This window comes from Streptomyces sp. NBC_00016 (assembly GCF_045040885.1).
GTDB lineage: Bacteria > Actinomycetota > Actinomycetes > Streptomycetales > Streptomycetaceae > Streptomyces > Streptomyces coriariae.
The window spans coordinates 4,179,394-4,233,462 of record NZ_CP108304.1; the positions used below are offsets into that span (position 1 = coordinate 4,179,394).

65 protein-coding genes (1 of these 65 only partly in view) are annotated in these 54,069 nt (G+C 68.3%); 24 read left to right on the forward strand and 41 right to left on the reverse strand.

The features are described from left to right. The 30 genes from rplQ to rpsJ all read right to left on the reverse strand — a co-directional run. Window positions 1-251: the 5' portion of a 50S ribosomal protein L17 gene (rplQ, locus tag OG933_RS18330; RefSeq protein ID WP_020132192.1), read on the reverse strand. The gene continues 247 nt to the left of window position 1, outside the view; only the first 251 of its 498 coding nucleotides appear in the window; its start codon is at window positions 249-251; its stop codon lies beyond the left edge, outside the window. Between the two features lie 178 nt (window positions 252-429). Continuing rightward, a complete protein-coding gene (locus tag OG933_RS18335; RefSeq protein WP_081553201.1) occupies window positions 430-1,452 on the reverse strand; it encodes a DNA-directed RNA polymerase subunit alpha in 1,023 nt (340 codons plus the stop codon). 124 nt (window positions 1,453-1,576) lie between these two features. Continuing rightward, on the reverse strand, window positions 1,577-1,981 hold the full coding sequence (gene rpsK, locus OG933_RS18340) for a 30S ribosomal protein S11 (RefSeq protein WP_010354218.1): 405 nt from the start codon (window positions 1,979-1,981) through the stop codon (window positions 1,577-1,579). A gap of 71 nt (window positions 1,982-2,052) precedes the next feature. Beyond that, window positions 2,053-2,433 (reverse strand): 30S ribosomal protein S13, encoded by a 381-nt coding sequence (gene rpsM, locus OG933_RS18345; RefSeq protein WP_020132619.1) that lies wholly within the window; start codon window positions 2,431-2,433, stop codon window positions 2,053-2,055. 229 nt (window positions 2,434-2,662) lie between these two features. Further along, complete coding sequence (rpmJ, locus tag OG933_RS18350) at window positions 2,663-2,776, reverse strand: 50S ribosomal protein L36 (RefSeq protein ID WP_003998809.1); 114 nt, start codon at window positions 2,774-2,776, stop codon at window positions 2,663-2,665. Between the two features lie 73 nt (window positions 2,777-2,849). Beyond that, complete coding sequence (gene infA / locus OG933_RS18355; protein WP_003948620.1) at window positions 2,850-3,071, reverse strand: translation initiation factor IF-1; 222 nt, start codon at window positions 3,069-3,071, stop codon at window positions 2,850-2,852. A 412-nt stretch (window positions 3,072-3,483) separates the two neighbouring features. Further along, window positions 3,484-4,320, reverse strand: coding sequence for a type I methionyl aminopeptidase (map, locus tag OG933_RS18360; RefSeq protein WP_142265744.1), 837 nt, complete (start codon window positions 4,318-4,320; stop codon window positions 3,484-3,486). Window positions 4,321-4,425: 105 nt separating this feature from the next. Next, complete coding sequence (locus OG933_RS18365) at window positions 4,426-5,088, reverse strand: adenylate kinase (protein ID WP_362517861.1); 663 nt, start codon at window positions 5,086-5,088, stop codon at window positions 4,426-4,428. Next, complete coding sequence (gene secY / locus OG933_RS18370; RefSeq protein WP_020132622.1) at window positions 5,088-6,401, reverse strand: preprotein translocase subunit SecY; 1,314 nt, start codon at window positions 6,399-6,401, stop codon at window positions 5,088-5,090. Before secY ends, OG933_RS18365 begins: the two co-directional genes overlap by 1 nt. A gap of 257 nt (window positions 6,402-6,658) precedes the next feature. After that, entirely contained in the window at window positions 6,659-7,114 is a 456-nt protein-coding gene (rplO, locus tag OG933_RS18375; RefSeq protein ID WP_020132623.1) for a 50S ribosomal protein L15, read from the reverse strand. 2 nt (window positions 7,115-7,116) lie between these two features. Beyond that, a complete protein-coding gene (gene rpmD, locus OG933_RS18380) occupies window positions 7,117-7,299 on the reverse strand; it encodes a 50S ribosomal protein L30 (protein ID WP_005313525.1) in 183 nt (60 codons plus the stop codon). Next, complete coding sequence (gene rpsE, locus OG933_RS18385) at window positions 7,299-7,904, reverse strand: 30S ribosomal protein S5 (protein ID WP_020132624.1); 606 nt, start codon at window positions 7,902-7,904, stop codon at window positions 7,299-7,301. The genes rpmD and rpsE overlap by 1 nt, the downstream gene beginning before the upstream one ends. Window positions 7,905-7,968: 64 nt before the next feature. Beyond that, window positions 7,969-8,352, reverse strand: coding sequence for a 50S ribosomal protein L18 (rplR, locus tag OG933_RS18390; RefSeq protein ID WP_020132625.1), 384 nt, complete (start codon window positions 8,350-8,352; stop codon window positions 7,969-7,971). 3 nt (window positions 8,353-8,355) lie between these two features. After that, window positions 8,356-8,895, reverse strand: a complete 540-nt coding sequence (rplF, locus tag OG933_RS18395; protein WP_327184612.1) for a 50S ribosomal protein L6 — start codon at window positions 8,893-8,895, stop codon at window positions 8,356-8,358. Window positions 8,896-8,919: 24 nt separating this feature from the next. Continuing rightward, complete coding sequence (gene rpsH / locus OG933_RS18400) at window positions 8,920-9,318, reverse strand: 30S ribosomal protein S8 (RefSeq protein ID WP_028807312.1); 399 nt, start codon at window positions 9,316-9,318, stop codon at window positions 8,920-8,922. 214 nt (window positions 9,319-9,532) lie between these two features. Then, entirely contained in the window at window positions 9,533-9,718 is a 186-nt protein-coding gene (locus OG933_RS18405) for a type Z 30S ribosomal protein S14 (RefSeq protein WP_030890724.1), read from the reverse strand. A gap of 5 nt (window positions 9,719-9,723) precedes the next feature. Further along, complete coding sequence (gene rplE, locus OG933_RS18410; protein WP_020132628.1) at window positions 9,724-10,281, reverse strand: 50S ribosomal protein L5; 558 nt, start codon at window positions 10,279-10,281, stop codon at window positions 9,724-9,726. Then, on the reverse strand, window positions 10,281-10,604 hold the full coding sequence (rplX, locus tag OG933_RS18415; RefSeq protein WP_006376030.1) for a 50S ribosomal protein L24: 324 nt from the start codon (window positions 10,602-10,604) through the stop codon (window positions 10,281-10,283). The genes rplE and rplX overlap by 1 nt, the downstream gene beginning before the upstream one ends. A gap of 2 nt (window positions 10,605-10,606) precedes the next feature. Continuing rightward, window positions 10,607-10,975, reverse strand: coding sequence for a 50S ribosomal protein L14 (rplN, locus tag OG933_RS18420; protein ID WP_003992364.1), 369 nt, complete (start codon window positions 10,973-10,975; stop codon window positions 10,607-10,609). A gap of 129 nt (window positions 10,976-11,104) precedes the next feature. Beyond that, a complete protein-coding gene (rpsQ, locus tag OG933_RS18425) occupies window positions 11,105-11,392 on the reverse strand; it encodes a 30S ribosomal protein S17 (protein WP_020132629.1) in 288 nt (95 codons plus the stop codon). Further along, window positions 11,392-11,616 carry a 50S ribosomal protein L29 gene (rpmC, locus tag OG933_RS18430; RefSeq protein ID WP_005481220.1) on the reverse strand — a complete coding sequence of 75 codons (225 nt, stop codon included), beginning with the start codon at window positions 11,614-11,616 and terminating at the stop codon, window positions 11,392-11,394. The genes rpsQ and rpmC overlap by 1 nt, the downstream gene beginning before the upstream one ends. Beyond that, window positions 11,616-12,035: a 50S ribosomal protein L16 gene (gene rplP, locus OG933_RS18435; protein WP_006140905.1), complete on the reverse strand. Its 420-nt coding sequence runs from the start codon at window positions 12,033-12,035 to the stop codon at window positions 11,616-11,618. Before rplP ends, rpmC begins: the two co-directional genes overlap by 1 nt. A gap of 5 nt (window positions 12,036-12,040) precedes the next feature. Next, window positions 12,041-12,868, reverse strand: a complete 828-nt coding sequence (rpsC, locus tag OG933_RS18440) for a 30S ribosomal protein S3 (RefSeq protein ID WP_020132630.1) — start codon at window positions 12,866-12,868, stop codon at window positions 12,041-12,043. Beyond that, a complete protein-coding gene (gene rplV / locus OG933_RS18445) occupies window positions 12,868-13,215 on the reverse strand; it encodes a 50S ribosomal protein L22 (RefSeq protein ID WP_003974262.1) in 348 nt (115 codons plus the stop codon). Before rplV ends, rpsC begins: the two co-directional genes overlap by 1 nt. A gap of 41 nt (window positions 13,216-13,256) precedes the next feature. Next, entirely contained in the window at window positions 13,257-13,538 is a 282-nt protein-coding gene (gene rpsS / locus OG933_RS18450; RefSeq protein ID WP_405627873.1) for a 30S ribosomal protein S19, read from the reverse strand. A gap of 12 nt (window positions 13,539-13,550) precedes the next feature. Then, window positions 13,551-14,387: a 50S ribosomal protein L2 gene (rplB, locus tag OG933_RS18455; RefSeq protein WP_020132633.1), complete on the reverse strand. Its 837-nt coding sequence runs from the start codon at window positions 14,385-14,387 to the stop codon at window positions 13,551-13,553. Between the two features lie 40 nt (window positions 14,388-14,427). After that, entirely contained in the window at window positions 14,428-14,847 is a 420-nt protein-coding gene (gene rplW / locus OG933_RS18460; protein ID WP_020132634.1) for a 50S ribosomal protein L23, read from the reverse strand. Beyond that, window positions 14,847-15,503: a 50S ribosomal protein L4 gene (rplD, locus tag OG933_RS18465; protein ID WP_020132635.1), complete on the reverse strand. Its 657-nt coding sequence runs from the start codon at window positions 15,501-15,503 to the stop codon at window positions 14,847-14,849. The genes rplW and rplD overlap by 1 nt, the downstream gene beginning before the upstream one ends. A 7-nt stretch (window positions 15,504-15,510) precedes the next feature. Then, complete coding sequence (gene rplC, locus OG933_RS18470) at window positions 15,511-16,155, reverse strand: 50S ribosomal protein L3 (RefSeq protein WP_020132636.1); 645 nt, start codon at window positions 16,153-16,155, stop codon at window positions 15,511-15,513. Window positions 16,156-16,173: 18 nt separating this feature from the next. After that, window positions 16,174-16,482 (reverse strand): 30S ribosomal protein S10, encoded by a 309-nt coding sequence (gene rpsJ, locus OG933_RS18475; protein WP_003948644.1) that lies wholly within the window; start codon window positions 16,480-16,482, stop codon window positions 16,174-16,176. A gap of 533 nt (window positions 16,483-17,015) precedes the next feature. Between rpsJ and OG933_RS18480 the strand changes: the two genes are divergently transcribed. After that, the gene (locus OG933_RS18480; RefSeq protein WP_362517864.1) at window positions 17,016-17,621 is read left to right on the forward strand and encodes an RNA polymerase sigma factor; all 606 of its coding nucleotides are present in this window, start codon (window positions 17,016-17,018) and stop codon (window positions 17,619-17,621) included. Then, window positions 17,614-18,660: a hypothetical protein gene (locus OG933_RS18485; RefSeq protein WP_362517867.1), complete on the forward strand. Its 1,047-nt coding sequence runs from the start codon at window positions 17,614-17,616 to the stop codon at window positions 18,658-18,660. Before OG933_RS18480 ends, OG933_RS18485 begins: the two co-directional genes overlap by 8 nt. A 122-nt stretch (window positions 18,661-18,782) precedes the next feature. On the opposite strand, the gene tuf is transcribed toward OG933_RS18485, so the two are convergent. From tuf to OG933_RS18510, 5 genes are all read right to left on the reverse strand, one after another. Then, complete coding sequence (gene tuf, locus OG933_RS18490; protein ID WP_020132639.1) at window positions 18,783-19,976, reverse strand: elongation factor Tu; 1,194 nt, start codon at window positions 19,974-19,976, stop codon at window positions 18,783-18,785. Window positions 19,977-20,132: 156 nt separating this feature from the next. Next, on the reverse strand, window positions 20,133-22,259 hold the full coding sequence (gene fusA / locus OG933_RS18495) for an elongation factor G (RefSeq protein ID WP_020132640.1): 2,127 nt from the start codon (window positions 22,257-22,259) through the stop codon (window positions 20,133-20,135). A gap of 39 nt (window positions 22,260-22,298) precedes the next feature. Further along, on the reverse strand, window positions 22,299-22,769 hold the full coding sequence (rpsG, locus tag OG933_RS18500; protein ID WP_020132641.1) for a 30S ribosomal protein S7: 471 nt from the start codon (window positions 22,767-22,769) through the stop codon (window positions 22,299-22,301). Window positions 22,770-22,772: 3 nt separating this feature from the next. Continuing rightward, complete coding sequence (gene rpsL / locus OG933_RS18505) at window positions 22,773-23,144, reverse strand: 30S ribosomal protein S12 (RefSeq protein WP_003948652.1); 372 nt, start codon at window positions 23,142-23,144, stop codon at window positions 22,773-22,775. Between the two features lie 257 nt (window positions 23,145-23,401). Next, window positions 23,402-24,421, reverse strand: a complete 1,020-nt coding sequence (locus OG933_RS18510; protein ID WP_405633429.1) for a glycosyltransferase family 2 protein — start codon at window positions 24,419-24,421, stop codon at window positions 23,402-23,404. 197 nt (window positions 24,422-24,618) lie between these two features. Between OG933_RS18510 and OG933_RS18515 the strand changes: the two genes are divergently transcribed. Further along, window positions 24,619-25,896, forward strand: a complete 1,278-nt coding sequence (locus OG933_RS18515) for a hypothetical protein (protein WP_405627876.1) — start codon at window positions 24,619-24,621, stop codon at window positions 25,894-25,896. A 78-nt stretch (window positions 25,897-25,974) separates the two neighbouring features. On the opposite strand, the gene OG933_RS18520 is transcribed toward OG933_RS18515, so the two are convergent. Genes OG933_RS18520 through OG933_RS18530 form a run of 3 tightly spaced genes read right to left on the reverse strand, consistent with a single transcriptional unit; the run spans window position 25,975 to window position 27,216 of the window. Further along, entirely contained in the window at window positions 25,975-26,241 is a 267-nt protein-coding gene (locus tag OG933_RS18520) for a hypothetical protein (RefSeq protein ID WP_405633719.1), read from the reverse strand. After that, window positions 26,238-26,900: a hypothetical protein gene (locus OG933_RS18525; RefSeq protein ID WP_405627877.1), complete on the reverse strand. Its 663-nt coding sequence runs from the start codon at window positions 26,898-26,900 to the stop codon at window positions 26,238-26,240. The genes OG933_RS18520 and OG933_RS18525 overlap by 4 nt, the downstream gene beginning before the upstream one ends. After that, window positions 26,893-27,216, reverse strand: a complete 324-nt coding sequence (locus OG933_RS18530; protein ID WP_405627879.1) for a WhiB family transcriptional regulator — start codon at window positions 27,214-27,216, stop codon at window positions 26,893-26,895. The genes OG933_RS18525 and OG933_RS18530 overlap by 8 nt, the downstream gene beginning before the upstream one ends. Window positions 27,217-27,439: 223 nt before the next feature. Between OG933_RS18530 and OG933_RS18535 the strand changes: the two genes are divergently transcribed. From OG933_RS18535 to OG933_RS18555, 5 genes are all read left to right on the forward strand, one after another. After that, window positions 27,440-27,931 carry a helix-turn-helix transcriptional regulator gene (locus OG933_RS18535; RefSeq protein ID WP_362517879.1) on the forward strand — a complete coding sequence of 164 codons (492 nt, stop codon included), beginning with the start codon at window positions 27,440-27,442 and terminating at the stop codon, window positions 27,929-27,931. A gap of 569 nt (window positions 27,932-28,500) precedes the next feature. After that, window positions 28,501-28,914, forward strand: a complete 414-nt coding sequence (locus OG933_RS18540; protein ID WP_362517882.1) for a hypothetical protein — start codon at window positions 28,501-28,503, stop codon at window positions 28,912-28,914. Between the two features lie 239 nt (window positions 28,915-29,153). Next, a complete protein-coding gene (locus tag OG933_RS18545) occupies window positions 29,154-29,756 on the forward strand; it encodes a hypothetical protein (protein ID WP_020132649.1) in 603 nt (200 codons plus the stop codon). Window positions 29,757-29,917: 161 nt separating this feature from the next. Further along, window positions 29,918-30,208: a hypothetical protein gene (locus OG933_RS18550; RefSeq protein WP_054238774.1), complete on the forward strand. Its 291-nt coding sequence runs from the start codon at window positions 29,918-29,920 to the stop codon at window positions 30,206-30,208. Window positions 30,209-30,324: 116 nt separating this feature from the next. Then, complete coding sequence (locus OG933_RS18555) at window positions 30,325-30,729, forward strand: hypothetical protein (RefSeq protein WP_405627881.1); 405 nt, start codon at window positions 30,325-30,327, stop codon at window positions 30,727-30,729. 107 nt (window positions 30,730-30,836) lie between these two features. Here the strand turns inward: OG933_RS18555 and OG933_RS18560 are convergent, their stop codons facing one another. Beyond that, window positions 30,837-32,072: a hypothetical protein gene (locus OG933_RS18560; RefSeq protein WP_405627883.1), complete on the reverse strand. Its 1,236-nt coding sequence runs from the start codon at window positions 32,070-32,072 to the stop codon at window positions 30,837-30,839. Window positions 32,073-32,332: 260 nt separating this feature from the next. Here OG933_RS18560 and OG933_RS18565 point away from each other — a divergent pair, with 260 nt between their 5' ends. From OG933_RS18565 to OG933_RS18640, 16 genes are all read left to right on the forward strand, one after another. Further along, window positions 32,333-32,548, forward strand: coding sequence for a hypothetical protein (locus OG933_RS18565; protein WP_362517888.1), 216 nt, complete (start codon window positions 32,333-32,335; stop codon window positions 32,546-32,548). Between the two features lie 43 nt (window positions 32,549-32,591). Continuing rightward, window positions 32,592-33,020, forward strand: coding sequence for a DUF3592 domain-containing protein (locus OG933_RS18570; protein ID WP_405627884.1), 429 nt, complete (start codon window positions 32,592-32,594; stop codon window positions 33,018-33,020). Window positions 33,021-33,098: 78 nt separating this feature from the next. Continuing rightward, window positions 33,099-33,866, forward strand: coding sequence for a hypothetical protein (locus tag OG933_RS18575; RefSeq protein WP_405627885.1), 768 nt, complete (start codon window positions 33,099-33,101; stop codon window positions 33,864-33,866). Between the two features lie 27 nt (window positions 33,867-33,893). Beyond that, a complete protein-coding gene (locus OG933_RS18580) occupies window positions 33,894-35,087 on the forward strand; it encodes a phage tail protein (protein WP_362517897.1) in 1,194 nt (397 codons plus the stop codon). Then, window positions 35,084-36,373: a tape-measure protein gene (locus OG933_RS18585; protein ID WP_405627887.1), complete on the forward strand. Its 1,290-nt coding sequence runs from the start codon at window positions 35,084-35,086 to the stop codon at window positions 36,371-36,373. The genes OG933_RS18580 and OG933_RS18585 overlap by 4 nt, the downstream gene beginning before the upstream one ends. A 237-nt stretch (window positions 36,374-36,610) precedes the next feature. After that, on the forward strand, window positions 36,611-37,531 hold the full coding sequence (locus OG933_RS18590; protein ID WP_054238895.1) for a phage distal tail protein: 921 nt from the start codon (window positions 36,611-36,613) through the stop codon (window positions 37,529-37,531). 4 nt (window positions 37,532-37,535) lie between these two features. After that, window positions 37,536-38,852, forward strand: coding sequence for a hypothetical protein (locus OG933_RS18595; protein ID WP_405627890.1), 1,317 nt, complete (start codon window positions 37,536-37,538; stop codon window positions 38,850-38,852). Window positions 38,853-38,925: 73 nt separating this feature from the next. After that, window positions 38,926-40,140 carry a hypothetical protein gene (locus OG933_RS18600; protein WP_405627891.1) on the forward strand — a complete coding sequence of 405 codons (1,215 nt, stop codon included), beginning with the start codon at window positions 38,926-38,928 and terminating at the stop codon, window positions 40,138-40,140. Between the two features lie 14 nt (window positions 40,141-40,154). Continuing rightward, window positions 40,155-41,342 (forward strand): hypothetical protein, encoded by a 1,188-nt coding sequence (locus tag OG933_RS18605; protein ID WP_405627893.1) that lies wholly within the window; start codon window positions 40,155-40,157, stop codon window positions 41,340-41,342. A gap of 43 nt (window positions 41,343-41,385) precedes the next feature. Continuing rightward, complete coding sequence (locus OG933_RS18610) at window positions 41,386-42,408, forward strand: hypothetical protein (protein ID WP_362517913.1); 1,023 nt, start codon at window positions 41,386-41,388, stop codon at window positions 42,406-42,408. A 36-nt stretch (window positions 42,409-42,444) separates the two neighbouring features. Continuing rightward, window positions 42,445-43,590 (forward strand): hypothetical protein, encoded by a 1,146-nt coding sequence (locus tag OG933_RS18615; protein ID WP_362517916.1) that lies wholly within the window; start codon window positions 42,445-42,447, stop codon window positions 43,588-43,590. Beyond that, window positions 43,590-44,330 carry a hypothetical protein gene (locus OG933_RS18620; protein ID WP_405627895.1) on the forward strand — a complete coding sequence of 247 codons (741 nt, stop codon included), beginning with the start codon at window positions 43,590-43,592 and terminating at the stop codon, window positions 44,328-44,330. Before OG933_RS18615 ends, OG933_RS18620 begins: the two co-directional genes overlap by 1 nt. A gap of 30 nt (window positions 44,331-44,360) precedes the next feature. Continuing rightward, window positions 44,361-44,843 (forward strand): ATP-binding protein, encoded by a 483-nt coding sequence (locus OG933_RS18625; protein ID WP_362517922.1) that lies wholly within the window; start codon window positions 44,361-44,363, stop codon window positions 44,841-44,843. Between the two features lie 102 nt (window positions 44,844-44,945). Continuing rightward, window positions 44,946-45,845, forward strand: a complete 900-nt coding sequence (locus tag OG933_RS18630; RefSeq protein WP_405627897.1) for a peptidoglycan-binding protein — start codon at window positions 44,946-44,948, stop codon at window positions 45,843-45,845. Between the two features lie 15 nt (window positions 45,846-45,860). Further along, a complete protein-coding gene (locus tag OG933_RS18635) occupies window positions 45,861-46,109 on the forward strand; it encodes a hypothetical protein (protein WP_362517927.1) in 249 nt (82 codons plus the stop codon). Continuing rightward, window positions 46,106-46,366 carry a hypothetical protein gene (locus OG933_RS18640; RefSeq protein WP_054238759.1) on the forward strand — a complete coding sequence of 87 codons (261 nt, stop codon included), beginning with the start codon at window positions 46,106-46,108 and terminating at the stop codon, window positions 46,364-46,366. The genes OG933_RS18635 and OG933_RS18640 overlap by 4 nt, the downstream gene beginning before the upstream one ends. A gap of 80 nt (window positions 46,367-46,446) precedes the next feature. On the opposite strand, the gene OG933_RS18645 is transcribed toward OG933_RS18640, so the two are convergent. Next, on the reverse strand, window positions 46,447-50,346 hold the full coding sequence (locus OG933_RS18645; RefSeq protein ID WP_020132668.1) for a DNA-directed RNA polymerase subunit beta': 3,900 nt from the start codon (window positions 50,344-50,346) through the stop codon (window positions 46,447-46,449). Window positions 50,347-50,443: 97 nt separating this feature from the next. Continuing rightward, the gene (rpoB, locus tag OG933_RS18650) at window positions 50,444-53,929 is read right to left on the reverse strand and encodes a DNA-directed RNA polymerase subunit beta (RefSeq protein WP_020132669.1); all 3,486 of its coding nucleotides are present in this window, start codon (window positions 53,927-53,929) and stop codon (window positions 50,444-50,446) included. Window positions 53,930-54,069: the final 140 nt, after the last annotated feature.

The window sequence follows — 54,069 nt, forward strand, 5'->3', positions numbered from 1 at the left end:
CCGATCTCGGTGAAGAGCGTGTGCACGATGCTCTTGTCCGTGATCACCTGGAGCACCTGACGACGGTTGTGAAGGTCGCCCTTCTTCGCCTTGGTGACCAGACGCTCGGCGTACGGACGCAGCTTGCGCGCCTTCGCCTCGGTGGTGGTGATGCGGCCGTGCTCGAACAGCGACTTCGCGAGGTTCGCGAGGAGCAGCTTCTCGTGCGCGGCGCTGCCGCCCAGACGGGCACCCTTGGTGGGCTTCGGCATGGTCTTTCTCCTAAGTGTCTGCCCCGGCCGTATCAGGTACCGAGGTCAGTGTCCGAGCGGGCGATTACCCGTCGAAGATCCGACGCGCCCCGAAGGGGCGAGTCGGAAGGGGCGCGGGGAACTGCGCGACAAGCCACAGCGCACCCGCACCCAGGAACCAGCAGTCGGTCCCGAGCTCTTAGTACTGCTCGGTCTCGACGAAGCCGGCGTCCGCGTCGTCGTCGGCGCCGAAGGCGTCGGCGGCGGCGGTGGGGTCGAATCCGGGCGGGCTGTCCTTGAGCGCGAGGCCCATGCCGGCCAGCTTCGCCTTGACCTCGTCGATGGACTTCGCACCGAAGTTGCGGATGTCCAGCAGGTCGGCCTCGGAGCGGGCGACGAGCTCACCCACGGAGTGGATGCCCTCACGCTTGAGGCAGTTGTACGACCGAACGGTGAGCTCGAGCTCCTCGATCGGCAGGGCGAGATCGGCGGCGAGAGCGGCGTCCGTGGGGGACGGGCCCATGTCGATGCCCTCGGCGTCGATGTTCAGCTCGCGGGCGAGACCGAACAGCTCGACCAGCGTCTTACCGGCGGAGGCCATGGCGTCACGCGGACGCATCGCCTGCTTGGTCTCGACGTCGACGATCAGCTTGTCGAAGTCGGTGCGCTGCTCGACACGCGTGGCCTCGACCTTGTACGTGACCTTGAGAACCGGCGAGTAGATCGAGTCGACCGGGACACGCCCGATCTCCTGACCGAGCTGCTTGTTCTGCACGGCGGAGACGTAACCGCGACCGCGCTCGACGGTCAGCTCCATCTCCAGCTTGCCCTTGCCGTTGAGCGTGGCGAGGACGAGGTCGGGGTTGTGCACCTCGACACCGGCCGGGGGCGCGATGTCGGCGGCGGTGACCAGACCCGGGCCCTGCTTGCGCAGGTACATCACGACCGGCTCGTCGTGCTCCGAGGAGACGACCAGCTGCTTGATGTTGAGGATCAGGTCGGTGACGTCCTCCTTGACGCCCGGCACGGTGGTGAACTCGTGCAGCACGCCGTCGATACGGATGGACGTGACCGCCGCACCCGGGATCGAGGACAGGAGGGTCCGGCGCAGGGAGTTTCCGAGGGTGTAACCGAAGCCCGGCTCCAGCGGCTCGATCACGAACCGGGAGCGGAACTCGTCGACGACCTCTTCGGTCAACGAGGGACGCTGAGCAATCAGCATGTTGCGATCCTTCAGTCATGGACGCCCGCTATTTGACGTCCTGCTGTTAATGCAAGGGTACGGGCGGCACGCCTCCGAGGAGACGTACCGCCCGGACCCCGGTCAAACCTGAGACAACCGTGCGTCAGACGCGGCGACGCTTGGGCGGACGGCAGCCGTTGTGCGGGGTCGGGGTGACGTCCTGGATGGAGCCGACCTCGAGGCCCGTCGCCTGCAGGGAGCGGATGGCGGTCTCACGACCGGCGCCCGGGCCCTTGACGAAGACGTCGACCTTGCGCATGCCGTGCTCCTGCGCGCGACGGGCAGCCGACTCGGCGGCCATCTGCGCGGCGAACGGCGTGGACTTGCGCGAGCCCTTGAAACCGACGTGGCCGGCGGAGGCCCACGAGATCACGTTTCCGGCCGGGTCCGTGATGGACACGATCGTGTTGTTGAACGTGCTCTTGATGTGCGCCTGGCCGTGCGCGACGTTCTTCTTTTCCTTGCGGCGCACCTTCTTGGCAGCGCCCTGACGACCCTTGGGGGGCATCTACAAACTCCTACGGGGAGGTGGTCGGTCCTACAGCGAAGACCGCTGATGAAGCGTTGTCCCGCTGAGGACTACTTCTTGCCCGGCTTCTTCTTGCCGGCGATGGCGCGACGCGGGCCCTTGCGGGTACGAGCGTTCGTGCTGGTGCGCTGACCGCGGACAGGCAGACCACGACGGTGACGGAGACCCTGGTAGCAACCGATCTCGACCTTGCGGCGGATGTCGGCCTGGATCTCGCGACGAAGGTCACCCTCGGTCTTGATGTTGGCGTCCACGTACTCGCGGATCGCGACGAGCTGCTCCTCGGAGAGGTCGCGAACGCGGGTGTTCGGGTCGACGCCGGTCGCTGCCAGCGTCTCCTGGGAGAGGGTCCGGCCGATGCCGAACACGTAGGTGAGGGCGACCTCCACACGCTTTTCGCGCGGGATGTCGACACCGGAAACGCGTGCCATTCAATGGCTCCAGTTGATCTTCGGAGGTCTTCCGCAGAACCGACTCCCATCCGCCGGCCTCCTCCTGTCGCTCGATGAGCGAGGGAGGATTAGGTACGAATGGGTCCCCGGCCTCCGAGCCGGGGGTATCAGGAGGGAGAACCCGCCTGGGATCTGCGTATGAACAAATTCAGCTCGCGTCGCGCGAAGTCTCTGCGATATCGATGCAGAGGGTGTGATCTGTAAGCGATCAGCCCTGGCGCTGCTTGTGGCGCGGGTTCTCGCAAATGACCATGACCCGACCGTGACGGCGGATCACCCTGCACTTGTCGCAGATCTTCTTGACGCTCGGCTTGACCTTCATTGGGTGAGGTTCTCCGGGTCAGTTGCCGACAGCCCCGAACGCCCGACCGGGCGCACGAAGACCTGGGCAAGATCTACTTGTAGCGGTAGACGATCCGGCCACGCGTCAGGTCGTACGGAGACAACTCCACCACGACCCGGTCGTCAGGGAGGATACGGATGTAGTGCATACGCATCTTGCCGCTGATGTGTGCCAGGACCTGGTGGCCGTTCTGGAGCTCGACCTTGAACATGGCGTTCGGAAGAGACTCGACGACAGTGCCCTCGATCTCGATGGCACCTTGCTTCTTGGCCACGCTTCGCCCTTCGAATCGACTACCTTGATCGACTCCCCTGCGTTTCCCCTAAGGGTGCATGCAGACATGCGGGTGCACGAGAGCCGACGAGTCAGTCTACGTCAGGCCCCGCGGAAACACGAATCCGGAAGTCTGCCCCACAGAGGAGATCCTTAAGCGAACCACCCACCCGACCCGGCCTCTCAGCCCGTCCGGCATCTCAGCCCGTCCGGCGTTGAGGACGAGGTCCTTCAGGCCAAGGGGGACTCGTGGGCAGACGTCTCACCCCACCCGGCACCTCAGCCCGTCCGGCGTTCGAGGACGAGGCCGTCCAGGCCGAAAGGGGGGGTCTGGGGGCAGCGCCCCCAGGGACGGGAAGGGCAGGGGCGGCGGGGGCGAAGAAACCCCACAGCGCGCCCCGGGAGGGAAACCCTCAGCCCAGCGGGTCCGGTGCCGCCACGACGCCGTGCTCCGCGAGCTTCGCCTTACCACCGTCGACAGCCGTGAGCACCAGCGGCCCCGCCTCCGTCAACGCGACCGAGTGCTCCCAGTGCGAGGACCACGTCCCGTCGGTCGTGATGACCGTCCAGTCGTCCTCGAGGACCTCGGTCCGCGGGGTGCCCAGGGACACCATCGGCTCGATGGCCAGGCAGAAGCCGGGAACCAGCTTCGGCCCCTTGCCCCGCCGGCGGTCGACGTAGTTCAGCAGATGGGGGTCCATGTGCATCTCGGTGCCGATGCCGTGGCCGCCGTAGTCCTCGACGATCCCGTAGCGCCCGCCGCCCGGCTTCGGCTGACGCCGGATGTACGTCTCGATCGCGCGGGAGACGTCGACCAGCCGGCCGCCCGTCTTCATGGCGGCGATGCCGGCCCACATCGACTCCTCGGTGACCCGGGAGAGCTCGACCAGCTCCGGAGCGTGCCCCGAGCCGACGAACGCCGTGTACGCCGCGTCACCGTGCCAGCCGTCGACGATCGCGCCGCAGTCGATGGAGATGATGTCGCCGTCCTTGAGGACGACCTCGTCGGAGGGGATGCCGTGCACCACCACGTCGTTCACCGAGGTGCAGATCGTCGCGGGGAAGCCGCCGTAGCCGAGGAAGTTCGACTTCGCGCCGTTCTCCGCCAGGACCTTGCGGGCGACGTCGTCCAGGTCCTTCGTCGTCGCCCCCGGCACCGCCGCTTCGCGCGTGGCCGCGTGGATGGCGGCGACGACCAGCCCCGCCTCACGCATCTTGGCGATCTGCTCGGGGCTCTTGATCTGCACCATGGGGGGCCTGCGCTCTCCGTCACTCAGGTCGGTCGGGTTACGTATGCACACAACAGTACGGCCGTGGTGTCCCGAAGGACTCCACGGCCGTACGGGGAGCGACGACTACTGGTCGTCGCCCTCACGCTTCAGTGCGGCCAGCGCACGGGCGGTGACCTCTTCCACCGGGCCCATGGCCTCGATGGTCACGACCAGGCCCTGCGACTTGTAGTAGTCGATGATCGGCTCGGTCTGCGTGTGGTAGACCTCGAGCCGCGTGCGGACCGTCTCCTCGGAGTCGTCGTCCCGCTGGTACAGCTCGCCGCCGCAGACGTCACAGACGCCTTCCTTGGCGGCCTTCTTGTACGTCACGTGGAAGACGTGCGAGGAGTCGTTGCGGCAGATGCGCCGGCCGGCGATCCGCTTGACGACCTCCTCCTCCGGGGCCTCCAGGTCCAGTACCGCGTCCAGCTTGATGCCCTCGACGGTGAGGAGCTCGTCCAGCGCCTCGGCCTGCGAGACGTTGCGCGGGAAACCGTCCAGCAGGAAGCCGCGCTCGGCGTCCGGCTGCTCCATGCGGTCCTTGGCCATGGCGATGGTGACCTCGTCGGGGACGAGGTTGCCGGCGTCCATGTAGGACTTCGCGAGTTTCCCGAGCTCCGTCTGCTTGCTGATGTTGGCGCGGAACAGGTCGCCGGTGGAGATGTGCGGAACGCGGAGCTTCTCGGCCAGACGTGTGGCCTGCGTTCCCTTTCCGGCGCCCGGCGGCCCGACGAGGACGATACGCATCAGCGGAGGAACCCTTCGTAATTGCGCTGCTGGAGCTGGCTCTCGATTTGCTTCACCGTCTCGAGACCGACACCCACGATGATCAGGATGCTGGTACCACCGAACGGGAAGTTCTGGCTTGCCCCGAAGCCAACCAACGCCATCGTCGGTACAAGAGCGATCAGACCCAGATACAGCGAACCCGGCCAGGTGATCCGGTTGAGTACGTAGGAGAGGTACTCAGCGGTCGGTCGGCCAGCCCGGATGCCCGGGATGAAGCCACCATACTTCTTCATGTTGTCGGCTACTTCCTCGGGGTTGAAGGAGATAGCCACGTAGAAGAACGCGAAGAAAACGATCAGCAGGAAGTACATGCTGATGTAGATCGGGTGGTCACCCTTGGTCAGGTTGGTCTCGATCCAGGTCTTCCAGGTGGAGGTTCCGCTGGAGAACTGGGCGACGAGAGCCGGGATGTAGAGCAGCGAGGAGGCGAAGATGACCGGGATCACACCGGCCTGGTTCACCTTCAGCGGGATGTACGTCGAGGTACCGCCGTAGGACCGGCGGCCGATCATGCGCTTCGCGTACTGCACGGGGATACGGCGCTGGGCCTGCTCGACGAAGACCACCAGGCCGACCATGACCAGGCCGACCAGGATGACGGTGCCGAACTCGATCCAGCCGCCCGCGAGCGTGCCCTGCTTCTTGATGGCCCACAGGGCCGAGGGGAAGGTCGCGGCGATCGAGATGAACATCAGGATCGACATGCCGTTGCCGATACCGCGGTCGGTGATGAGCTCGCCGAGCCACATGACCATGGCCGTACCGGCGGTCATGCAGATGACCATGACGATGGTGGTGAAGATCGCGCGGTCCGGGACGATGCTCGAGGCGACCGTGCAACCGGAGAACAGGGCGCCGCTGCGGGCGGTGGCCACCAGGCCGGTGCCCTGAAGAATGGCGAGCGCCACGGTGAGGTAGCGGGTGTACTGCGTGATCTTCGCGGTGCCGGCCTGGCCCTCCTTCTTGAGGGCTTCCAGACGCGGGATCACCACGGTCAGCAGCTGAAGGATGATGCTCGCGGTGATGTACGGCATGATGCCCAGCGCGAAAATGGTGATCTGGAGCAGCGCGCCGCCGCTGAACATGTTCACCAGACCGAAGAGGCCCTGGTTGCCGGACGCCTCGTCCACACACCGCTGAACGGACGTGTAGTCGACACCGGGGATCGGAATATGCGTTCCGAGCCGGTAGATCACGATGATGGCGAGCGTGAAGAGCAGCTTCTTGCGCAGGTCGGGCGTCCTGAACGCCCGGGCGAACGCGGTGAGCACGGTGCCTCCTGCGACCCCCGCGCATCTGCGTCAAGGGTGACGGTCTTGAGGGTCCAATAAGAACAACGACAACGACAACGACATGTGTAACGGTCGACTGCCGCTCAAGGTGCCCCATGGGAAGCATCTTGTGAAAGTGGGCAGTGCAGGTCACCTTACCGGCGAGAGTACCGCCGTAGGAACGACCAACCGGGGATACCCCAAATGTGGGGTATCCCCGGTCGGGATCGTTCAGGTCATCGAGACGCCTGTGGTGTTCAGACGAGCTCGGTGACGGTACCGCCGGCGGCGGTGATCTTCTCCTTGGCGGAACCGGAGACGGCGTCGACCGTCACCTGGAGCGCCACGGAGATCTCGCCCTGGCCGAGGACCTTGACGAGGCTGTTCTTGCGAACGGCACCCTTGGCGATGAGGCCCTCGACGGTGACCTCGCCACCCTCGGGGTACAGCGCCGCCAGCTTGTCGAGGTTCACGACCTGGAACTCGATCTTGAAGGGGTTCTTGAAGCCCTTGAGCTTCGGGAGACGCATGTGGAGGGGCATCTGCCCACCCTCGAAGCGCTCCGGAACCTGGTAACGGGCCTTCGTGCCCTTGGTACCACGACCGGCCGTCTTACCCTTCGACGCCTCACCACGACCGACACGGGTCTTGGCGGTCTTGGCGCCCGGGGCGGGACGGAGGTTGTGGATCTTGAGCGGGTTGCTTTCCGCCATGATCAGTCGACCTCCTCAACCGTCACGAGGTGGCGGACGGTGTGCACCATTCCGCGGAACTCGGGGCGGTCCTCCTTGACGACCACGTCGTTCAGGCGCTTGAGCCCGAGCGAACGCAGCGTGTCGCGGTGGTTCTGCTTGCTGCCGATGTACGACTTCGTCTGCGTGATCTTGAGGCGAGCCATTACGCACCAGCCCCGGCACGCGCACGAAGCAGAGCCGCGGGAGCGACGTCCTCGAGGGGCAGACCGCGGCGGGCCGCGATCTCCTCGGGACGCTGCAGGCCCTTCAGGGCCTCCACGGTCGCGTGCACGATGTTGATCGCGTTGGACGAGCCGAGCGACTTCGACAGGATGTCGTGAACGCCGGCGCACTCGAGCACGGCACGCACCGGGCCACCGGCGATAACGCCGGTACCGGGGGAAGCAGGCTTGAGCAGGACGACGCCCGCGGCCTTCTCGCCCGTGATCGGGTGCGGGATGGTGCCCTGGATACGGGGGACCTTGAAGAAGTGCTTCTTGGCCTCCTCAACACCCTTGGCGATGGCGGCCGGCACCTCCTTGGCCTTGCCGTAACCGACACCGACGGTGCCGTCACCATCGCCCACCACGACCAGCGCGGTGAAGCTGAAGCGACGACCACCCTTCACAACCTTGGCGACACGGTTGATCGCGACGACGCGCTCAACGTACGCGGTCTTCTCGGCGGCAGCAGCGCCGCCGTCACGGCCCTTCCGGTCCCGCCGCTCGCCGCCACCGGCACCGCTTCCGCGGCGCTGGGGTCCAGCCATTGGATTACCTCTCTCTTTTTCCGCTAGCTACGCAGCGACCGAAGTCGCTAGCGCGACGGGCGACTCAGAACTTGAGTCCGGCTTCGCGGGCGGCGTCCGCCAGGGCGGCGATGCGCCCGGCGTACTGGTTGCCGCCACGGTCGAATACGACAGCCTCGACACCGGCGGCCTTGGCGCGCTCGGCGACCAGGGCGCCGACCGACTTGGCCTGCGCGGACTTGTCGCCCTCGCCGCCGCGGATCGTCGTGTCCAGGGTCGACGCCGACGCCAGGGTGTGACCCTTGATGTCGTCGATGACCTGAGCCACGATGTGGCGGTTCGAGCGTGTCACGACCAGGCGCGGACGCTCAGCCGTACCCGAGATGTGCTTACGGATCCGGATGTGGCGACGCTTGATCGCGGCACGCTTGTAAGCGTCGCCCTTGAGGATCTTCTGTCCGTATGCCATGGCTTACTTACCCGCCTTTCCGACCTTGCGGCGGATGACTTCGCCCTCGTACTTGACACCCTTGGCCTTGTACGGGTCGGGCTTGCGCAGCTTGCGGATGTTGGCCGCAACCTCGCCGACCTTCTGCTTGTCGATGCCCTCGACCGAGAACCGGGTGGGGTTCTCGACCTTGAAGGAGATTCCCTCGGGGGCCTCGACGGTGATCGGGTGGCTGTAACCGAGCGCGAACTCGAGGTTCGAGCCCTTCGCGGTCACGCGGTAACCGACACCACTGATCTCGAGCTTCTTCACGTAACCCTGGGTCACGCCGGTGATCATGTTCGCCACCAGCGTGCGGGACAGGCCGTGCAGGGCCTTGCTCTGACGCTCGTCGTTGGGGCGGGTGACGTTCAGAACGCCGTCCTCACCCTTGGCGATCTCGATCGGCGCAGCGACGGTGTGGGTCAGCGAGCCCTTGGGGCCCTTGACCGCAACCGTCTGGCCGTCGATGGTGACGTCCACGCCGGCGGGAACCGTGATGGGGAGCTTGCCAATGCGCGACATAGCTGTTTCCTCCGTTCCCTTCCGCTACCAGACGTAGGCGAGAACTTCTCCGCCTACGCCCTTCTTGCCGGCCTGCTTGTCGGTGAGGAGACCGTGCGACGTGGAGATGATCGCCACGCCGAGGCCGCCCAGCACCTTGGGCAGGGAGGTGGACTTCGCGTAAACCCGGAGACCGGGCTTGGAGATCCGCTTGATGCCCGCAATGGAGCGCTCACGGTTCGGGCCGAACTTGAGCTCGAGGGTGAGGTCCTTGCCGACCTCGGCGTCCTCGACCTTCCAGCCCGTGATGAAGCCCTCCTGCTGGAGGATCTCCGCGATGTGAGACTTGATCTTGGACGCCGGCATCGTCACGGAATCGTGGTACGCCGAGTTCGCGTTCCGCAGACGCGTCAGCATGTCTGCGATCGGATCAGTCATGGTCATGAATTGGCCTGTGGCCTCTCTCGCCGGGGTTTCCTGGTGCGCCATCCCTCTCCCCGATCCGAGACGGGGCGGGTGCGGCGCGGTGGACCTACGGCGTAGTAAGTCGTACGGGCGACCATCAGGTGCCCAACCCTCCAAGCCTAAGCCATGAAGAGGTGGGCACCTGACACGCCCATTGCTTACCGAGAGCCTCTGGAACCCCTAAAAAGGGGGTTTACCAGGAGCTCTTGGTCACGCCCGGCAGCTCGCCGCGGTGAGCCATCTCACGAAGGCACACACGGCAGAGGCCGAACTTGCGGTACACGGAGTGGGGACGGCCGCAACGCTGGCAGCGGTTGTACGCCCGCACAGCGAACTTAGGCTTACGAGCAGCCTTTGCGATCAGAGCCTTCTTCGCCATCTCGCTCACGCCTCCTTGAAGGGGAAGCCGAGGTGACGAAGGAGCGCACGGCCCTCAGCGTCGTTGGTCGCCGTGGTGACCACGGTGATGTCCATACCCCGGACACGGTCGATCTTGTCCTGGTCGATCTCGTGGAACATGACCTGCTCCGTGAGACCGAAGGTGTAGTTGCCACGGCCGTCGAACTGCTTGGGGGACAGACCACGGAAGTCGCGGATGCGCGGAAGCGCGAGCGACAGGGTGCGGTCCAGGAACTCCCACATGCGGTCGCCACGAAGCGTGACGTGGGCACCGATCGGCTGACCCTCACGCAGCTTGAACTGCGCGATGGACTTGCGGGCCTTGGTGATGGCCGGCTTCTGACCGGTGATGGTGGTCAGGTCACGGACGGCACCGTCCATGAGCTTCGAGTCACGGGCGGCGTCACCGACACCCATGTTGACCACGATCTTGACGAGGCCGGGGATCTGCATGACGTTCTCGTAGGAGAACTCCTCACGCAGCTTGCCCGCGATCTCCTCGCGGTACTTCGTCTTGAGACGCGGAGTGGTGGTGGTAGCCATCAGATGTCCTCACCCGTCCGCTTGGCAACGCGGATCTTGTTGCCCTCGTCGTCGAAGCGGTAACCCACACGCGTGACGACCTTGTTGCCGTCCTTCTCAACGACCAGCTGGACGTTGGAGACGTGGACAGGCGCCTCGGTCGTGACGATGCCGCCGGCCTGCGAACCCTTAGCGGTCGGGCCGGCCTTGGTGTGCTTCTTGACCCGGTTGACACCCTCGACCAGGACGCGGTCCTCACGGGGGAAGGCCGCGATGACCTTGCCCTGCTTGCCCTTGTCCTTACCGGTGATGACCTGAACCAGGTCGCCCTTCTTGATCTTCATGCTTACAGCACCTCCGGAGCCAGCGAGATGATCTTCATGAACTTCTTCTCGCGCAGCTCCCGGCCGACCGGGCCGAAGATACGGGTGCCACGAGGGTCGCCGTCGTTCTTCAGAATGACAGCGGCGTTCTCGTCGAAGCGGATGTACGAGCCGTCCGGACGGCGGCGCTCCTTGACGGTGCGAACGATGACCGCCTTGATGACGTCACCCTTCTTCACGTTACCGCCGGGGATCGCGTCCTTGACGGTGGCGACGATGACGTCGCCGATGCCCGCGTAGCGGCGACCGGAGCCACCGAGCACACGGATGCAAAGGATTTCCTTCGCACCAGTGTTGTCGGCGACGCGCAGTCGCGACTCCTGCTGGATCACGTCTATCTCCTGTGTGTCTGCCGGTTCCCCGCAGGGGCCTCGTAAGAGGACCCCTGCGGAGCCTGGCGGAACTGTCCTGCGAGGGATGCCCCGCAGGCCGACTTACTGGAATTCCCTTGCGGGAATTACCTACTTGGCCTTCTCGAGGATCTCGACGACGCGCCAGCGCTTCGTGGCGGACAGCGGCCGGGTCTCCGCGAGGAGGACACGGTCGCCGACGCCCGCGGCGTTCTGCTCGTCGTGAGCCTTGAGCTTGTTCGTACGGCGGATGACCTTGCCGTACAGCGCGTGCTTCACACGGTCCTCGACGGCGACGACGACGGTCTTGTCCATCTTGTCGCTGACGACCAGACCCTCACGGGTCTTGCGGAAACCGCGCGCCTCGGGGGTGTTCTCAGTCACGTTGCTCTCGCTCATCAGGCGCTCTCCACCGTCTCGATGCCCAGCTCGCGCTCACGCATCAGGGTGTAGATCCGCGCGATGTCCTTACGGACGGCCTTCAGCCGACCGTGGTTCTCGAGCTGACCCGTCGCCGCCTGGAAGCGGAGGTTGAACAGCTCTTCCTTGGCTTCGCGGAGCTTGTTGAGAAGCTCCTCGTCACCCAGTTCGCGCAGCTCGGACGCCTTGGTACCGGCCGACATCACGCTTCACCTGCCTCGCGCTTGACGATCCGGCACTTCATCGGCAGCTTGTGGGCTGCGCGAGTGAGGGCCTCACGGGCGATCTTCTCGTTGGGGTAGGACAGCTCGAACATGACCCGACCCGGGTGCACGTTCGCGATCCACCACTCGGGAGAACCCTTACCGGAACCCATGCGGGTCTCGGCAGGCTTCTTCGTGAGCGGGCGGTCCGGGTAGATGTTGATCCAGACCTTGCCACCACGCTTGATGTGGCGGGTCATCGCGATACGGGCCGCCTCGATCTGGCGGTTGGTCACGTACGCCGGCGTGAGGGCCTGAATGCCGTACTCGCCGAACGAGACCGTCGTACCGCCCTTGGCCTGACCACGGCGCTTCGGGTGGTGCTGCTTGCGGTGCTTGACCCTACGGGGGATCAGCATGTCGGTCAGGCCTCCGTTCCGGTGCTCTCAGCCGGAGCGGCAGCCGGAGCGTCGGCCTTGGGGGCCTCGGCAGCGGGAGCCTGCTGCGGCTTGCGACCGCGACCGCCACGCTCGCCACCGCGGCCACCACGGGCCGGGCGGTCAGCGCCGCCACGGGCCGGGCGGTTGCCGGCGCGGGCAGCAGCGTTCTCGGCGCGGACCTCGGCGATGTTCTTGACATCGCCCTTGTAGATCCAGACCTTCACGCCGATGCGGCCGAAGGTCGTCTTGGCCTCGAAGAAGCCGTAGTCCACGTTCGCGCGGAGCGTGTGCAGGGGCACACGGCCCTCGCGGTAGAACTCCGAGCGGGACATCTCGGCGCCACCGAGGCGGCCACCGCACTGGATCTTGATGCCCTTGGCGCCCGCCTTCATCGCCGACTGCATGCTCTTACGCATGGCGCGACGGAAGGAGACGCGGGAGGAGAGCTGCTCGGCGACGGCCTGAGCCACCAGCTGAGCGTCGACCTCGGGGTTCTTGACCTCGAGGATGTTCAGCTGGACCTGCTTCTTGGTCAGCTTCTCCAGGTCGCCACGAATACGGTCGGCCTCGGCGCCGCGGCGGCCGATGACGATGCCCGGACGCGCGGTGTGGATGTCGACGCGGACCCGGTCACGGGTGCGCTCGATCTCCACCTTCGAGATACCGGCGCGCTCCATGCCGGACGTCATCATCCGACGGATGGCGACGTCCTCGCCGACGTATTCCTTGTAAGACTTGTCGGCGTACCAACGGGACTTGAAGTCCGTGGTGATGCCGAGCCGGAACCCATGCGGGTTAACCTTCTGGCCCATTACCGGGTTCCTTCCTTACTGCTGACGACCACGGTGATGTGGCTGGTCCGCTTGCGGATCCGGTAGGCACGGCCCTGGGCACGCGGACGGAACCGCTTCAGGGTCGGACCCTCGTCGACGTACGCCTCGGAAATGAAGAGGCTGTCGGCGTCAGTGTGGTCGTAGTTGTGCGCGGCGTTGGCAATGGCGCTGTCCAGCACCTTGCCGACCGGCACGCTCGCGGCCTGCGGGGCGAAACGCAGGACCGCCTGAGCCTCCGTGGCGTCCATGCCACGGATAAGGTCCACCACCCGGCGGGCCTTCATGGGCGTGACGCGGATGTACCGCGCCTGGGCCCTGGCTTCCATGGTTGTCCTTCCAGTGTCTGTCATGGTCATTCCACCCCGCGTTAGCGGCGCTTCGACTTCCGGTCGTCCTTGACGTGACCCCGGAAGGTGCGCGTCGGCGAGAACTCGCCGAGCTTGTGGCCGACCATCGACTCGGTGACAAACACCGGAACGTGGGTCTTGCCGTTGTGCACCGCGATCGTGTGACCCAGCATGGCCGGGATGATCATCGAGCGACGGGACCAGGTCTTGATGACGTTCTTGGAACCGGCTTCGTTCTGGGCGTCCACCTTCTTTACGAGGTGTCCGTCGACGAAGGGCCCCTTCTTGAGACTGCGCGGCATCTAAACCCGCTCCTAGCGCTTCTTGTTCGTCTTGCGGCGGCGGACGATGTACTTGTTCGAAGCCTTCTTCGGCGAACGAGTACGACCCTCCTTCTGACCCCAGGGGCTGACCGGGTGGCGACCACCGGAGGTCTTGCCCTCACCACCACCGTGGGGGTGGTCAACCGGGTTCATCGCCACACCGCGAACGGTCGGGCGGACGCCCAGCCAGCGCTTACGGCCGGCCTTGCCCCAGTTGATGTTGCTCTGCTCGGCGTTGCCGACCTCGCCGACCGTGGCGCGGCAGCGCTGGTCGACCAGACGGATCTCACCGGACGGCATACGAAGGTGGGCCATCGTGCCCTCCTTCGCGAGCAGCTGCACCGAGGCACCGGCGGAGCGGGCGAACTTGGCGCCGCCACCGGGACGGATCTCGATCGCGTGGATCGTGGTACCGACCGGGATGTTGCGGAGCGCCAGGTTGTTGCCCGGCTTGATGTCGGCCCCGGGACCGTTCTCGACGCGGTCGCCCTGCGACAGGTTGCGCGGCGCGAGGATGTAGCGCTTCTCGCCGTCGGCATAGTGCAGCAGCGCGATGCGCGCGGTGCGGTTGGGGTCGTACTCGATGTGCGCGACCTTCGCCGGCACGCCGTCCTTGTCGTGACGACGGAAGTCGATCACTCGGTAGGCGCGCTTGTGTCCGCCACCCTGGTGGCGAACGGTCACACGACCGGCGTTGTTACGGCCGCCCTTGCTGTGCAGCGGGCGGACCAGCGACTTCTCCGGCGTGGACCGCGTGACCTCGACGAAGTCGGCGACGCTGGAGCCACGACGGCCCGGCGTAGTCGGCTTGTACTTGCGGATTCCCATTATTCAGTCCTCGTCCGATATCGGACGATCCGGACCGCCCTCAGGCGGTCGGACCGCCGAAGATGTCGATACGGTCGCCCTCGGCAAGGGTCACGATCGCGCGCTTCGTGCCGGCACGCTGACCGAAACCGGTCTTCGTGCGCTTGCGCTTGCCGATGCGGTTGATCGTGTTGACCCCGGTGACCTTGACCGAGAAGACCGCCTGGACGGCCTGCTTGATCTGGGTCTTGTTGGCGTTCGGGGCGACGATGAACGTGTACTTGTTCTCGTCGAGGAGCGCGTAGCTCTTCTCCGACACGACCGGCTTCAGCAGCACGTCACGGAGGTCCGTGAACGCCTTGCTGGGCGCGGTGACGACGGTGTTCTTGCCTTCGGTGGCGTGGCGCTTCGCCTTGGCGACGCGCGCGGCCTTGGCGACCTTGGCCGCCTTGGAGGCGATGCTCGGGTGACGCGTAGCCATCAGGCGTCACTCCCTTCGGTGTCGTTGGCCTGCGGGCCGGCGACGAAGGACTCGAGAGCGGCCTGGGTGAAGACCACGTCGTCCGAGACGATCACGTCGTACGTGTTCAGCTGGCCCGGCTCCAGGATGTGCACCTGGGGCAGGTTGCGGGCGGACAGCCACGCGGCCTCGTCGGCGCGGTCGACGACCAGGAGCAGGTTCTTGCGCTCCGAGATCTTGCCGAACAGCGTGCGAGCGGCCTTCGTGGAGGGAGCCTCGCCCTCGATCACGCCGGTGACGACGTGAATGCGGTTGTGGCGGGCCCGGTCGGTGAGGGCGTGACGCAGAGCGGCAGCCTTCATCTTCTTCGGGGTCCGCTGCGAGTAGTCACGCGGCTGCGGGCCGTGGACGACGCCACCGCCGGCGAACTGCGGCGCGCGGGTCGAGCCCTGGCGCGCGCGGCCGGTGCCCTTCTGACGGTAAGGCTTCTTACCGCCACCGCGGACTTCACCGCGGCGCTTGGTCTTGTGCGTGCCCTGACGGGCAGCCGCGTTCTGCGCGACGACGACCTGGTGGATCAGCGGGATGCTGATCTTCTCCACGCCGAAGATCTCCGCGGGGAGCTCGACGCTTCCGGTCTTCTCGCCTGCAGGCGAAAGGATGTCAACAGTGCTCATCGGTACCTCAGGCCCCCTTGGCCGCAGTGCGGACCAGGACGAGGCCGCCGTTCGGACCGGGGACAGCGCCCTTGATGAGCAGCAGACCCTTCTCCGCGTCAACGGCGTGGACGGTCAGGTTCTGGGTGGTGACACGCTCGTTGCCCATGCGACCCGCCATGCGGAGGCCCTTGAACACGCGGCCCGGGGTGGCGCAGCCACCGATGGAACCGGGCGAGCGGTGCTTGCGCTGGGTGCCGTGTCCGGCGCCGAGGCCCTTGAAGTTGTGACGCTTCATGACACCGGCGAAGCCCTTGCCCTTGCTCTTGCCGGTCACGTCGACCTTCACGCCGGCCTCGAACACCTCAGCGGTGATCTCCTGGCCCAGCGTGTACTCGGAGGCGTCCGCGGTGCGGATCTCGACGAGGTGGCGACGGGGGGTGACGTCGGCCTTGGCGAAGTGACCCTTGAGGGGCTTGTTCACCTTGCGCGGGTCGATCTCGCCGAAGGCGATCTGGACGGACTCGTAGCCGTCGCTGTCGTTCGTACGGACCTGGGTCACGACATTGGGGCTGGCCTTGACGACGGTGACCGGAACAACGCGGTTGTTCTCGTCCCACACCTGCGTCATGCCGAGCTTCTCGCCCAGGATGCCCTTGATCTGCTTAGCCATTCTTCAGATCACCGGCCCCTAAAGCTTGATCTCGATGTCGACACCGGCCGGGAGGTCGAGTCGCATCAGAGAGTCAACGGTCTTGGGAGTCGGGTCGAGAATGTCGATCAGGCGCTTGTGCGTGCGCATCTCGAAGTGCTCGCGCGAGTCCTTGTACTTGTGCGGCGACTTGATGACGCAGTACACGTTCTTCTCAGTGGGCAGCGGCACCGGGCCCGCGACCGACGCACCAGTGCGGGTCACCGTCTCGACGATCTTCTTCGCCGAGGAGTCGATGACCTCGTGGTCGTAGGCCTTGAGCCGGATGCGGATCTTCTGTCCCGCCATGGCTACTCAGTAGTCCTGTCTCTTCTAACGCTCTGGAACCAGATGGTCCGTTTACTTCGTTTCTCCGACCCACGCGGTCGGGTGTGTCGCGCTCTCGCCGACACAGATGCCCCTTGTTCGAACATCCCTGCTGGGAAAGCACGGCCCTTCCGGAACCGCAAGCCGGGGACGAAAGGTCCACCGGGTGCCTGGTCGGCGCTCTATTGACACTTCCCGAAAGATTCCCGTACGTCCGCCCCAGCGCTGCCAACAGGCAGTTAGGGCGACGAGTACTGTGGGACTCGCTTTCGGTCCTCCCGGCGGGAGGCGCGCAACATCAACACTCGACCGAGCAACTCCGACAGTCTGCCATATGGGGCACTGCCTCCGCCAATCGAGCCGGAGACAATACCCCGGACGTGACGTAGGTCAAACGCCGAGCCGGTCGAGTACGGGCCTTTCCGCGCCCGTACGTGAGGTCGGTCACCGTGAACCCGTTCGAGGGCTGCGGGTGACAACGGGTGCATCCGACCGACGGCAGACACGGAGACCGCGTGAACAGCCCCCCTGGCAGACATGACGAGGACGCCTCCGTCATCTCCGACTCGCTCACCCGCCCCGAGTTGTTCGGGGAGCTTTACCACCGGCACGCGGCGGTGATCCACCGGTACGCGGCCCGCCGGCTGGGTGAGGACGCCGCCGAGGACATCACCGCCGAGACCTTCCTGGCCGCGTTCCGTGCCCGGGGGCGCTACGACGTCTCACGCGCCGACGCCCGGCCCTGGCTGTACGGCATCGCCGCCAACCTGATCGGCAAGCAGCGCCGTACCGAGGTGCGGGCGCTCAGGGCCCTGGCCCGCACAGGCCGCGACCCGGTGGCCGACTCCTGGACCGACCGCAGCGACAGCCGGGTCACCGCACAGGCCGCACAGGGCCGCCTGGCGGGCGCGCTGGCCGGTCTCTCGCGCGGCGACCGGGACGTCCTGCTGCTGGTCGCCTGGGCCGACCTCGGCTATCAGGAGGTCGCCGAGGCGCTGTCCATCCCGGTGGGCACGGTGCGCTCCCGCCTCAACCGGGCCCGCAGGAAGGTACGCCTCGCACTCGGCGATGTGGACCCCACGTTCGTACGCGACTCCGCGGAGGTGATCGGCCATGGCTGAACCGGCGATGGACGAGATGACGGCGGTCCGGCAGCTGCGCGCCGACGTCCCCGTGCCCGACTACGCCCGGCTCGCCCCTGCCCGCCGGCGGCTGCTGGACGAGATCGAGGGACGCCCCCGGCACGGAAGGGCCGGATGGAAGCTCAAGGCGGCCGGAGCGGTCGCCGCGGTGACGGCCGCGGCGCTCCTCTCCACCCTGACACTGCGCGAGGACGACAGGACACCCGCGCAGCCGGTTCCGACGGCGACCCCGCGGCCGACCTCGTGGGTGTTCCACCAGGTTCGGTTGGACGTTGTCTGCAACGTGAGCATGACTCCCTTCGGCTACAGCGAGGCCGGCGGGCTCCAGCTGTCACTGGCCGGAAAGCGACCGTGCGACACGAAGACGAACACGGCGACGAAGACGTCGATCGACTCGAACCGCTGGATCCGCTACGACGGTCTGTCCACGGCCGCGCCGATCCAGAACACCGTCGATCCGGACGACGTGTCGGTGTGGGACGACCCCGGCAGACCGTCGTCGAGGACGATGCTCGCACCCCGGGAAACGGACGCCCTGCTGGCCTCCCTGCCCGACGACCCCGACGCCGCGCTGAAGTCGATCATCAGGAAGTCCGTCCCCACCCGCATCACCAGCGCCTGGCGGCTGACCCAGGCCCAGCGCGATTTCGACGAGGTGGTCGAGGTGCTCTCGGGAGCCTCCGCCGTCCCTCCCGACAAGGCTCGGACGATCTACCGGATCATCACGGGCCTGGAGGGGGCGACCGAGCCGGTCAGGGCGACCGACGGCGCGGGCCGGGAGGTCCTGGCGATCGGTGTCGACGGCAACTTCCGTGACTACGCCTGGGAGCGCAACAGCATGCAGGTGCTGCTCGATCCACACACCTTCGCCTATCGCGGTGTCCGCTGGGTGGCCGGAGTGAGCTACTACGTGGGCGGCAAGGCCTCCGGAGGACCGTTCGTGGCGAAGGGGACGGTCCTCGGCACGGCCACCCGTGTCGCCACCGTCGTCGTCGACAAGGCCGGCGACCGGAACTGAACCTGCTCGGACGGCCGGGACCGTAAGGCCGGGGACAGGCGAGAGGGCCCGTACGACCGAAGTCGTACGGGCCCTCTCAGGTGCTCAGCTCAGGCTGGAGCTACCAGATCGATCAGCAAGAACTACTTGGTGATCTTGGTGACCTGGCCGGCGCCCACCGTACGACCACCCTCACGGATGGCGAACTTCAGGCCCTCTTCCATGGCGATGGGCTGGATGAGCTCCACCTTCATCTCGGTGTTGTCACCCGGCATCACCATCTCGGTGCCCTCGGGGAGGGTCACAACGCCCGTCACGTCCGTCGTACGGAAGTAGAACTGCGGACGGTAGTTGTTGAAGAACGGCGTGTGGCGGCCACCCTCGTCCTTGGACAGGATGTAGGCCTGGGCCTCGAAGTCGGTGTGCGGCGTGACCGAACCCGGCTTGATGATGACCTGGCCGCGCTCGACGTCCTCGCGCTTGATGCCACGGAGGAGCAGACCGACGTTCTCGCCCGCCTGGCCCTCGTCGAGCAGCTTGCGGAACATCTCGATGCCGGTGACCGTGGTGGTGGTCTTCTCCTGCTTGATGCCGATGATGTCAACGGTCTCGTTGACCTTCAGGACACCACGCTCGATACGGCCGGTGACGACCGTACCGCGACCGGTGATCGTGAAGACGTCCTCGACGGGCATGAGGAACGGCTTGTCGACGTCACGCTCGGGGGTCGGGATCGCCTCGTCGACGGCGGCCATGAGGTCGAGAACCGACTGACCCCACTCGGCGTCGCCCTCGAGCGCCTTGAGCGCCGAGACCTTGACGACCGGCAGGTCGTCGCCCGGGAACTCGTACTCGGAGAGGAGCTCACGGACCTCGAGCTCGACGAGCTCCAGGATCTCCTCGTCGTCCACCATGTCGGCCTTGTTCAGGGCGACGACGATGTACGGAACGCCGACCTGGCGGGCCAGGAGCACGTGCTCCTTGGTCTGCGGCATCGGGCCGTCGGTGGCGGCCACGACCAGGATCGCACCGTCCATCTGGGCGGCACCGGTGATCATGTTCTTGATGTAGTCCGCGTGACCCGGGCAGTCGACGTGGGCGTAGTGACGCGTCTCCGTCTGGTACTCGACGTGCGCGATCGAGATCGTGATACCGCGCTGACGCTCCTCGGGAGCCTTGTCGATCTGGTCGAAGGCCGAGGCCTCGTTCAGGTCGGGGTACGCGTCGTGCAGCACCTTGGTAATGGCGGCCGTGAGGGTCGTCTTACCGTGGTCGATGTGACCGATGGTGCCGATGTTGACGTGCGGCTTAGTCCGCTCGAACTTCGCCTTCGCCACGGGGGTCCTCCTGGGAGTGGTTCTGGAACGCCTTGCTTCATCGGCGCCAGGTGATCTTTGCTGGAAAGCCCGGGTCCAGGGGGCAAACATCCGGGGATGCGGTTGTTTGCCCCTTGAGGCTCCGGAGTCAAGCCTACGGCGTGTAAACCGAGTGTGTTACTCGCCCTTGGCCTTCGCGATGATCTCCTCGGCGACGTTCCGCGGAACCTCGGCGTAGGAGTCGAACTGCATCGAGTAGCTTGCGCGACCCGACGTCTTGCTGCGGAGGTCGCCGACGTAGCCGAACATCTCCGACAGGGGCACCAGGCCCTTGACGACGCGGGCACCGGCCCGCTCCTCCATGGCCTGGATCTGACCACGGCGGGAGTTGATGTCGCCGATGACCTCACCCATGTAGTCCTCGGGCGTGGTGACCTCGACGGCCATCATCGGCTCGAGCAGCACGGGGCTGGCCTTGCGCGCGGCCTCCTTGAAGGCCTGCGAACCGGCGATCTTGAACGCGAGCTCGGAGGAGTCCACCTCGTGGTAGCCACCGTCGAGCAGGATCACGCGCACGCCGGTCATCTCGTAACCGGCGAGGATGCCGAACTGCATGGCCTCCTGCGCACCGGCGTCGACCGAAGGGATGTACTCCTTCGGGATACGACCACCGGTCACCTTGTTCACGAACTCGTACGAGGCGTCGCCGCCCTCGATCGGCTCGATCGCGATCTGCACCTTCGCGAACTGGCCGGTACCGCCAGTCTGCTTCTTGTGCGTGTAGTCGACCCGGTCGACCGCCTTGCGGATGGTCTCGCGGTAGGCGACCTGCGGCTTGCCGACGTTGGCCTCGACCTTGAACTCACGGCGCATACGGTCGACCAGCACCTCGAGGTGCAGCTCGCCCATGCCACCGATGATGGTCTGGCCGGTCTCCTCGTCCGAGTGGACCTGGAACGACGGGTCCTCTTCGGCCAGGCGCTGGATCGCGATGCCCAGCTTCTCCTGGTCGCCCTTCGACTTGGGCTCGATGGCGACCTGGATGACCGGAGCCGGGAAGTCCATGGACTCCAGGATCACGGGCTGCTTGTCGTCGCACAGCGTCTCGCCGGTCGTGGTCTGCTTCAGACCCATGACGGCGACGATGTCGCCGGCGCCGACCGACGCGATCTCCTCACGCTTGTTCGCGTGCATGCGGTAGATCTTGCCGATGCGCTCCTTCTTGCCCTTGACGGAGTTCAGCACGGCGGTGCCGGACTCCAGGCGGCCCGAGTAAACCCGGACGAAGGTGAGCTTGCCGAGGTGCGGGTCGCTCATGATCTTGAACGCCAGCGCCGACAGCGGCTCGTCGTCGGACGGCTTGCGCTTGACGATCTCCTCCGGGTCCTTGACGTCGTGGCCCTCGATGGCCTCGACGTCCAGGGGGGAGGGGAGGTAGCGCACGACCGCGTCGAGCAGGGGCTGAACGCCCTTGTTCTTGAACGCGGTGCCACAGAACACCGGGGTGACCGTGGTGTCGTTGGACTTGCCGGACGCGATGGTGATGCGACGGATCGCGGCGTACAGCTGCTCCACGGAAGGCTCCTGGCCCTCCAGGTACAGCTCCATGATCTCGTCGTCGTTCTCGGCGACGGTCTCGACGAGCTTGCCGCGGTACTCCTCGGCAGCCTCGGTGTGGGTGGCCGGGATGTCGACCACGTCGTACATCTCGCCCTTCTCCGCCTCGGCGGACCACACGAAGGCCTTCATCGTGACCAGGTCGACGACGCCCTTGAAGTCGGCCTCGGCACCGATCGGCAGCTGCATGACGATCGGCTGCGCGCCGAGGCGGCTGCTGATCATGTCGACGCAACGGTGGAACTCGGCACCGGTCCGGTCGAGCTTGTTGACGAAGCAGATACGCGGGACGCCGTAGCGGTCCGCCTGACGCCAAACGGTCTCGGACTGGGGCTCGACACCCGCGACGCCGTCGAACACCGTCACGGCACCGTCGAGCACGCGCAGCGAACGCTCCACCTCGACGGTGAAGTCGACGTGGCCCGGGGTGTCGATGATGTTGATGGTGTGGTCGACATCGGCAAGCGGCCAGTGACAGGTGGTGGCAGCAGAGGTGATCGTGATGCCACGCTCCTGCTCCTGCTCCATCCAGTCCATCGTGGCGGCGCCGTCGTGGACCTCACCGATCTTGTAGGAGACGCCGGTGTAGAACAGGATCCGCTCGGTGGTGGTCGTCTTGCCCGCGTCGATGTGGGCCATGATCCCGATGTTGCGGACCTTGGCCAGGTCAAGTGAAGTGGTAGCCATAAGGCTTTCGTCTTCTCTCGGTCTCGATGTGGGTAGCGACTACCAGCGGTAGTGCGCGAAGGCCTTGTTGGACTCGGCCATCTTGTGGGTGTCCTCGCGCTTCTTCACAGCGGCGCCGAGGCCGTTGGACGCGTCGAGAAGCTCGTTGAGGAGGCGCTCGGTCATGGTCTTCTCGCGACGGGCGCGGGAGTAACCGACGAGCCAGCGCAGCGCCAGGGTGCTCGCGCGACCCGGCTTGACCTCGATCGGGACCTGGTAGGTCGCGCCACCGACACGGCGGGACTTGACCTCGATGGTCGGCTTGATGTTCTCGAGAGCGCGCTTCAGCGTGATGACCGGGTCGTTACCGGTCTTCTCGCGCAGGCCCTCCATGGCGCCGTAGACGATGCGCTCGGCGGTGGAGCGCTTGCCGTTCAGCAGCACCTTGTTGATGAGCGACGTGACAAGAGGAGAACCGTAGACCGGGTCGATGATGACCGGGCGCTTCGGGGCAGGGCCCTTACGAGGCATTGTTTACTTCTCCTTCTTGGCGCCGTAGCGGCTGCGGGCCTGCTTGCGGTTCTTGACACCCTGGGTGTCAAGCGAACCGCGGATGATCTTGTAGCGAACACCGGGCAGGTCCTTCACACGGCCACCACGCACGAGCACGATGGAGTGCTCCTGCAGGTTGTGTCCCTCACCCGGAATGTAAGCAGTGACCTCGATACCGCTGGTCAGACGCACACGCGCGACCTTACGCAGGGCCGAGTTCGGCTTCTTCGGGGTGGTCGTGAACACACGCGTGCAGACGCCGCGACGCTGGGGCGAACCCTCGAGTGCGGGCGTCTTGTTCTTCTCGACCTTGTCCTGCCGGCCCTTCCGGACCAGCTGCTGGATCGTAGGCACTACTTCTCCGGTTTCTGTGTGCCGAATGGTGAAGCTAACCTGGAACTTCGCCGACCCACGCGGTCGGGTGTGTCGGATCCGGCGGACTTCCGCCGCGAGGCAGGAAGAGGCGCAGATCACGGTGGCCGCTAGCTAGGCCCCGTGTGCGGTTGAAGACACGCACGAGGGCCAGGGCACACCCCAGGCACAAGGTCTGAGCGTACCTAGCGCATTCACTCCGGTCAAAACAGAAGCCCCGCCCCCGACACGCCGGACGTTTACGAGCGCCGCCCCAGCCCCTGTGATACCGGCGCCGCAGGGTCCGCGGAACCTCCCGGCGGCGACGCCGGGGACGGCACGGTCGGGCCGCCGCCGGCCCGGAACGGCCCCTTCGCGGCGTCCGCCCCCGTGTCGTGACCGATGAAGTACGTCGGACGGTTCTGCACGGCCGTGTAGATGCGGCCGACGTACTCCCCCAGCAGGCCCACGCAGACCAGCTGGACCGCGCCGATGAACAGCACGCCGATGAAGAGGGACGTCCAGCCGGGGACCGTGTGCTGGAAGGCGTGGGCGCTCAGGGTGTAGATCATCAGGGCCAGGCAGACCAGGAACGCGAAGCCGCCCAGCCAGGTGGCGATGCGCAGGGGCGCCGCCGAGAAGCCCGTGACGCTGTCGACGGCCAGCCGGATCATCCGGCCGAGGGGGTACTTGCTCTGGCCCGCCGGCCGCGGGGCCCGTTCGTAGCGGACCTCGCCGCTGGGGAAACCCAGCCAGGGCACCAGGAGGCGGTAGACCCGCTGCTGGTCCGGCAGGGCCTTCAGGGCGTCCACCGCGGCCCGGCTCAGCAGCCGGAAGTCACCGGCCTGGGCCGGCACCGACGGCCCGGCGAGCCGACGGACGAGCCGGTAGTACAGGCCCGCCGTCCACCGCTTGAAGCCGGTGTCGCTGGCCCGGTCGGCGCGGATGCCGTAGACGATGTCGAGGCCCTCGGTGCGGGCCAGCGCGAGCATCTCGGGAATCTTCTCGGGCGGGTCCTGGAGGTCGGCGTCGATACTGACGACGTACGCGCCGTGCGCCCGGTCCAGGCCCGCGGTGAGGGCGGCCTGGTGGCCCGAGTTGCGGCGCAGGCCGATGACCCGCAGTTCCGGCCAGCCGAGCCGGAAGGCGGCCAGCAGCTCGGCCGTGCGGTCGGTGCTGCCGTCGTCGACCGCGACCACCTCGTAGCCGACGCCGAGATCCGCCAGGACCGGGCGCAACCGGCTGACCAGCGCGGGAAGAACCTCTTCCTCGTTGTACATGGGTATGACGACCGACAAGACGGTCGCCGTGGCCGTGGTGTTCGGCGCTTCGGTCACCCGTCCTCCCCCAACCTGTGGCGCACATGTGCGACTCTGTTGCGATCTTATGACCACACTCTTATGACCACACTTCACGATCATCCGGACAACCGTGCCGCCCCTGGTGTCCGGCGATCGGCCGAGGGGGGACCCCAGCGATGAGCACGGCTTCCAGCGACACGGCGACGGACCCCGCCGTGCCCGACGGGCCGGTGGAGCGCTCGCCGAGACTGCGCCGCCTCACCCTGCCGGACGGTGTACGACCGTACCTCGCTCCGCTGCTCCTCTACGGCGTCACGAAGCTCGTGGGCCTGACCGTGTTCGCCTGGCTGCTGGAGTCGGCCGACGAATACCAGAAGAAGAACCCGCGTTTCGGCGGCGGCGCCCACTGGTGGGACGTCCTGGCCACCTGGGACGGCTGGTGGTACCTCCAGGTCGCCGAGAAGGGGTACGACCCCCGCCCGCTGGAGCAGCTCGCCCCGGGCGGGCTGTTCACCGTCAAGCAGAACTCGGTCGCCTTCTTCCCGCTCTACCCGGGCCTGATCCGCGGCGTCTCCGAGATCACCGGGCTGGGGCTGTACGGCTCCGGGATCCTGGTCTCGGTGCTCGCCTCCTTCGTCGCGGCCGCCGGCATCTACGCCGTGATCTCGACGCTCGCCGGGGTGCGGGCGGGCACGATCGCGGCCGGGCTGTGGGCGGTGGTACCCGGCGCGGGCGTGGAGTGGGCGGTCTACTCGGAGTCGCTCTTCGTCGCCATCGCCGCCTGGTGCTGCTACTGCGTGATGAAGCGGCGGTGGGTCGCGGCGGGGCTGCTCGCCTTCGTGGCCGGGCTCAACCGGCCGACCTCCGCCGCGCTCATCGGCGCGGTCGGACTGGCCGCGATCGTCGCCCTGGCCCGGCGGGAGAGCAGGCGCGAGCACGGGATCTCGGGACCCCTGTACGCGATGTTCGCCGCGCCGCTCGGCCTGCTCACCTACGTCACCTGGGTCGGCCTCAGCATGGGCGACCTCACCGCGTACTTCACGCTCCAGCGCGAGGGCTGGGCCCACTACTTCGACTTCGGCTCCTACACCCTCGACGTGCTGGGCAACACGGCGATCGGTCGCCACAACTACCTGTTCGCGTTCTCGGTCCCCGACCTCCTCGGCGTCCAACTGGTGCTGGCGCTGCCCTTCCTGATCGCGCTGATGCTCCGCAAAAAGCCGCCGCTGGTGCTGGTCGCGTACACCCTGGCGAGCGTGATCACCGTGCTGGGCACCCAGCAGATGTTCGGCAACACGGGGCGCTACCTGCTGCCGGTCTTCCCGCTGCTGCTGGCCCCGGCAGCGGCACTGAGCCGGCTGAAGTGGCCGAGCCTGGCGGTGTTCTTCGGGACGGCGGCCCTCGCGTCGGGGTGGTACGCGCACTACGTGATCTTCGAGTTGGGCATTCCGTAGACCCGGTGCGGTGATCCGGTGCGGTGATCCGGTGCAGTGACCCGGTCTGGTGATCCGGTGCGGTGAAGGGGCCGGAGGTCACCGGGCCCGGCGGGTGGCGCGTTCGGCGGCGAACACGTCCTCCAGCCGGAAGAGCTGGGCCCGCCCCGCCTTGCCGGCCGGTTCGAGATGCCCCAGCTGGACCCACTTGCGAATGGTGGCGGGGGCCACACCGACCTCCTGGGCCGCGAGAGGGCCGGGAATCAGGGTCGGCCGCCCGGCGGTGCGTCGGTCGGCGGTGCGTCGGTCGGCGGTGCGTCGATCCGCGGTGTGTCGATCCGCGGTGTGTCGGTCGGCGGTGCTCATGCGCGCGCCCACTCCCCCTCGTCCCAGGTGTGCCGGTAGGCCGGGTCGTCGTGGCAGCCGCAGTCCGGTTCCGGGCAGCGGCAGGCCGGATTGACGCAGAGGACGGCCGCGCGGTCGGGGAACGCGCGCAGGGAGACGGAGTCGCACCAGGGGCAGCGGCCGGCGACCCGGACGACGGTCTCGGTGTCGCCCAGCGCGCGGGCGCAGCGGCGGGCCATCCGGCGGGTCTCGTCGCGTACATGCGCGGCCAGGACGGTGTCGGCGGCCACGCGGTCGAGGAGGGACGCGATCCGGCGCAGCCGCTCGGGCACGGAGGCGCGGCGCGGACGGGGCAGTCCGAGCCGGTCGCGTACCGCCTCCTCCAGTTCGAGCACACCGTCGGTGATGTCACGGATGGCGTCGGAGACATGCAGGCGCAGCGGGGCCGCGCCGTGGCCGGGCGCCACGAGGCCGTGCCGCTGCCGGAGCAGCAGCTGTTCCTCGCGCTCCTCGCGCAGGCGGGCGCCGAGATCGGCGGGAGGCCGCGACGCGGCGGGGCGGTGGGCGGGGGTCGTGCGGCCGGGCACCAGTTCCGTGGACAGCTCGGGGAACTGCTGGAGAAGGGTGCCGATCCAGAGGACGGCCTGGGCGGTGGGGCGGTCCTGACAGCCGTCAGCCACGGGTGCCTCCCTGGGCCGGGAGGTGGGCGAGGCCGACGGCCGGGGCCGGGGCCGGCGGGAGGAGATGCGCGGGCACGGGGACCGGGCGGCCGGAGCGCCAGAGACGGCCGCCGCAGACGCCGTCGAACCAGTTGTCGGCCGGTGCCACCGCCTCCTCGCAGGCCCGTCGCACGCGACAGCCGGAGCAGGCCCGGAGCGCGGGGGCGGCGACCTTGGCCTTCTTGGAGAAGACGACCCGCGGGGAGAGCCCGGTACAGGCGGCCGCGGACTGCCATCCGGGGGCTGATGGGCAGGAACTCGTTTCGGGCATGGACATGGGACCCCCCTGGGTTCGTGAACGAGCCGTACTGGGTGAACGTCCTCCAGACTTACAGATTGCGTGCGCGCCCGCAACGAAATTCAGACAGGTGAAGGCTCGCGGCGTCCCCCGAATCTCCACGAACCGCACAAACTTTCCTCAGTGCTTGCTCGAGAGCACGTAATTCCGCGCGCGCAAGCAAGCTAAACTCTTGCCCACCCCCGAAGGAAGAGAGAAAGACATGACCAACCAGGGCTTGGACGCATTCGCCGCGTGGGTCGAAGACCTCATGCGCGAACGCGGCTACGACATCGACAGTCCACGCGGCGGCGGCAAGTCGAGAATCGCGGACGAGGCCGGCGTGCACCGCGCCGCGGTCACCCGTCTGCTCCAACGGCAGAGCATGCCGGACCTGGAGACCACCCGCAGGCTCGCCCGCGTGCTCGGGGTGCCGGTCCGCGACATGCTCATCCGCTCCGGCCGGCTGACCGCGGAGGAACTGGCCGACCCGCACGACTACCTGGCCTCGCCCGCGCCCAGCGCGGATTTCGGCCGCCGCCCCACGCTGGAGGAGGTCGCCGAACTGCTGGGCGTGCCCGCCGACCGGCGCGAGATGTTCGTCAGGGTGGTGGAGCAGTTCCTGCCGAGCGAGGCCGAGGCCGAGGTGACGCAGGTGCGTGAGGACCGGCGGGTCCTGGTGGAGACGGCCGCGGCCGCACCCACCGCCGACTGACCGAGCCGCACCACCGAGCCGAACCACCGGTACATGTCACACCGGTCGCATGCCACACCAGTCGCATGCCGCACCGGTCGCACGGCGTACCGGTCGCGATGTCGTGCCGGATCCGATCGAGGGGCACCCGTGGGCCGACGGGGGCTCCGGTCGACGGCGCTGCGGCTCGCCCGCATTTCGGCCGACGCCGGCACTCGCCAACTCCTTACGCCTGCAGTCCCCCTTACGCCTTACGCCTGCATGCCCTCTTACGCCTGCATGCCCCTCTGGCTCTCCCCCTCTCCCCCTCCCCCTCCCCTCACCCTCCCGCCCCTCGCCCTCCTCTCGCCCCTCCTGGCCTGCGCTCCCGCCCCTCCCGTATCTCCTTTCCCATCTCCCTCGCCGTTTTAGTTGCGTGCGCGCACGCTCGTCTGTCACAGTTGGTGCAGCGGCGGAGCTGTGCCCGCGAGCCCCGAGTGGGCCGCACCCGCCGCCGTACGCCGGGCCGAGGCGCCGCGCGCCTCCCCTTCCCCGCCCCCGCGCGGCGCCCGCCCGGCGACTTCCCCTTCTTCACGGCGAGGTGACCCGGCATGACCACACCCACCCCACCGAGCGCCTTCCCGGACGTCGAGGCCCTGGTCGTCGACATCCTGGAGGCCGACTCGGCGCTCTCCACGGCGCTCGTCGCCGTCGAACCGCCCGCGAACTTCGACGGCACGACCGCCGCCGTCCTCGTCAACCGGCGCGGCGGCGCGTGGATCGGCGAGCTGCACGTCGACCAGCCCCTGATCGAGCTGGAGGTGTACGGCCCGACCAAGCAGGCCGCGCACGTCCTGGCCAACGCCGCCCGCCGCGCGCTGCTGGCCGCGGCCGGCAACCGGTACGGCACGAACCTCATCACCGAGGTGGAGGAGCAGGACGGCCCGCGCTGGCTGCCCGACTACCTCTACTCCGCGGCCAACCGCTACGTCGGCGTGCTCAAGGTGTTCCTGGACGTCCACTGAGACGTCCACCGAGACGTCCAGCGAGACGTCCAGCGGGCCGACCACCGAGACACCCGCCGGACATCCGCCGACGCACCCCGCGCGGGCGGTTCCCGTTCCGCGCCCCACCGACCGAAGGCCCCGCCGTCCGCACGGCGGGGCCTTCGCCGTACCCGGAGCGCTTGTCCACCGGGCGACGGCACCCAGCACCACCGCACCACTCCACACCCCGTCACACCCCTCTATAAGGAGACCCACCCATGGCAGGAACCAACTCCTCCGAGATCCGCATCGCAGGCGTCGGCCGGCTCTACGTCGCCGCCGCCGACACCAAGGTTCCGACGACCTTCTCCACCGACCCGTCCACCGACTGGGCCACCGGTTGGAAGAACCTCGGCTTCACCTCCGGTGAGGGCGTCACCTTCAGCAAGAAGGACAAGCTGGAGCCGGTCGACGTGTGGCAGGCCGTGAGCCCGGTGCACTTCGTGTACTCGGACCGCGATCTGACCCTGAAGTTCTCGCTGATGCAGTTCAACGAGGACACGCTGCCGTTCTTCATGGGCGGCGGCGCGGTCGAGGCGGTCACCGGCTCGACCGGCGTCTACAAGTACGAGATCGCCGACCGCCCGTACGCCGATGTGCGCGCCCTCGGCCTGGAGTTCACGGACGTCCGCGCCTCCGACGGCGCCACGGTGACCTACCGCTTCGGTGTTCCGCGCGGCCAGGTCACGGCGGCGGACGACATCAAGCTGGCCCGCAAGTCGGCGGCCCAGCTCGGCATCACCTACACGGCGATGGCCGCCGCCGACGGTTCGGCGCTGGCCAGCTTCGTGATGAAGGACGCCGCGTACGCCGCGTCCTGACCCACCGGGGCGGGGCGGGTCGACCGGCCCCGGCCGACCCGACCCGCCCCGCCCCGGATCCGCACCGCTTTTCCGCAGACCCAAGGCCCGGCCCAAGGCCCACGGCCCACGGCCCAAGACCCACGGCAAAAGTCCCAAGGACCCAAGGAGCACCCATCGCCATGGCCCGTTTCGACGTCAACGCCGCCCGCGCCCAGCGCCTCGAAGCCCTCGGCCGTACCTGGTCGTTCGAGCTGGACGACGAGAGCTTCACCCTGCCCACGGAGCTGACCCGCGCCACCGCGAAGGCGCTGCGCGAGCTCGACGACAACGACGTGGACGGGCTGCTCGGGCTGCTCATGGGCGAGCAGCAGTTCGCTCGCTTCGAGCGGCACGAGGTCACCATGCAGGACATCGCGGCGATCCTGGAGGCCTACGGCAAGGAGACCGGGCTCGGCCTGGGGGAAGGCTGAGCCTCGTCGGGTTCGTCGACGAACACGCCGAGGCCCTCGAAGCGGACCTGCTCCGCTATTACGGGATCGATCTGCTCGACTGGCACCGTGAGCGCCTCTCCGCGCGGCGGCTCGCGGTGCTCGTCAAGCAGTTGCCGCGCGACAGCGCGCTGAACCGCGAACTGCACGGCGAGGCCGCCGAGTGGTCGGTGACCGACCATCTGCTGGCCGCCGTCGTGGACCATCTGGCGGCCGCCAACTGGATGTTCGCCTGCGTCAACTCGGAGGAGGGGGACCAGCCGGACGCCCCGGCTCCGGTGCCGCGTCCGACGGAACCGGCCGAGAACGGCACCTACGGCGCGGGCGACGCGTACGAGGAGCAGGAGGACCACGGGGTGCACGAGGGGTACGAGGAAGCCGGCGAGCGTTCCCCGGGCGTCGGGCGGTCGGCCCCGGGGTCGGTTCCCACGGCGGACGGGTCACGGGGACCCGTGCCGGACGAGGCGCCGTCGGCGTTCCAACTGGCCCGCTTCTTCGGCTGATCCGCCCGGTTACCCCGTTTCCCGGTCGCCCGGCTACCCCGTTTCCCGGTTACCCCGTTTCCCGGTCGCCCGTCGGACGGTCGGTCATGGCGTGCCCGTCGGCTCCCTCAGCGGGAGCCCGACGGGCCGTTCTGCTCGTCCCGGCGCCGGCCGCCGGCCCGGCCCTCCAGTTCGTCCGCGAGGGCCCGGGCTCTGTCCGAAAGCAGCCGGGGCCGGGGTTCGTCGCGCACGCCCTGCGGCTCGACCGGCTCGACCGGTTCCGGCCGCTCGACGTCGTCCGTCTGCTCGGACTGCTCAGCCCGCTCAGTCTGCTCGAGCTGCTTGGGCTGCTCGGGCTGCTCGGGCTGCCCAGTCCGTTCGGGCCGCTCAGTCCGTTCGGGCCGCTCCCGCGGTGGCCGTTCCGCGGTCCCGGTGCCGTCCGGCCTGCGTGCCCTCTCCCGTCCGGTGGCTCCGATCTCGCCGGGCAGGGCCAGTGGGGGCACGCTCGGCCGGCCGTTGCGCCGGACCACCGGCCGCCGGTCGGAGGGCATGACGCGCTTCCCCCGCACCTCACGTGCGGAGAGCAGGATGTCCCCCTCGGCGCCGGAGCCGACCTCGGCCCCACCGGCCCCACCGGCCTCGCCCGCACCGTCGGCCTCGTCCTCGACGTCCCCGTCCTCCTCGTGCGGCCCCCTGGCCGGGCCGCTCGCGCTCGTCGGCCCGATCCGGCTCGTCGTCCCGACAACGTTGGCCGCGTCCGGATCGCCGTACGGAGCCTCCGCGCTCCCGTCCGTCTCCGCTGCCGGGGAAGGCGACGGCACCGGGGTTCCGTCCGCCACCGAACGTTCCCGTTCGCCGCGTTCCTCCACGCGCGTCCATGCGGAGGGAGGGCGCAGCAGTTCGACATAGGGAAGCGGAATGACCTCGCCGCCGCGCTCGTGCTCGCGCTCCCCCTCGGCCCGTCGGGCCCGGCGGGGACGGTGGCCGGTGCGGGCGTCCTCCTGGCCCTGGAGGTAGGCAGCGGTGATCCGCTCCTCGTACGCGCGGCGGATCGCGGGCAGCTGTTCGTCGACCACGTCGGCCCAGCCCGCGCTGTACGCGGCCAGTTCCCGCCGGTCGAGTTCGCTGCGGGGAAGGACCACCAGGTCTTCCGGTTCATGGCCGAGCAGGAGGACCAGCTCCGAGACACGGGCGATGAGATGCGGCAGATCGGAGGCCTGTTCGAGCCAATCGATCACATGCTCGCGCCGCACGTTGCTCGCGTCCCCGTCCACCCCGTAGGCCTTGCCCTCGTCCCCTGAGCCCCATCGCGCCCCCGCGCGAGGACGGCTGCCCGTCGCCGTCCACCGTCGTCTGGCGGTCACTCAGTTCCCTTGCGGAGCGCCGCTGTTCACCTTTTCGTATCCGACGGGAGAACGGCCGGATCCTACTCCACGAACCTGGGCGGCACTTCGGCCGCACCCGGCATTACCGCAGGTCCCGACCGCTGAACGACGGGCGCTCCTCGCCAAACACGGAACGACACCACAGGATTACTCGTACACTAGTTCGAACACGCGTTTCGAACGCCCCAGAGGCGCCACCTGTACCACAGCCCAGCGGACAGACCGGAAAGCAGGCCGACATGGTGACTGGCACGAGCAACTCCCCGAAGCAGCCGATCGACACCTACACCCGCCTCGCCCACCTCCTGCACACCACGCCCCCCGACCGCGAGGCCCTGCTCGACCGGGTGTACGAGGAACTGCTCGCCCGGGAGTCCCGCGCCTACGCGGCCGGCTGGTCGGACGCCCTGACGGAGGCACGGCGGGTGCAGCGCTGCCGCCGAGGCCGGTCCTGACGACTGCCGCACCTGTCGTGCCCACAGCGAGTACGGTCCCGGCATGACGATCGAGAGGCTGGGCGGCGCCCTCGTCGCCGCCATAACCGGCACCCTCTGCCTGGTGTTCGCGTTCCAGGTCCTGAGCCGATGCCGCCTGCGGTTGCGCGGCGTCAGGACGACCGCGGAGCTGGTCCGCTTCCGCACCGCCACGGAGGAGGACGGCCACGAGCTGTACTTCCCCGTGGTGACCTTCGCACTGCCCAACGGCACCAAGATGACGGCCGAGTCGAGCGAAGGCATCCGCAATCCGCCCCGAGGCGTGCAGGAGGGCGACCGAACCGAGATCCTCTACGACCCGGCGGCGCCAGGCGTCTTCACCCTCCCCGCCCTCCTGCCGGGGCGGCTCAGGACGACCGAGATCCTCTACCTGTGCGTCGGCTGCCTCAGCCTGGCCGTCATCACGTGGCGGATCCTGGCGGACACATTCTGAGGACACCCCCATACCCGTCACATCCGAAGAGGGCCCGGCTCCTGCAGCCGGGCCCTTCTTGTCGTCCACGGAGGACACATGGCGCAGCGAGACCTCAAACAGCTCGATACGGATCTCCAGACGGCCGAGAACAGCATCACCGCCATCAAGAACGAACTCGGGGCGGTCCCGTCGGGCAACACCCGCACCATCCTGTTCCGGATCGGCGAGCTGGAGAAGCTGTCGGCGACCGTGACCCGAATCGAAACGAACGTCGTCGCCACCGACGCCGCCGTCACACAGCTGAAGGAGAAGTTCAAGGAATTCCGCTGGATGGTGCTCGGCCTCGCCGTCAGCCTCCAGCTCTTCAAGCTGGACATCCAGGCCTTCAAGCTCGATATCACCCTCTTCAAGGAGTGGAAGAAGAACGACGTCATCGCCGGCGCCAAGGCATCGCCCACGTACCTGAAGGCGCTTTTCAGCAAGCAGGCCAGGGACGCACTGGCTGCGGAGAAGCAGCGGAAGAAGGACGAGAAAAAGCTCAAGAGTGATCTCGAGAAGGCCCTCAAGGGAATTCCGGGGCGAGTCGACAGAATCGAGCAGTCGATCAAGCCGAGCACTCTGCGCTCGCATTTTGACACCGTCTACTTTCAGAAGTCGAAAGCGCAGCCGATCTACCAGGGAATTCGTGCGGCACGGACAGAAGCGGACAAGGCCAACCAGGCTATCGACGTTCTTCGCAACAAGCTCAAAGCCGCCGGAAACGCGGGTAGTCCGAATGCGAAACCGCCGAAGAACGCGAAGAAGGACGTCACGGACCTCAGGGCCTCAGTCAAGGATCTGAGCGAAGCCCTCGCGGGCATCTGAGCGCCACAGCGAAAGGATCACAAACGGATGTCTCTCGTTCGAGCACTCGACAGATCGACTTCCGGGCTCAAGAACTTCCAGAGCCAGGCGAGTTCGGCCGGCACCGCCGTGAAGGGCGTCGGCGACAAGGCGAAGTCCGGGGAAGGGCAGCTCAAGCAGCTCAAAACCGCCGCCCAGGGCGCCGAAAAGGAACTGAAGGACCTCAAGACCGCCTCCGACCAGGCCGAGAAGTCGCTCGGCAAGGCCGGGAAGACCGGGTCCAGTGCCGGTACGAATCTCGGCAAGTACGAGACCGGCGCGAGCAAGGCGGCCAAGGGCCAGGACAAGATGAACAAGTCGATGAAGGGCAACTTCTTCGGCATGCTCATGGACCTGCTCCGGCCGCTGATCGAGAAGGTCGTCGACATGGCGGCCAACTCCAAGACCATGCAGAAGGTCATGAAGACGGCCTTCGAGGTCATCAAGTCCGTGATCGGCACCGTCATGAAGGCCATCGGGCCGATCATGAAGAACGCGGCCAAGCTCATCAAGTCGGTGTGGACCGGCATCAAGACGGCGATCTCGGCCGTCGTCAAGGCCGTCGCCACGGTGATCAAGACCTACGTCGCCATCTGGAAGAAGGTCATCACCACCGCGCTGAACGCGATCAAGACGGTCGTCTCCGGCGTCTGGAAGGGCATCAAGGCCGTCATCTCGCCGGTCGTCAACTGGGTCAAGTCCGCGATCCCGAACGCCTTCAAGGCCGTCAAGGACAAGCTGTCCAGCATCTGGGGCGGCCTCAAGGGCATCGCGGGCCGCGCCTTCGACGGCATCAAGAGCGCGGTGAAGGGCCCGATCAACGCGGTCATCGGCCTCATCAACCGCGCGATCGGCGCCCTCAACGGCATCAAGGTGTCGATCCCGGGCTGGGTCCCGGGCGTCGGCGGCAAGACCTTCGGCGTCAGCCTGCCGAGGATCCCGATGCTGGCCACCGGCGGTGTCGTCATGCCCCGCTCCGGCGGTGTCCCCGCGATCCTCGCCGAGGCCGGTGAGGCGGAGGCCGTCCTGCCGCTGAGCAAGCTGGACCGGCTGCTGCGACGGGCCGCCGCCCAGGGCCCGGCATTCGCCGGAACCGCCGGGACCGGCGGCGCGCTGCACATCGAGCACTACTACGCGGCCGAGAGCAGCAGCCCGCAGCGGACCGCCGACGCGCTGATGTTCCTGGCGAAGGCACGCGGATGAGCGCCGCCGCACTGCCTGCGGGAGGCGGGGCGGCCGACCTGTTCGCCGGGGTGACACCGGCTCTCGGGGCCTTCCGGTCCCGGCTGGGACAGAACACCGCCGCGGCGCGCTCTCTGGCCGGCCGGATCAAGAGTGCCGCCACCGGCGTCGACGCCGTCCGTTCCGCCGCTTCCCAGGGCGCCACCGCCGTACGTCAGGTCAAGACCGGCGCCGACGCCGCGAGCCGCTCCGTCACGAAGACCGGGCAGACCGCCACCGCCGCCGCCACCGGCATCAAGTCGGCCGGCACCCGGGCCAAGGGCGCCGGCAAGTCGCTCGGCACCCTGAACTCCGCGTTCGGCGGTGTCCTCGCCATCGTCGGTGCGCTGATCGAGGCCTCCGGCGTGCTCGGCGACCTCATGGGCGCCTTCGGCACCGCCATGACCATCGGCTCCGGCGTGATGCTGATCATCAACGCCCTCACCCGCGCCAACCCCATCGGGTTCGTCACCGGCCTGCTCCTGCCCGTCGCCGGCTGGCTGATCGATCTCGCGCTCAACTCCGAGACCGGGCAACGGCTGATGGAGCAGCTCGCCACCCTCGTACTGAAGTACGTCGAGGGCTATCTGACCGTCATGACGCCGCTGCTCAAGGGCATCGCGAGCGCGGTGAACACGTACGTCACCGGATACCTGGCCGTCATCACCACCGCGCTCACCGTCATCGGCACGCTCCTCGGTACCGGCTTCGCCGTCATGAAGGCGCTGACCACCGGGGACACCCGGGCGCTCAGCGGCAAGGTGTCGTCGGTCTGGCGGGGGTTCAAGGACGCCGTGCGGCCGGCGCTGGAGTGGATCACCAGGGACGTCCCCCGGATGTTCACCCGGATCAAGGAGGCCACCTCCCGCACCCTCGACGCGATGGGCAGGTTCGTGACGACCGGCACCCAGACCGTCGCCGGTGTGGTCAAGGGGCCGATCCAGGGACTCATCGCCTTCGCCAACTGGGTCATCGACGGGCTCAATTCCCTGAGCTTCTCGATCCTCGGCAAGAAGTTCGGCATCCACCTGGACAAGATCCCGATGCTCGCGGAGGGCGGCATCGCCGTCCCCGGCGCCTCGAGGGGCGCCGGCCGGGTGCTGCCGCTGACCACCCTGGAGCGGCAGCGCGTGCTCGCCCGGCGACGCCGGGCATCGACGTCACAGCAGCCCCACCGGGTCAAGGAGTTCCACGAGAGCGCGCGCACGGGCGCCCGCGGCACCGCGGAGGACCTGCTCTTCCTGGCCGCGGCCCACGCATGCGCCTGAACCCGCGGCCCACGCACGCACCTGAACCGCCACGCGAACCCGCACCCGGGCACGCAGCCGCACCCACGCATGAGCCCGCGGCCGCACCCGCACCCGCACCCATCCATGAGCCGACAGCCGCGCCCACCCAGGAGCCCGCGCACCAGCCCTCACCCGTGCCCGCAGCCGAGCCGCACACAAACCCGACCGCACCAGCTCGCCCACAAGCCCGTACACAAGGAGTGAGGTGACGGCCCGATGGCCGAGATCACGACAACCGCATACACAGACGATGTGGCCCCCGGCTCACTCATCACCCGCGACGGGCAGATGCAGTGGGCCGGACTGCTGATGGGTCCCGGCACCTCCTACGAGATCGACCGCGGCGGCCTCAGCGGCTGGGAGGACCTGCCGGAGTACGACTCCTCCGACGCCGACCACCCCACCGCGCACGGCGCCTGGCCGGGCGCCCGCTACGCCAAGCCGCGCAAGGTCGGCGGCACGGTGTGGACCGTCCCGGCGCAGGACGACGCCGCCTCCTCGCTCACCGCCACCCGTGTCCTGCGCCAGGCGCTGCTGCTCGGCGACGCGGAGCGCTGGCTCGCGGTGCGGCTGCACGGCGAGACGCTGGCCGTAAGGGCCCGGGTCAGTCAGCGGGTGCTGGCCGCCGACCGGACGTACACCACCCAGGGCGTCTCCCGGGCGTCCGTGCAGTGGTACGCCACCGACCCGCGCCGCTACTCGGTCACCGAGCAGACCGCCGTCACCGGCGCCCCGCAGCCGGAGAGCGGTCTGACCTGGCCGCTGACCTGGCCGCTGTACTGGGGGCAGGCGGCCTCCACCGGGGACGTCAACGCCGACAACGGCGGCTCCGCACCCACCCATCCGGTGATCACCTTCACCGGCCCGTGCGCCAACCCGACGGTGACCGACCGGACTTCGGCGCAGCGGCTGCGCTACGAGATCGCGCTGGCCTCGGGCGACGAGCTCGTCGTCGACACCGCCGCCGGCACGGTCACCCTCAACAGCACCGCCTCGCGCCGGCACACCGCGGCCGCGGACAGCAGCCCCGAGGAACTCTTCGCGTTCGCCCCCGGCCGCGCGCAGTTGGCCTTCCGACCCGACACCTACGGCTCCGGCGCCCAGATGACGGTGCGCTGGCGAGAAGCGGAGTGGTGACCCCATGACCGTGCGAGCCGCCTGGCTCACGGAGACCGGCCAGACCCGGGAGGACACCCGGGTCACCCTGTCCGGACTCCTCACCCCGAACGCCCTGGTCGCGGAGAACATCCCGCTCAAGGCCCGCGGCGGTATCGTCCCCGGCGGCTTCGCGCTCAGCGGCGCCACCGGGGGCATGACCCTCACGATCGGCACCGGCCGCGCCTTCGTCCAGGGCGGCCGGACCAACCAGGGCACCTACGCCGTGGCGGTGACCGAACCCGAGAGCCTGACGATCGAGGACGGCGACCCCGCGCACCAGCGGATCGACCTGGTCGAACTCGTCGTCCAGGACAGCACCTACGACGGCACGGCGGACACCGTGGCACGCGTCCGCCTGGTCAAGGGCACCCCCGCGGCCTCACCCCAGCAGCCGGTCGGTCCCGACGGCAGCACCCTGCCGCTCTACCGGATCCTGGTGCCCGCCGGGGCGTCGGCCGGCTCTGGCGGACTGGCCTGGAACTCCGCCGTCACCAACCTGCGCTACGCCACGGTGGCCCTCGGCGGCATCGTCCCCGCCGCCGGCTTCAGCGGCGCGTACGCCGGCCAGTACCGCGACAACGCCGGCGTCCTGGAGCGCTGGGACGGCACCGCCTGGGTCGCGTACCCCAAGGGCGTCGGCGGGATCCCGCCGGCCGGCACCCTGACCGCGGGCAGCTACGCCGGCCAGTACCAGGAGGACCCCACCGGTCCGCTCCAGCGCTGGAACGGCAGTGCCTGGGTCGCTTACCCGAAGTCCGTCGGCGGCATCGCCCCCGCCGGCACCGTCGCCACCGGTGGATACCCCGGCCAGTACCGCGAGGACTCCGCCGGTCTGCTCCAGCGCTGGAGCGGCTCGGCCTGGAGCTACGCGGAGGGCCGCACGACCCTGCTGCTCAGCGTCTCGCAGACCAGCATGCAGTCCGTGGCCCACAACACGTGGACGCAGATCACCATGGCGAGCACCGACGTGGACGACGCGGCCGGCTGGTCGGGGTCCAACACCTACACGGTGCCGAGGGCCGGCTGGTGGCGGGTGGCGGGCAACGTCACCTGGTACACGGAGTCCACCTCGGGTGCGCGCGGCGCACGGATCTACCTCAACGACGGCGGAGTCGCGCGCGCCACCTGGCTGATCGGAGCGGGCCCCGGCGCGACCTCGGTCGGCGGCAGCGCCCTGATCAGGTGCGCCGCCGGCGACAAGCTCGCGCTCTACGGGCTGCAGAGCTCCGGCTCGACCATCAGCACCCTCGGCGGTTCCGGCTACTACACCAACCTCACCGCCGAATGGCTCAGGTCCTGACGTGTCCTGACGGACCCTCACCTCACCCCCGCCCCTCCGGAGTTCGCCTCCGAAGACCACAGGAGACCAGCAGATGAACCTGCGCAGCTCATGGGTGGCCGAGACCGGCCAGACCCGCGAGGACACCCGTCTGACCCAGCTCGGCGCGACCACCCCGGCCAACCCGCTGGACGTCCGCTCCGGCATCCTGCCCGGCTCCTACGACGGCCAGTACCGCCTCTCGGGCTTCTGGATGGAGGGCGGCGCGGGCACCATGACCGCCACGGTCCACGAGGGCCGGGCCGTCGTCCAGGCCGACAGCAACCAGGGCGCCTACCCGGTCACGCTGGCCGAGCCGATCACCCTCACCTTCGCCGACGGCGACGCCTCCTACGGCCGGATCGACGTCGTCGTCCTGCGCGTCTACGACGACCTGTACGACGACTCGGGCTTCACCAAGGCCGCCGTCGAGATCGTCCGCGGCACGCCGGCGGCCACCCCCGTCGTGCCCGCCCTCCCGGAGATCGCGCTGCCGGTCTACCAGGTGTCCGTCCGGGCCGGCATCAGCGCCGGCAAGGGCGGGATCAACTGGAGCACCGACGTGACCGACCTGCGCACGCCCACCGTCGCGGTCGGCGGCATCCTGCCCGTCTACGGCGACACCGGCAACGGCGCCTACCCGGGCCAGTACCGCGACTCCGGCGGCGCCCTCCAGCGCTGGGACGGCTCCGCCTGGGTGTCCTACCCCAGCGCCCTGGGCGGCATCGCCCCCTCCGGCACCGTCACCACGGCCAGTTACAACGGCCAGTACCGCGACACCCCCGCCGGGCTCCAGCGCTGGAACGGCACCGCCTGGGTGACGTACCAGCCGGTCCCGACCTGGACGAACTACACGCCGGTCTGGCGCTGCGAGACCGGCGTGGCGCCCGTCCTCGGCAACGGCACGCTGGCCGGGGCGTACGTGAAGACGGGCACCGTCGTCACCTTCCGGATCTACCTCAAGATCGGTTCGACGACGAACCTGTCCGCCCAGTCCGCCGACGGCGACTGGACCTTCTCGCTGCTGGCCGCACCGGTCTCCACCGCCTGGAAGCTGGACGGACGCGTGCTGAACGCGGAGGCCTTCGACGACTCCGCCATCCTGATGTACCAGGGCAGCGGGCTCCTCGCGGTGGCAAACGGCGGAGTCGTCCGCTCGCTGCGCGACACCCTCAAGACCGGCACCAGCCCGTGGGACAAGTCCGCGCCGTTCGCCTGGGCCGTCAACGACATCCTCTCCATCCACGGCACCTACGAGTCGGCCTCCTGACGAAGGGACACCCCATGACCGTACGTTCCGCCTGGCTGTCGGCCGACGGCCAGACCCGGGAGGACACCCGGGTCACCCAGATCGGGGCGGTCACCCCCGTCACCGACATCAAGGGCCGCTCCGGTGTCCTGCCCGGCTCCGAGAACGGCCTGTACCGGGTCACCGGACTCTGGCTCAACGGCACCACCGGCGGTATGACCGCCACCGTCGGGGTGGGCCGGGCCGTCGTCCAGACGTCCGTCGCCCGCGGCGCCTACCCGGTCGCCGTCACCGAACCGGTCCCGCTCACCTTCGACGCCGGCGACCCCCAGTTCGGCCGCGTCGACCTCGTCGTCCTGCGGGTCTACGACGACGACTACGACGGCTCCGACCGCACCGAGGCCGCCGTCGAGATCGTCAAGGGCACCGCGGCCGCCACCCCGGTCGCCCCCGCCGCCCCGGACGCCTCCCTCGTGCTGTTCACCGTCGCCGTGGCCAAGAACGCCGGCGCCGGCAGCGGCGGCATCGACTGGGACAGCGCCCGCGTCGATCTGCGCCCCACCACCGTCCCGCTCGGCGGCATCCTGCCGACCCGCTCCGACGACACCGCGCCCGGCGGCTATCCCGGCCACTACCGGGACGTCAACGACACGCTCCAGCGCTGGAGTTCCACTGCCTGGGTGCCCTACCCCAAGGGCGTCGGCGGACTCGTCCCGGCCGGGGTGCTGACGACCGGCGGCTATGTCGGCCAGTACCGCGACTCCTCGCTCGGCCAGCTCCAGCGCTGGAACGGCGGCGCCTGGCAGCCGGCCGTTCCGGGGCCCGTCTTCGTGCAGTCGCTGGACGCCGGGACCACCGCCTCGACGACGTACACGGCCGCCCTGGCCTCCACCACCGTCACGGCGCTCACGCTCACCTTCACCGCTCCGCCGTCCGGCTCCGTGATCATCGGCCTGGGCGCCCGGATGTCCTCGGGCGGCGAGACCGCACAGGCCCACATGTCCCCGCAGGTCACGCTGGGCTCCACGGTGATCTGGGCGGCGGACGACGAGCGGGGCGCGTCCGGTTCGGGCGCCGTGTCCAAGTCGACGTCGACCCAGCTGCGCCTGAACTCCCTCACCGCCGGCTCGACCTACACCGTCACCGCGATGCACCGGTCGAGCAACGCGAGCTTCACCTGCGCGTTCGACAACATCTTCCTGCGCGTCGACCCGATCGCCTGAACCACCGTCCCGTTCCCTCCCGTTCTCCCGAAAGGAGTCGACCATGCCCGTGCGCTCCGGATGGCTCTCCCCCGACGGCCAGTCCCGTGAGGACACCCGCCTCGTCTCGCTCGGCGCCCTGACCCCCACCTCGCCCGTCGCCACCCGCTCCGGTGTCCTGCCGGGCTCCTCCGACGGCGCCTCCCGCATCTCCGGCTTCACGCTCACCGGCACGGCGAACAGCATGTCCGCCACGGTCAGCCCCGGCCGTGCCGTGCTCCAGAGCACCGACGCCAGGGGCGCCTACCCGGTCGCCCTCACCGAGTACCTGCCCGTGACGTTCGCGGACGGCAACGCCCAGTACACCCGCATCGACCTGCTCGTCCTGCGGATCTACGACGACGCCTACGACGGCCTCGGCCGCACCGAGGCCGTCGTCGAGATCGTCCCGGGCACCCCGGCCGCGGCCCCGACGGTACCGGCGGTGCCCGGCCTGTCGCTTCCGCTGTACGAGGTGACCGTGCCGGCCAACGCGAGCGCGGGCACCGGCGGCATCGCCTGGGCCTCGGCGCTGCTCGGCCGCCGCACCGCCACGGTCGGCGTCGGCGGCATCCTCCCGGTGACCACGGACACCTCCAACGGCGCCTACCCCGGCCAGTACCGGGACCTGGGCGGCGTGATCCAGCGCTGGTCCGGCACCGCCTGGGCCGACTACCAGCCGCCGCTCGTCGTGGAGACGACCAACACCGGGGTCACCGCCCAGGGCAACTGGTCGCTGTCGTGGTTCGGCGCCCGCCGCACGCGCGGCGTCTGCTCGTTCACCGTCGGCCTCACCCGCCTCACCAGCGCCCTCACCGCGACGGCCGCCGGCACCACCAACCCGGGCAACGTCGGCGACGAGCTGATCTGTGCCCTGCCGGCCGGCTGGCGGCCGGTCGTCGAGACCTACGCCTCCGCGAGCGACGGCTTCGCCGACGGCGCCGTCCGGATCGCCGCCGACGGCTCGGTCCAGCTGATCACCTGGTCGACCAGCGGTGTCATCCAGGTCGGCAATGTCCTGCGCTTCTCCGCCTGCTTCGTGCTGTGAGCGCCGACCGACACGGCCCTGGGAGCTGACCGCCGTATGTCCACGACCACCACCCCCTACCGCGCGATCTTCTGCGATCTGCGCACCGACGACACCATCGACATCCTGCCCCTGCGGGACGTCACCGTCGACGACTACATCGGCAAGGCCGGATCTCTCTCCGGCACCGTCCCCGTCCCCAACGCGCAGGTGGCCGCCCGCGTCCGCCGCATCGAGGAGGGCCGCACCGCGGTCTACCTCCAGCGCGGCAACGACCTGTGGTGGGGCGGCATCATCTGGACGTCCACCCTGCAGAGCGACGACCGGGGCGTACTCACCCTCGGCATCCAGGCGGCCACCTTCGAGTCGTACGCCGGCCGCCGCCGTATCCGCCAGGACCTCACCTTCTCCGGGAGCAACGACCAGCTGGAGGTGGCGCGGCGGCTGTGGCGCCACCTCCAGACCGGCGAGCTCGTCGACGACGGCACGCCCGCGCTGCCGACCGGCGGCGACATCGGCGTCACCTTCGGGCAGGAGCTCTCCGGGGTGACGCGCGCGGTGTCGTACCGCGACGGCGACGAGACCGTCTACCTGGAGGCGATCGACGCCCTGGCCGCTCTGGAGAACGGCTTCGAGCACTACATCGCCGTCTACCGCGACCCGGTCACTGGCACCCGGGTCCGCCGGCTGCGGCTGGGCAGCCCGAAGATCACCACCGGCAGCACCGACCTGGTGATGGACCGGCCGGGCACGATCCTGTCGTACACCTTCCCGCGCGACGCCACCCGCGGCGGGACCACCGCCCGCGCCCGCGGCGCCACGGACAACACCAACCAGGCCGTCGAGTCCCGTCCGCTGTTCGCCGACGCCGACATCCCCGACGGCGAAGCCCTGATCAAGGTCGGCTATCCGCGGGTCGACCTCGCCTCGGACCACAACGACATCGCGAGCACGACGATCCTGCGGTCCCTGGCCAACGCCGAACTCGCCGAGGGCACCGGGGCCGTGGTGATCCCCGAGATCAGCGTCCGCCTCGACGACCTGGTGCCGTCGGCGCTGCTGGGCCGCACCGTCCGGCTCCGGATCACCGACGAGTGGTGGACCGAGGGCCTGGACGCCCGCTACCGGATCATCGGCGTCAAGGTCAGCCCGGCCCAGCGCGGCCGCCCCGACACCGCCGAGCTCTACCTGGAGGACGCCTGATGCCCCAGCTCCCCGAAGACATCATCGACCGGCTCACCCAGATGGAACGCCGCATCCAGCAGCTGTCCACCGCCGTCAACACCCGCCCCGCCCTCAACACGATCACCGGCGGCGAGGTGGAGATCAAGGACGGCACCCTGAAGGTCACCGACGGCGGCACCTTGCTCGTCCAGCGGCCCGGCAGCACCGACACGATGTTCCGGGTCGGCTCGTGGAAGGACGCCGAGTACGGCCTGGAGATCCATCGCCAGACCGGCAGCCTCGCCATGACCCTGTTCAACGGGGACGGCAGTGCGGGCTCGCTCCAGCCGCTGCGGATCTACGACAACGGAAACCGGGAGATCTTCTCCGACGACGTCAACAGCGGCGGCCTGGCCCGGCCCTGGCTGGCCATGCTGCCCCCGCAGGACTCGGCGACGGCACGCTGGCCGCAGACCGCCTCGACGGCCTGGACGACGATCGCGCTGTCGTACAACCCGGTCTGGCAGCCGAAGATGCGGCTGCGGCTGAGCACCGCGGCCAGCTCCGGCGCGGCCGGCCAGGTCCGGGTGCTGGTGAACAGCGCCCAGTGGGGCCCCACGGTCGCCGCGGGCACCGAGTTCGACTACACCGACCTGATCAGCACCACCTTCTCCTCCGTGTACACCACCACGGTCAAGGTGGAGATCCAGGCCATCGTCACCAGCGCCTCCGGCACCGTCCACGCCACCCCGGTCCTCATGCACGGCCGCCAGAGCTGATCCCCGACACCACAGGAAGGCAGCGCGTCCATGGACATCGACCCCACCCAGCCCTGGGGCCTCGCGATCGACTACGCGGGCCGGGCCACCCTCACCGAGAGCGGCCACACGATCCACGTCAACGTCTCCGACACCAGCCTCAGCTCGGTCATCGGCCCCGACTCGATCAGCGGGACCTACTCGCCGGTCAACGTCACCGCCCAGTTCACCGAGACCGGCGAGGGCGGCGCGGTCCTGCGCGGCACCGGCCGCATCACGATCATGCCCGTCGGCACGGACCCGGTCGTCCCCGACCCGACGGCCGTCCAGCGAGCGGTCGCCGAGGCCCTGACCGACTTCGCGAGCAACGCGGCGGCCTACGTCGCCCTGTGCGCCCGGTGGCAGCCGGACGACGGCGCCGAGGACGGCGACGGCACCACCCCGGACCCCGGCACCCCCACCGAGGCCGACGCCGGCACCAGCACCAGCACCAGCACCAGCACCGACGCCGACGCCGACCCCGCCATGGTCTGAGGCCACCGCACGTAGCACGAAGAACCACCCCCGCCACCCCGAGCCGCTCCCCCGCCGGCCGGGGTTTTCTCATGCCCGAACACTCCCCAGGGAGGCACCACCATGGCCAACCCCCTCTCCGCCGACGCCCTCGTGTCCGCACTGCGGGCCGAGGGCGTCACCGTCGTCGAGCACTCCGACTGGCGCACCAACAACCGTAACCACAAGGGCAGTTGGGGCCCGGTCAACGGAGTGATCGTGCACCACACCGTCACCTCCGGCACCGGCAACAGCGTGAGCCTGTGCTTCGACGGCCACTCCGCCCTGCCTGGCCCCCTCTGCCACGGCGTGATCGCCAAGGACGGCACGGTCCACCTCGTCGGCAACGGCCGCGCCAACCACGCGGGCAGCGGCGACGGTGACGTCCTGAAGGCCGTCATCGCCGAGAAGGCGCTGCCCGCGCCGAACGAGAACGACACCGACGGCAACGTCCACTTCTACGGCTTCGAGTGCGTCAACCTCGGCGACGGCAAGGACCCCTGGCCGGCGGTCCAGCTGGAAGCCATGGTCCGCGCCTCGGCCGCGCTGTGCCGGGCGCACGGCTGGTCGGCCGCCTCCGTGATCGGCCACAAGGAGTGGACCAGCACGAAGATCGACCCGCGCGGCTTCACCATGGCCGACTTCCGCGCCAGGGTCGCGACCCGGCTGGGCAGGCCGACCACCCCGAGCACCGGCACCGGCACCGGCACCGGCACCGGCACGAGCAAGCCGCAGTACCAGCCCTTCCCCGGCGCCGCCTGGTTCCGGAAGAACCCGAAGTCGGCGATCGTCACCGCGCTGGGCAAGCGCCTGGTCGCCGTCGGCTGCTCCGCCTACACCTCCGGACCCGGCCCGCAGTGGACCGAGGCCGACCGTCTCTCCTACGCCAAGTGGCAGCGCAAGCTCGGCTACACCGGCTCCTCCGCCGACGGCTGGCCGGGCGCCAAGTCCTGGGCGGCGCTGAAGGTCCCCCACAGCTCCTGAGAATCGAGGCTCCCGATGTCAGAGGCCGCCAAGCGCACCCTCCGTACCGTTCTCCAGACCGCTGTCGGCCTGTGTGTCCTGCTGCCGACGGCCGTCGACGCCGCCGGCATCCCCGGCACCCTGCCCTGGGCCGCCGCGGCGCTCACCGCCGCCGCCGGCGTGACCAGGGTCATGGCCCTGCCCGCCGTACAGACCCTGCTGCCCTCGTGGCTGCGCACGGACACCCCGGCCGGCGCAAGGCCCAGCGAAAAGAGCGACGCGTGAACGAACCCTTCTCCGACCCGGCCGCCGTGGCCCTGGAACTGGAGCGGCTGCGCGGCACCGTCGAGGCCGGCTTCGCCCGCGTCGACGGCTCGCTCGCCCTGCTGGTCCAGCGCAGCGACCAGACCGACAAACAGATCGCCGACCACGAACAGCGCCTCGACGCCCTGGAACGCTCCCGCTGGCCACTCGCCAGCATCGGCGCCCTGGCCGCCCTCGCGACGGTCGCCGTCACCGCCTGGGAGCTGACCGGCCGCTAGCCCAGGTCGCCGGACATGCCGAAGGGCGGCCACCCCGTACGCAACGGGGTGACCGCCCTTCAGTACTTCAGACGTACGCCTTACTGGTTGTACGGACCGTAGTCGTAGTCCTCCAGCGGAACGGCCTGGCCGGAGCCCGTGCCGAACGGCGAGTAGTCGATGTCGTCGTAGCCGACGGCCGAGTACATCGCGGCCTTGGCCTCCTCGGTCGGCTCGACCCGGATGTTGCGGTAGCGGGACAGACCCGTACCGGCCGGGATGAGCTTACCGATGATGACGTTCTCCTTGAGGCCGATCAGGGAGTCGGACTTGGCGTTGATCGCCGCGTCCGTCAGCACCCTGGTCGTCTCCTGGAAGGACGCCGCCGACAGCCAGGACTCCGTGGCCAGCGAGGCCTTGGTGATACCCATGAGCTGCGGACGACCGGAGGCCGGGTGACCGCCCTCCTGCACCACACGACGGTTCTCGACCTCGAACTTCGAGCGCTCGACGAGCTCGCCGGGCAGCAGCTCGGCGTCGCCGGACTCGATGATCGTCACCCGGCGCAGCATCTGCCGGATGATGATCTCGATGTGCTTGTCGTGGATCGACACACCCTGCGAGTTGTACACCTTCTGGACCTCGCCGACCAGGTGGACCTGGACGGCACGCTGACCCAGGATGCGCAGCACGTCGTGCGGGTTGGTGGCACCCACGGTGAGCTTCTGGCCCACCTCGACGTGCTCGCCCTCGCTGACCAGGAGACGGGCGCGCTTCGAGATCGGGAACGCCGTCTCGTCGCTGCCGTCGTCCGGCGTGATGACGATCTTCTTGGTCTTCTCGGTCTCCTCGATCCGCACGCGGCCCTGGGCCTCGGAGATCGGGGCGACACCCTTCGGGGTACGGGCCTCGAAGAGCTCGACGACACGCGGCAGACCCTGGGTGATGTCGTCACCGGCCACACCACCGGTGTGGAAGGTACGCATCGTCAGCTGGGTACCGGGCTCACCGATGGACTGGGCGGCGATGATGCCGACCGCCTCACCGATGTCGACCAGCTTGCCGGTGGCCAGCGAGCGGCCGTAGCACATGGCGCAGGTGCCGACCTGGGACTCACAGGTCAGGATCGAGCGGGTCTTGACCTCCTCGACACCGTGGCGCACGAGCTGGTCGATGAGCACGTCGCCCAGGTCCACGTTGGCCGGCGCGATCACCTTGCCGTCGATGACGACGTCCTCGGCGAGCATGCGGGCGTAGACGCTGGTCTCGACGTCCTCGGCCTTGCGCAGCACGCCGGCCTCGTCGTGCGAGGCGATCCGCAGCTTCAGACCGCGCTCGGTGCCACAGTCCTCCTCGCGGATGATGACGTCCTGCGAGACGTCCACCAGACGACGGGTCAGGTAACCCGAGTCGGCGGTACGCAGGGCGGTGTCCGCCAGACCCTTACGGGCACCGTGCGTGGAGATGAAGTACTCCAGCACGGACAGGCCCTCACGGAAGGACGCCTTGATCGGACGCGGGATGGTCTCGTTCTTCGCGTTCGACACCAGACCACGCATACCGGCGATCTGCCGCATCTGCATCATGTTTCCTCGGGCACCCGAGTCAACCATCATGAAGATGGGGTTCGTCTTGGGGAAGTTCGCGTTCATCGCCTCGGCGACCTCGTTGGTCGCCTTGGTCCAGATCGCGATGAGCTCCTGCGTGCGCTCTTCCTTGGTGATCAGACCGCGCTCGTACTGCTTCTGGACCTTCTCGTCCAGCGCCTCGTAGCCCGCGACGATGGCCTTCTTCGCCTCGGGGACGACGACGTCGGAGATGGCCACGGTGACACCGGAGCGGGTGCCCCAGTAGAAGCCGGCCGCCTTCAGGTTGTCGAGCGTCGCCGCCACGATGACCTTGGGGTAGCGCTCCGCGAGGTCGTTGACGATCTCGCCGAGCTGCTTCTTGCCCACCGAGTAGTCGACGAACGGGTAGTCCTCGGGCAGCAGCTCGTTGAAGAGCGCGCGGCCCAAGGTCGTCCGCAGGCGGAAGGTGTCACCCTGCTGCCACTCCGGCTCGCCCTCTTCGCGGGCCGGCGGGGTCCAGCCGCGCGGCGGGATGGTGCCCACCGGGAAGCGGATGTCGATCGCCGACTGCAGCGCGAGCTCACCGGCGTCGAACGCCATGATCGCCTCGGCCGTGGAGCCGAACGCGCGGCCCTCGCCCTTGGTGTCACGCAGCTCGCCGTCGGTGGTGAGGAAGAACAGACCGAGGACCATGTCCTGGGTCGGCATCGTCACCGGACGGCCGTCGGCGGGCTTCAGGATGTTGTTCGAGGACAGCATCAGGATGCGGGCCTCGGCCTGCGCCTCCGCGGAGAGCGGCAGGTGGACGGCCATCTGGTCACCGTCGAAGTCCGCGTTGAACGCGGTGCAGACGAGCGGGTGGATCTGGATGGCCTTGCCCTCGACCAGCTGCGGCTCGAAGGCCTGGATGCCGAGGCGGTGCAGGGTGGGCGCACGGTTCAGCAGAACCGGGTGCTCGGCGATGACCTCTTCGAGGACGTCGTACACGACCGTGCGGCCGCGCTCCACCATGCGCTTCGCGCTCTTGATGTTCTGCGCGTGGTTCAGGTCGACCAGGCGCTTCATCACGAACGGCTTGAAGAGCTCCAGCGCCATCGCCTTCGGCAGACCGCACTGGTGCAGCTTCAGCTGCGGACCGACGACGATCACGGAACGCGCGGAGTAGTCCACACGCTTGCCGAGCAGGTTCTGACGGAATCGACCCTGCTTGCCCTTCAGCATGTCGCTGAGGGACTTCAGCGGGCGGTTACCGGGACCGGTGACCGGGCGACCACGACGACCGTTGTCGAAGAGGGCGTCGACGGCCTCCTGGAGCATGCGCTTCTCGTTGTTCACGATGATCTCGGGCGCGCCGAGGTCGAGAAGCCGCTTCAGGCGGTTGTTCCGGTTGATCACACGGCGGTACAGGTCGTTCAGGTCGGAGGTCGCGAAGCGGCCACCGTCCAGCTGCACCATCGGGCGAAGGTCCGGCGGGATGACCGGCACGCAGTCCAGCACCATGCCCTTGGGGCTGTTGCTGGTCTGCAGGAACGCGGAGACGACCTTCAGGCGCTTGAGCGCACGGGTCTTCTTCTGGCCCTTGCCGGTACGGATGATCTCGCGGAGGCGCTCGGCCTCCTCGTCGAGGTCGAAGGACTCCAGACGCTTCTGCAGCGCCGCGGCACCCATCGAACCGTCGAAGTACGTGCCGAAGCGGTCACGCAGCTCGCGGTAGAGCAGCTCGTCGCCCTCGAGGTCCTGGACCTTGAGGTTCTTGAAGCGGGCCCACACCTCGTCGAGACGGTCGATCTCGCGCTGGGCGCGGTCGCGCAGCTGCTTCATCTCCCGCTCGGCGCCTTCGCGCACCTTGCGGCGCACGTCGGCCTTGGCACCCTCGGCCTCGAGCTCGGCCAGGTCGGTCTCGAGCTTCTTGGCACGGGCCTCGAGGTCGGCGTCACGACGGTTCTCGATCTGCTGACGCTCGACGGAGACGTGCGCCTCCAGCGAGGGCAGGTCACGCGTCCGGCGCTCGTCGTCGACGTACGTGATCATGTACGCCGCGAAGTAGATGACCTTCTCGAGGTCCTTGGGAGCCAGGTCGAGCAGGTAGCCCAGACGGCTCGGGACACCCTTGAAGTACCAGATGTGCGTCACGGGAGCGGCGAGCTCGATGTGGCCCATCCGCTCACGACGCACCTTGGCGCGGGTCACCTCGACGCCGCAGCGCTCACAGATGATGCCCTTGAAGCGGACACGCTTGTACTTGCCGCAGTAGCACTCCCAGTCCCGGGTCGGACCGAAGATCTTCTCGCAGAAGAGTCCGTCCTTTTCGGGCTTGAGCGTGCGGTAGTTGATGGTCTCGGGCTTCTTGACCTCGCCGTGGCTCCACTGACGGATGTCGTCAGCGGTAGCCAGACCGATCCGGAGCTCGTCGAAGAAGTTGACGTCGAGCACTATGCGTCAATCCCTCTCAGGGTTGTAAGTCTTAGGGTCTGATACGGGGGTCCCGGGGCCGGCAGGGCTCAACGTCGTGAGCCCTGCCGAACTCCCGTCAGACCTCTTCGACGCTGCTCGGCTCACGCCGGGACAGGTCGATGCCGAGCTCCTCCGCAGCGCGGAAGACATCCTCGTCGGTGTCGCGCATCTCGATGGACATACCGTCACTGGACAGCACCTCCACGTTCAGGCAGAGAGACTGCATCTCCTTGATGAGCACCTTGAAGGACTCGGGGATGCCAGGCTCGGGGATGTTCTCGCCCTTGACGATGGCCTCGTAGACCTTCACGCGGCCGGTGACGTCGTCGGACTTGATCGTCAGCAGCTCCTGGAGGGCGTACGCGGCGCCATAAGCCTCCAGCGCCCACACCTCCATCTCACCGAAGCGCTGACCGCCGAACTGCGCCTTACCACCCAGCGGCTGCTGGGTGATCATCGAGTACGGACCGGTCGAGCGGGCGTGCAGCTTGTCGTCGACCAGGTGGTGCAGCTTCAGGATGTACATGTAGCCGACCGAGATCGGGTCCGGGAACGGCTCACCGCTACGGCCGTCGAACATCCGCGCCTTACCGGTCGGGAGCACCATGCGCTCGCCGTCGCGGTTCGGAATGGTGTGGTTCAGCAGGCCCGCGAGCTCGTCCTCACGCGCACCGTCGAAGACCGGGGTGGCCACGTTGGTACCCGGGGCGACCTGGTCGGCGCCGATGCCCTGGAGCCGCTGCGCCCAGTCCTCGCCGAGACCGGAGACGTCCCAGCCGCGGCTGGCGAGCCAGCCGAGGTGGATCTCCAGCACCTGTCCCGGGTTCATTCGGGACGGCACACCCAGCGGGTTGAGGATGATGTCGACCGGGGTCCCGTCCTCGAGGAACGGCATGTCCTCGATGGGCAGGATCTTGGAGATGACACCCTTGTTGCCGTGACGGCCGGCGAGCTTGTCACCGTCCGTGATCTTGCGCTTCTGCGCCACGTAGACCCGAACCAGCTGGTTCACGCCCGGCGGCAGCTCGTCGCCTTCCTCACGGTCGAAGACGCGGACGCCGATGACCTTGCCGATCTCGCCGTGCGGCACCTTCAGCGAGGTGTCACGGACCTCACGGGCCTTCTCACCGAAGATGGCGCGCAGCAGGCGCTCCTCCGGGGTCAGCTCGGTCTCACCCTTGGGCGTGACCTTGCCGACGAGGATGTCACCGGCGACGACCTCGGCACCGATACGGATGATGCCGCGCTCGTCGAGGTCGGCGAGGACCTCCTCGGAGACGTTCGGGATGTCCCGGGTGATCTCCTCCGGGCCGAGCTTGGTGTCACGGGCGTCGACCTCGTGCTCCTCGATGTGGATCGAGGAGAGGACGTCGTCCTGCACGAGGCGCTGCGACAGGATGATCGCGTCCTCGTAGTTGTGACCCTCCCACGGCATGAACGCCACGAGCAGGTTCTTGCCCAGGGCCATCTCGCCGTTCTCGGTGGCCGGGCCGTCGGCGAGGACCTGACCGGTGATGATCCGGTCGCCCTCGTTGACGATGACCTTCTGGTTGACCGAGGTGCCCTGGTTGGACCGGGAGAACTTGGCCAGGCGGTACGTGATGTACGTGCCGTCGTCGTTGGTCGTGGTGATGTAGTCCGCGGAGACCTCCTGGACCACACCGTCCTTCTCGGCCTTGACCACGTCGCCGGCGTCGACGGCGGAGCGGTACTCCATGCCGGTGCCGACGAGCGGGGCCTCGCTCTTGATGAGCGGCACGGCCTGACGCATCATGTTCGCGCCCATGAGGGCACGGTTGGCGTCGTCGTGCTCGAGGAACGGGATCATGGCGGTCGCGACCGACACCATCTGGCGCGGCGAGACGTCCATGTAGTCCACGTCGTCACCGGGGACGTAGTCGACCTCGCCGCCACGGCGGCGGACCAGGACGCGGTTCTCGGTGAAGCGCAGGTCGTCGTCGAGCGTGGCGTTGGCCTGCGCGATGACGAACCGGTCCTCTTCGTCGGCCGTCAGGTAGTCGACCTCGTCGGTGACGACACCGTCGGTGACCCGGCGGTACGGCGTCTCGACGAAACCGAACGCGTTGACGCGGCCGTAGGAGGCGAGCGAACCGATCAGACCGATGTTCGGGCCTTCGGGGGTCTCGATCGGGCACATGCGTCCGTAGTGGGACGGGTGCACGTCACGGACCTCGAAGCCGGCCCGCTCACGGGACAGACCACCCGGGCCGAGGGCGTTGAGACGACGCTTGTGCGTCAGACCCGACAGCGGGTTGTTCTGGTCCATGAACTGCGACAGCTGGCTGGTGCCGAAGAACTCCTTGATGGAGGCGACGACCGGCCGGATGTTGATCAGGGTCTGCGGCGTGATCGCCTCGACGTCCTGGGTCGTCATGCGCTCACGCACGACGCGCTCCATACGAGCCAGACCCGTGCGGACCTGGTTCTGGATGAGCTCGCCGACGCTGCGGATACGACGGTTGCCGAAGTGGTCGATGTCGTCGGTCTCGACCATGATCGAGCGACCGGACTCGCCGACCGTCTCGGTCTCCCCGGCGTGCAGCTTCACCAGGTACTTGATCGTCGCGATGACGTCCTCGACGGTCAGGACACCCGCGTTGAGCGGGGCCTCGCCACCGAGCTTCTTGTTGACCTTGTAGCGGCCGACCTTGGCCAGGTCGTAGCGCTTGGGGTTGAAGTAGAGGTTCTCGAGCAGCGTCTGCGCGGCCTCACGCGTGGGCGGCTCGCCCGGACGCAGCTTGCGGTAGATGTCGAGCAGCGCGTCGTCCTGGCCCTGGGTGTGGTCCTTCTCCAGGGTGGCGCGCATGGACTCGTACTCGCCGAACTCCTCGAGGATCTGCTCGGTGGTCCAGCCGAGAGCCTTCAGAAGGACGGTGACGGACTGCTTGCGCTTGCGGTCGATACGCACACCGACCATGTCGCGCTTGTCGATCTCGAGCTCCAGCCAGGCACCCCGGGACGGGATGACCTTGGCGGAGAAGATGTCCTTGTCGGACGTCTTGTCGATGGAGGAGTCGAAGTAGACACCCGGCGAACGGACCAGCTGCGACACGACGACACGCTCGGTGCCGTTGATGACGAAGGTGCCCTTATTGGTCATGAGCGGGAAGTCGCCCATGAAGACCGTCTGGGACTTGATCTCGCCGGTCTCGTTGTTGGTGAACTCGGCCGTCACGAAGAGCGGGGCCGCGTACGTGAAGTCGCGGTCCTTGCACTCGTCGATGCTGTTCTTCGGAGGCTCGAAACGGTGGTCGCGGAAGGTCAGCGACATCGACCCGGAGAAGTCCTCGATCGGCGAGATCTCCTCGAAGATCTCCTCCAGACCGGACTTGGTGGGGACGTCCTGACCGGACTCCAGGGCGGCCTCGACGCGACCCTTCCAGGCGTCGTTGCCGAGCAGCCAGTCAAAGCTCTCGGTTTGCAGCGCGAGAAGGTTCGGAACCTCGAGGGGCTCCCTGATCTTTGCAAAGGAGATGCGCAGCGGGGCGGTGCTGGCGGCGTTGTTCGTATTCGCGATCGAGGCGTTGCGCGAGGCGGCCAAGAGGGGGTCCTTCCGAGGGCTCGGACTCACTACGCGCGTACCGGCTCCTCATCCTGCGCGCAGAGACAGAAATCCCAGGTGGGGGATTGTCTGGTCGTCCGGCTCAAGTGAGGGCATGCCCCTGGTGACGGGCAGGGAAC

What these genes read in the sequence shown, in the direction of transcription:
- OG933_RS18335 (WP_081553201.1), bottom strand. Translation starts at nt 1,452, where the DNA reads ATGCTGATTGCTCAGCGTCCCTCGTTGACCGAAGAGGTCGTCGACGAG.
- rpsK (WP_010354218.1), bottom strand. Translation starts at nt 1,981, where the DNA reads ATGCCCCCCAAGGGTCGTCAGGGCGCTGCCAAGAAGGTGCGCCGCAAG.
- rpsM (WP_020132619.1), bottom strand. Translation starts at nt 2,433, where the DNA reads ATGGCACGCGTTTCCGGTGTCGACATCCCGCGCGAAAAGCGTGTGGAG.
- rpmJ (WP_003998809.1), bottom strand. Translation starts at nt 2,776, where the DNA reads ATGAAGGTCAAGCCGAGCGTCAAGAAGATCTGCGACAAGTGCAGGGTG.
- map (WP_142265744.1), bottom strand. Translation starts at nt 4,320, where the DNA reads ATGGTGCAGATCAAGAGCCCCGAGCAGATCGCCAAGATGCGTGAGGCG.
- OG933_RS18365 (WP_362517861.1), bottom strand. Translation starts at nt 5,088, where the DNA reads ATGCGTATCGTCCTCGTCGGGCCGCCGGGCGCCGGAAAGGGAACGCAG.
- rplO (WP_020132623.1), bottom strand. Translation starts at nt 7,114, where the DNA reads ATGGCGGAAAGCAACCCGCTCAAGATCCACAACCTCCGTCCCGCCCCG.
- rpmD (WP_005313525.1), bottom strand. Translation starts at nt 7,299, where the DNA reads ATGGCTCGCCTCAAGATCACGCAGACGAAGTCGTACATCGGCAGCAAG.
- rpsE (WP_020132624.1), bottom strand. Translation starts at nt 7,904, where the DNA reads ATGGCTGGACCCCAGCGCCGCGGAAGCGGTGCCGGTGGCGGCGAGCGG.
- rplR (WP_020132625.1), bottom strand. Translation starts at nt 8,352, where the DNA reads ATGGCATACGGACAGAAGATCCTCAAGGGCGACGCTTACAAGCGTGCC.
- rplF (WP_327184612.1), bottom strand. Translation starts at nt 8,895, where the DNA reads ATGTCGCGCATTGGCAAGCTCCCCATCACGGTTCCCGCCGGCGTGGAC.
- rpsH (WP_028807312.1), bottom strand. Translation starts at nt 9,318, where the DNA reads ATGACCATGACTGATCCGATCGCAGACATGCTGACGCGTCTGCGGAAC.
- OG933_RS18405 (WP_030890724.1), bottom strand. Translation starts at nt 9,718, where the DNA reads ATGGCGAAGAAGGCTCTGATCGCAAAGGCTGCTCGTAAGCCTAAGTTC.
- rplE (WP_020132628.1), bottom strand. Translation starts at nt 10,281, where the DNA reads ATGGCTACCACCACCACTCCGCGTCTCAAGACGAAGTACCGCGAGGAG.
- rplX (WP_006376030.1), bottom strand. Translation starts at nt 10,604, where the DNA reads ATGAAGATCAAGAAGGGCGACCTGGTTCAGGTCATCACCGGTAAGGAC.
- rpsQ (WP_020132629.1), bottom strand. Translation starts at nt 11,392, where the DNA reads ATGAGCGAGAGCAACGTGACTGAGAACACCCCCGAGGCGCGCGGTTTC.
- rpmC (WP_005481220.1), bottom strand. Translation starts at nt 11,616, where the DNA reads ATGTCGGCCGGTACCAAGGCGTCCGAGCTGCGCGAACTGGGTGACGAG.
- rplP (WP_006140905.1), bottom strand. Translation starts at nt 12,035, where the DNA reads ATGCTGATCCCCCGTAGGGTCAAGCACCGCAAGCAGCACCACCCGAAG.
- rpsC (WP_020132630.1), bottom strand. Translation starts at nt 12,868, where the DNA reads ATGGGCCAGAAGGTTAACCCGCATGGGTTCCGGCTCGGCATCACCACG.
- rplV (WP_003974262.1), bottom strand. Translation starts at nt 13,215, where the DNA reads ATGGAAGCCAGGGCCCAGGCGCGGTACATCCGCGTCACGCCCATGAAG.
- rpsS (WP_405627873.1), bottom strand. Translation starts at nt 13,538, where the DNA reads ATGCCGCGCAGTCTCAAGAAGGGGCCCTTCGTCGACGGACACCTCGTA.
- rplB (WP_020132633.1), bottom strand. Translation starts at nt 14,387, where the DNA reads ATGGGAATCCGCAAGTACAAGCCGACTACGCCGGGCCGTCGTGGCTCC.
- rplW (WP_020132634.1), bottom strand. Translation starts at nt 14,847, where the DNA reads ATGGCTACGCGTCACCCGAGCATCGCCTCCAAGGCGGCCAAGGTCGCC.
- rplD (WP_020132635.1), bottom strand. Translation starts at nt 15,503, where the DNA reads ATGAGCACTGTTGACATCCTTTCGCCTGCAGGCGAGAAGACCGGAAGC.
- rplC (WP_020132636.1), bottom strand. Translation starts at nt 16,155, where the DNA reads ATGGCTAAGCAGATCAAGGGCATCCTGGGCGAGAAGCTCGGCATGACG.
- rpsJ (WP_003948644.1), bottom strand. Translation starts at nt 16,482, where the DNA reads ATGGCGGGACAGAAGATCCGCATCCGGCTCAAGGCCTACGACCACGAG.
- OG933_RS18485 (WP_362517867.1), top strand. Translation starts at nt 17,614, where the DNA reads ATGGCTGAACCGGCGATGGACGAGATGACGGCGGTCCGGCAGCTGCGC.
- fusA (WP_020132640.1), bottom strand. Translation starts at nt 22,259, where the DNA reads ATGGCTACCACTTCACTTGACCTGGCCAAGGTCCGCAACATCGGGATC.
- rpsG (WP_020132641.1), bottom strand. Translation starts at nt 22,769, where the DNA reads ATGCCTCGTAAGGGCCCTGCCCCGAAGCGCCCGGTCATCATCGACCCG.
- OG933_RS18510 (WP_405633429.1), bottom strand. Translation starts at nt 24,421, where the DNA reads ATGTACAACGAGGAAGAGGTTCTTCCCGCGCTGGTCAGCCGGTTGCGC.
- OG933_RS18515 (WP_405627876.1), top strand. Translation starts at nt 24,619, where the DNA reads ATGAGCACGGCTTCCAGCGACACGGCGACGGACCCCGCCGTGCCCGAC.
- OG933_RS18520 (WP_405633719.1), bottom strand. Translation starts at nt 26,241, where the DNA reads ATGAGCACCGCCGACCGACACACCGCGGATCGACACACCGCGGATCGA.
- OG933_RS18530 (WP_405627879.1), bottom strand. Translation starts at nt 27,216, where the DNA reads ATGTCCATGCCCGAAACGAGTTCCTGCCCATCAGCCCCCGGATGGCAG.
- OG933_RS18535 (WP_362517879.1), top strand. Translation starts at nt 27,440, where the DNA reads ATGACCAACCAGGGCTTGGACGCATTCGCCGCGTGGGTCGAAGACCTC.
- OG933_RS18540 (WP_362517882.1), top strand. Translation starts at nt 28,501, where the DNA reads ATGACCACACCCACCCCACCGAGCGCCTTCCCGGACGTCGAGGCCCTG.
- OG933_RS18545 (WP_020132649.1), top strand. Translation starts at nt 29,154, where the DNA reads ATGGCAGGAACCAACTCCTCCGAGATCCGCATCGCAGGCGTCGGCCGG.
- OG933_RS18550 (WP_054238774.1), top strand. Translation starts at nt 29,918, where the DNA reads ATGGCCCGTTTCGACGTCAACGCCGCCCGCGCCCAGCGCCTCGAAGCC.
- OG933_RS18565 (WP_362517888.1), top strand. Translation starts at nt 32,333, where the DNA reads ATGGTGACTGGCACGAGCAACTCCCCGAAGCAGCCGATCGACACCTAC.
- OG933_RS18570 (WP_405627884.1), top strand. Translation starts at nt 32,592, where the DNA reads ATGACGATCGAGAGGCTGGGCGGCGCCCTCGTCGCCGCCATAACCGGC.
- OG933_RS18575 (WP_405627885.1), top strand. Translation starts at nt 33,099, where the DNA reads ATGGCGCAGCGAGACCTCAAACAGCTCGATACGGATCTCCAGACGGCC.
- OG933_RS18580 (WP_362517897.1), top strand. Translation starts at nt 33,894, where the DNA reads ATGTCTCTCGTTCGAGCACTCGACAGATCGACTTCCGGGCTCAAGAAC.
- OG933_RS18585 (WP_405627887.1), top strand. Translation starts at nt 35,084, where the DNA reads ATGAGCGCCGCCGCACTGCCTGCGGGAGGCGGGGCGGCCGACCTGTTC.
- OG933_RS18590 (WP_054238895.1), top strand. Translation starts at nt 36,611, where the DNA reads ATGGCCGAGATCACGACAACCGCATACACAGACGATGTGGCCCCCGGC.
- OG933_RS18595 (WP_405627890.1), top strand. Translation starts at nt 37,536, where the DNA reads ATGACCGTGCGAGCCGCCTGGCTCACGGAGACCGGCCAGACCCGGGAG.
- OG933_RS18600 (WP_405627891.1), top strand. Translation starts at nt 38,926, where the DNA reads ATGAACCTGCGCAGCTCATGGGTGGCCGAGACCGGCCAGACCCGCGAG.
- OG933_RS18605 (WP_405627893.1), top strand. Translation starts at nt 40,155, where the DNA reads ATGACCGTACGTTCCGCCTGGCTGTCGGCCGACGGCCAGACCCGGGAG.
- OG933_RS18610 (WP_362517913.1), top strand. Translation starts at nt 41,386, where the DNA reads ATGCCCGTGCGCTCCGGATGGCTCTCCCCCGACGGCCAGTCCCGTGAG.
- OG933_RS18615 (WP_362517916.1), top strand. Translation starts at nt 42,445, where the DNA reads ATGTCCACGACCACCACCCCCTACCGCGCGATCTTCTGCGATCTGCGC.
- OG933_RS18620 (WP_405627895.1), top strand. Translation starts at nt 43,590, where the DNA reads ATGCCCCAGCTCCCCGAAGACATCATCGACCGGCTCACCCAGATGGAA.
- OG933_RS18625 (WP_362517922.1), top strand. Translation starts at nt 44,361, where the DNA reads ATGGACATCGACCCCACCCAGCCCTGGGGCCTCGCGATCGACTACGCG.
- OG933_RS18630 (WP_405627897.1), top strand. Translation starts at nt 44,946, where the DNA reads ATGGCCAACCCCCTCTCCGCCGACGCCCTCGTGTCCGCACTGCGGGCC.
- OG933_RS18635 (WP_362517927.1), top strand. Translation starts at nt 45,861, where the DNA reads ATGTCAGAGGCCGCCAAGCGCACCCTCCGTACCGTTCTCCAGACCGCT.